42 protein-coding genes are annotated in these 41,384 nt (G+C 60.2%); 28 read left to right on the top strand and 14 right to left on the bottom strand.

Going from position 1 to position 41,384, the window contains the following annotated elements:
• Positions 1 to 252: 252 nt before the first annotated feature.
• Positions 253 to 1,944, top strand: coding sequence for a long-chain-fatty-acid--CoA ligase FadD1 (gene fadD1, locus PSEUDOMOFG3G_RS20215; protein ID WP_076386040.1), 1,692 nt, complete (start codon positions 253 to 255; stop codon positions 1,942 to 1,944).
• 216 nt (positions 1,945 to 2,160) lie between these two features.
• Here the strand turns inward: fadD1 and PSEUDOMOFG3G_RS20210 are convergent, their stop codons facing one another.
• Positions 2,161 to 2,538 (bottom strand): hypothetical protein, encoded by a 378-nt coding sequence (locus PSEUDOMOFG3G_RS20210; RefSeq protein ID WP_139050971.1) that lies wholly within the window; start codon positions 2,536 to 2,538, stop codon positions 2,161 to 2,163.
• A gap of 195 nt (positions 2,539 to 2,733) precedes the next feature.
• Between PSEUDOMOFG3G_RS20210 and PSEUDOMOFG3G_RS20205 the strand changes: the two genes are divergently transcribed.
• The 3 genes from PSEUDOMOFG3G_RS20205 (at position 2,734) to def (ending at position 4,587) form a co-directional block, all read left to right on the top strand.
• Positions 2,734 to 2,925 (top strand): CsbD family protein, encoded by a 192-nt coding sequence (locus PSEUDOMOFG3G_RS20205; RefSeq protein WP_047228344.1) that lies wholly within the window; start codon positions 2,734 to 2,736, stop codon positions 2,923 to 2,925.
• Positions 2,926 to 3,100: 175 nt separating this feature from the next.
• The gene (locus tag PSEUDOMOFG3G_RS20200) at positions 3,101 to 4,045 is read left to right on the top strand and encodes a YihY/virulence factor BrkB family protein (RefSeq protein WP_047228343.1); all 945 of its coding nucleotides are present in this window, start codon (positions 3,101 to 3,103) and stop codon (positions 4,043 to 4,045) included.
• Between the two features lie 2 nt (positions 4,046 to 4,047).
• The gene (def, locus tag PSEUDOMOFG3G_RS20195; RefSeq protein WP_139050970.1) at positions 4,048 to 4,587 is read left to right on the top strand and encodes a peptide deformylase; all 540 of its coding nucleotides are present in this window, start codon (positions 4,048 to 4,050) and stop codon (positions 4,585 to 4,587) included.
• A 121-nt stretch (positions 4,588 to 4,708) separates the two neighbouring features.
• Here the strand turns inward: def and PSEUDOMOFG3G_RS20190 are convergent, their stop codons facing one another.
• The 3 genes from PSEUDOMOFG3G_RS20190 to PSEUDOMOFG3G_RS20180 form a co-directional block, all read right to left on the bottom strand.
• Positions 4,709 to 5,131: a GNAT family N-acetyltransferase gene (locus PSEUDOMOFG3G_RS20190; protein WP_139050969.1), complete on the bottom strand. Its 423-nt coding sequence runs from the start codon at positions 5,129 to 5,131 to the stop codon at positions 4,709 to 4,711.
• A gap of 281 nt (positions 5,132 to 5,412) precedes the next feature.
• Positions 5,413 to 5,967, bottom strand: a complete 555-nt coding sequence (locus PSEUDOMOFG3G_RS20185) for a hypothetical protein (RefSeq protein ID WP_139050968.1) — start codon at positions 5,965 to 5,967, stop codon at positions 5,413 to 5,415.
• A 159-nt stretch (positions 5,968 to 6,126) separates the two neighbouring features.
• Positions 6,127 to 7,158, bottom strand: a complete 1,032-nt coding sequence (locus PSEUDOMOFG3G_RS20180) for a LacI family DNA-binding transcriptional regulator (RefSeq protein WP_139050967.1) — start codon at positions 7,156 to 7,158, stop codon at positions 6,127 to 6,129.
• A gap of 215 nt (positions 7,159 to 7,373) precedes the next feature.
• Here PSEUDOMOFG3G_RS20180 and PSEUDOMOFG3G_RS20175 point away from each other — a divergent pair, with 215 nt between their 5' ends.
• Positions 7,374 to 7,907 carry a gluconokinase gene (locus PSEUDOMOFG3G_RS20175; protein WP_076386036.1) on the top strand — a complete coding sequence of 178 codons (534 nt, stop codon included), beginning with the start codon at positions 7,374 to 7,376 and terminating at the stop codon, positions 7,905 to 7,907.
• A 92-nt stretch (positions 7,908 to 7,999) separates the two neighbouring features.
• Positions 8,000 to 9,352 (top strand): GntP family permease, encoded by a 1,353-nt coding sequence (locus PSEUDOMOFG3G_RS20170; protein ID WP_047228337.1) that lies wholly within the window; start codon positions 8,000 to 8,002, stop codon positions 9,350 to 9,352.
• A 168-nt stretch (positions 9,353 to 9,520) separates the two neighbouring features.
• Here the strand turns inward: PSEUDOMOFG3G_RS20170 and alaC are convergent, their stop codons facing one another.
• Entirely contained in the window at positions 9,521 to 10,738 is a 1,218-nt protein-coding gene (alaC, locus tag PSEUDOMOFG3G_RS20165; RefSeq protein ID WP_076386034.1) for an alanine transaminase, read from the bottom strand.
• A 210-nt stretch (positions 10,739 to 10,948) separates the two neighbouring features.
• Here alaC and PSEUDOMOFG3G_RS20160 point away from each other — a divergent pair, with 210 nt between their 5' ends.
• Positions 10,949 to 11,614 (top strand): LysE family translocator, encoded by a 666-nt coding sequence (locus PSEUDOMOFG3G_RS20160; RefSeq protein WP_107321632.1) that lies wholly within the window; start codon positions 10,949 to 10,951, stop codon positions 11,612 to 11,614.
• A gap of 75 nt (positions 11,615 to 11,689) precedes the next feature.
• Positions 11,690 to 12,178, top strand: coding sequence for a GyrI-like domain-containing protein (locus tag PSEUDOMOFG3G_RS20155; RefSeq protein WP_047228334.1), 489 nt, complete (start codon positions 11,690 to 11,692; stop codon positions 12,176 to 12,178).
• Positions 12,179 to 12,311: 133 nt separating this feature from the next.
• Here PSEUDOMOFG3G_RS20155 and PSEUDOMOFG3G_RS20150 read toward each other — a convergent pair whose 3' ends face one another.
• The gene (locus tag PSEUDOMOFG3G_RS20150) at positions 12,312 to 12,797 is read right to left on the bottom strand and encodes a GNAT family N-acetyltransferase (protein WP_139050966.1); all 486 of its coding nucleotides are present in this window, start codon (positions 12,795 to 12,797) and stop codon (positions 12,312 to 12,314) included.
• Positions 12,798 to 12,939: 142 nt separating this feature from the next.
• Between PSEUDOMOFG3G_RS20150 and PSEUDOMOFG3G_RS20145 the strand changes: the two genes are divergently transcribed.
• The 4 genes from PSEUDOMOFG3G_RS20145 (at position 12,940) to PSEUDOMOFG3G_RS20130 (ending at position 15,525) form a co-directional block, all read left to right on the top strand.
• A complete protein-coding gene (locus tag PSEUDOMOFG3G_RS20145; RefSeq protein ID WP_047228332.1) occupies positions 12,940 to 13,374 on the top strand; it encodes a nuclear transport factor 2 family protein in 435 nt (144 codons plus the stop codon).
• A gap of 67 nt (positions 13,375 to 13,441) precedes the next feature.
• The gene (locus PSEUDOMOFG3G_RS20140; RefSeq protein WP_047228331.1) at positions 13,442 to 13,786 is read left to right on the top strand and encodes a YciI family protein; all 345 of its coding nucleotides are present in this window, start codon (positions 13,442 to 13,444) and stop codon (positions 13,784 to 13,786) included.
• Between the two features lie 27 nt (positions 13,787 to 13,813).
• Positions 13,814 to 14,290: an SRPBCC family protein gene (locus tag PSEUDOMOFG3G_RS20135; protein WP_047228330.1), complete on the top strand. Its 477-nt coding sequence runs from the start codon at positions 13,814 to 13,816 to the stop codon at positions 14,288 to 14,290.
• Positions 14,290 to 15,525 carry an RNA polymerase sigma factor gene (locus tag PSEUDOMOFG3G_RS20130; protein ID WP_139050965.1) on the top strand — a complete coding sequence of 412 codons (1,236 nt, stop codon included), beginning with the start codon at positions 14,290 to 14,292 and terminating at the stop codon, positions 15,523 to 15,525. The genes PSEUDOMOFG3G_RS20135 and PSEUDOMOFG3G_RS20130 overlap by 1 nt, the downstream gene beginning before the upstream one ends.
• Positions 15,526 to 15,738: 213 nt before the next feature.
• On the opposite strand, the gene PSEUDOMOFG3G_RS20125 is transcribed toward PSEUDOMOFG3G_RS20130, so the two are convergent.
• The 4 genes from PSEUDOMOFG3G_RS20125 to PSEUDOMOFG3G_RS20110 form a co-directional block, all read right to left on the bottom strand.
• A complete protein-coding gene (locus PSEUDOMOFG3G_RS20125; RefSeq protein ID WP_047228328.1) occupies positions 15,739 to 17,073 on the bottom strand; it encodes an imelysin family protein in 1,335 nt (444 codons plus the stop codon).
• Positions 17,074 to 17,337: 264 nt separating this feature from the next.
• Complete coding sequence (locus PSEUDOMOFG3G_RS20120) at positions 17,338 to 19,389, bottom strand: bifunctional diguanylate cyclase/phosphodiesterase (protein WP_076386027.1); 2,052 nt, start codon at positions 19,387 to 19,389, stop codon at positions 17,338 to 17,340.
• A 304-nt stretch (positions 19,390 to 19,693) separates the two neighbouring features.
• The gene (locus PSEUDOMOFG3G_RS20115) at positions 19,694 to 20,290 is read right to left on the bottom strand and encodes a superoxide dismutase (RefSeq protein WP_047228326.1); all 597 of its coding nucleotides are present in this window, start codon (positions 20,288 to 20,290) and stop codon (positions 19,694 to 19,696) included.
• 175 nt (positions 20,291 to 20,465) lie between these two features.
• Positions 20,466 to 21,068: a LysE/ArgO family amino acid transporter gene (locus tag PSEUDOMOFG3G_RS20110; RefSeq protein WP_047228325.1), complete on the bottom strand. Its 603-nt coding sequence runs from the start codon at positions 21,066 to 21,068 to the stop codon at positions 20,466 to 20,468.
• A 96-nt stretch (positions 21,069 to 21,164) separates the two neighbouring features.
• Between PSEUDOMOFG3G_RS20110 and PSEUDOMOFG3G_RS20105 the strand changes: the two genes are divergently transcribed.
• From PSEUDOMOFG3G_RS20105 to PSEUDOMOFG3G_RS20095, 3 genes are all read left to right on the top strand, one after another.
• Positions 21,165 to 22,058, top strand: a complete 894-nt coding sequence (locus PSEUDOMOFG3G_RS20105) for a LysR family transcriptional regulator ArgP (RefSeq protein ID WP_047228324.1) — start codon at positions 21,165 to 21,167, stop codon at positions 22,056 to 22,058.
• Positions 22,059 to 22,115: 57 nt separating this feature from the next.
• The gene (locus PSEUDOMOFG3G_RS20100; protein WP_139050964.1) at positions 22,116 to 23,108 is read left to right on the top strand and encodes an NAD(P)-dependent oxidoreductase; all 993 of its coding nucleotides are present in this window, start codon (positions 22,116 to 22,118) and stop codon (positions 23,106 to 23,108) included.
• Positions 23,109 to 23,216: 108 nt separating this feature from the next.
• Positions 23,217 to 24,101, top strand: a complete 885-nt coding sequence (locus tag PSEUDOMOFG3G_RS20095) for an ATPase (protein ID WP_076386024.1) — start codon at positions 23,217 to 23,219, stop codon at positions 24,099 to 24,101.
• Positions 24,102 to 24,332: 231 nt separating this feature from the next.
• On the opposite strand, the gene rapA is transcribed toward PSEUDOMOFG3G_RS20095, so the two are convergent.
• Entirely contained in the window at positions 24,333 to 27,179 is a 2,847-nt protein-coding gene (rapA, locus tag PSEUDOMOFG3G_RS20090; RefSeq protein ID WP_047228321.1) for an RNA polymerase-associated protein RapA, read from the bottom strand.
• Positions 27,180 to 27,427: 248 nt separating this feature from the next.
• On the opposite strand from rapA, the gene PSEUDOMOFG3G_RS20085 reads away from it, so the two are divergent.
• The 3 genes from PSEUDOMOFG3G_RS20085 to ccoM all read left to right on the top strand — a co-directional run bounded on the left by PSEUDOMOFG3G_RS20085 (position 27,428) and on the right by ccoM (position 28,288).
• A complete protein-coding gene (locus tag PSEUDOMOFG3G_RS20085; protein ID WP_139050963.1) occupies positions 27,428 to 27,769 on the top strand; it encodes an aspartate-semialdehyde dehydrogenase in 342 nt (113 codons plus the stop codon).
• Between the two features lie 94 nt (positions 27,770 to 27,863).
• The gene (locus tag PSEUDOMOFG3G_RS20080) at positions 27,864 to 28,025 is read left to right on the top strand and encodes a hypothetical protein (protein ID WP_171061412.1); all 162 of its coding nucleotides are present in this window, start codon (positions 27,864 to 27,866) and stop codon (positions 28,023 to 28,025) included.
• A 146-nt stretch (positions 28,026 to 28,171) separates the two neighbouring features.
• On the top strand, positions 28,172 to 28,288 hold the full coding sequence (gene ccoM / locus PSEUDOMOFG3G_RS28255) for a cytochrome c oxidase subunit CcoM (protein ID WP_025212288.1): 117 nt from the start codon (positions 28,172 to 28,174) through the stop codon (positions 28,286 to 28,288).
• A gap of 254 nt (positions 28,289 to 28,542) precedes the next feature.
• Here the strand turns inward: ccoM and PSEUDOMOFG3G_RS20075 are convergent, their stop codons facing one another.
• Together PSEUDOMOFG3G_RS20075 and PSEUDOMOFG3G_RS20070 are read right to left on the bottom strand one after the other, a co-directional pair.
• Positions 28,543 to 30,018 (bottom strand): inorganic phosphate transporter, encoded by a 1,476-nt coding sequence (locus PSEUDOMOFG3G_RS20075; RefSeq protein WP_047228319.1) that lies wholly within the window; start codon positions 30,016 to 30,018, stop codon positions 28,543 to 28,545.
• A 362-nt stretch (positions 30,019 to 30,380) separates the two neighbouring features.
• Positions 30,381 to 30,581 (bottom strand): hypothetical protein, encoded by a 201-nt coding sequence (locus tag PSEUDOMOFG3G_RS20070; RefSeq protein WP_047228318.1) that lies wholly within the window; start codon positions 30,579 to 30,581, stop codon positions 30,381 to 30,383.
• A 562-nt stretch (positions 30,582 to 31,143) separates the two neighbouring features.
• On the opposite strand from PSEUDOMOFG3G_RS20070, the gene pcaR reads away from it, so the two are divergent.
• The 10 genes from pcaR to pcaC all read left to right on the top strand — a co-directional run bounded on the left by pcaR (position 31,144) and on the right by pcaC (position 40,859).
• Positions 31,144 to 31,986, top strand: a complete 843-nt coding sequence (gene pcaR / locus PSEUDOMOFG3G_RS20065; protein ID WP_092397150.1) for a pca regulon transcriptional regulator PcaR — start codon at positions 31,144 to 31,146, stop codon at positions 31,984 to 31,986.
• 292 nt (positions 31,987 to 32,278) lie between these two features.
• Positions 32,279 to 33,625 carry an MFS transporter gene (locus PSEUDOMOFG3G_RS20060; RefSeq protein WP_047228316.1) on the top strand — a complete coding sequence of 449 codons (1,347 nt, stop codon included), beginning with the start codon at positions 32,279 to 32,281 and terminating at the stop codon, positions 33,623 to 33,625.
• A gap of 293 nt (positions 33,626 to 33,918) precedes the next feature.
• On the top strand, positions 33,919 to 34,776 hold the full coding sequence (locus PSEUDOMOFG3G_RS20055) for a CoA transferase subunit A (RefSeq protein ID WP_047228315.1): 858 nt from the start codon (positions 33,919 to 33,921) through the stop codon (positions 34,774 to 34,776).
• Positions 34,773 to 35,555 (top strand): CoA-transferase subunit beta, encoded by a 783-nt coding sequence (locus PSEUDOMOFG3G_RS20050; RefSeq protein ID WP_171061413.1) that lies wholly within the window; start codon positions 34,773 to 34,775, stop codon positions 35,553 to 35,555. Before PSEUDOMOFG3G_RS20055 ends, PSEUDOMOFG3G_RS20050 begins: the two co-directional genes overlap by 4 nt.
• Positions 35,552 to 36,757, top strand: coding sequence for a 3-oxoadipyl-CoA thiolase (pcaF, locus tag PSEUDOMOFG3G_RS20045; RefSeq protein ID WP_171061411.1), 1,206 nt, complete (start codon positions 35,552 to 35,554; stop codon positions 36,755 to 36,757). Before PSEUDOMOFG3G_RS20050 ends, pcaF begins: the two co-directional genes overlap by 4 nt.
• Before the next feature lie 37 nt (positions 36,758 to 36,794).
• Positions 36,795 to 37,499: a protocatechuate 3,4-dioxygenase subunit beta gene (gene pcaH / locus PSEUDOMOFG3G_RS20040; protein ID WP_076386020.1), complete on the top strand. Its 705-nt coding sequence runs from the start codon at positions 36,795 to 36,797 to the stop codon at positions 37,497 to 37,499.
• 1 nt (position 37,500) lies between these two features.
• Positions 37,501 to 38,067 carry a protocatechuate 3,4-dioxygenase subunit alpha gene (gene pcaG, locus PSEUDOMOFG3G_RS20035; protein WP_047228311.1) on the top strand — a complete coding sequence of 189 codons (567 nt, stop codon included), beginning with the start codon at positions 37,501 to 37,503 and terminating at the stop codon, positions 38,065 to 38,067.
• A gap of 210 nt (positions 38,068 to 38,277) precedes the next feature.
• Positions 38,278 to 39,642: a 3-carboxy-cis,cis-muconate cycloisomerase gene (locus PSEUDOMOFG3G_RS20030; protein WP_139050961.1), complete on the top strand. Its 1,365-nt coding sequence runs from the start codon at positions 38,278 to 38,280 to the stop codon at positions 39,640 to 39,642.
• Between the two features lie 12 nt (positions 39,643 to 39,654).
• Positions 39,655 to 40,455 (top strand): 3-oxoadipate enol-lactonase, encoded by an 801-nt coding sequence (pcaD, locus tag PSEUDOMOFG3G_RS20025; RefSeq protein ID WP_139050960.1) that lies wholly within the window; start codon positions 39,655 to 39,657, stop codon positions 40,453 to 40,455.
• Between the two features lie 11 nt (positions 40,456 to 40,466).
• Positions 40,467 to 40,859, top strand: coding sequence for a 4-carboxymuconolactone decarboxylase (gene pcaC / locus PSEUDOMOFG3G_RS20020; RefSeq protein WP_139050959.1), 393 nt, complete (start codon positions 40,467 to 40,469; stop codon positions 40,857 to 40,859).
• Between the two features lie 344 nt (positions 40,860 to 41,203).
• Here pcaC and PSEUDOMOFG3G_RS20015 read toward each other — a convergent pair.
• Positions 41,204 to 41,384 (bottom strand): OprD family outer membrane porin (locus PSEUDOMOFG3G_RS20015; RefSeq protein WP_139050957.1); only part of this gene is annotated, 181 nt, incomplete at its 5' end.

Below are 41,384 nucleotides of genomic sequence, written 5' to 3'. Positions count from 1 at the left end.
TTTTTATGTATTCGCAGTGATTAACCAGTGCCTAGTATTTTTACTCTAAAAATGACCACTGAATATTCTTGAGTCATATTTATGACTGTAGGGGCCACTTTTGGCTCTAGGCGACCCTTGGCAAAGCTGCTACTCTCGGCGCGCTTTTGTGACTTCTCGGCGTTGAATTAGGCCAGATTCACCAATAAACACACACCAATAATAATCGCATCAAATGCGGTGAGAATTCGCGTTGCTGAGGAGTGGGCTTCCATGATCGAAGACTTTTGGAAGGATAAGTACCCAGCTGGGATTGCTGCCGACATCAATCCAGACGAGTATCCGAATATTCAGGCGGTGTTGAAGCAGTCCTGCCAACGCTTCGCCGACAAGCCGGCATTCAGCAACCTGGGCAAGACAATTACCTACGGGGAACTGTATGAATTGTCCGGTGCCTTTGCTGCGTATCTGCAACAGCATACCGACTTGCAGCCTGGCGATCGAATCGCCGTGCAACTGCCCAACGTTCTCCAGTACCCGGTTGCCGTGTTCGGTGCGATTCGCGCCGGCCTGATCGTGGTCAACACCAACCCGCTGTACACCGCGCGGGAAATGGAACACCAGTTCAACGACTCCGGCGCCAAGGCGCTGGTGTGCCTGGCGAACATGGCGCACCTGGCCGAGGCTGTGGTGCCCAAGACGGGCGTCAAGCATGTGATCGTCACCGAAGTTGCCGATCTGCTGCCGCCACTCAAGCGTCTGCTGATCAACAGCGTGATCAAGTACGTCAAGAAGATGGTCCCCGCTTATCACTTGCCCAAGGCCATCAAGTTCAACGATGTGCTGAGCAAGGGCCACGGCCAGCCAGTGACCGAAGCCAACCCCACCAGTGACGACGTGGCCGTGTTGCAGTACACCGGCGGCACCACTGGCGTGGCCAAGGGCGCGATGCTGACCCATCGCAACCTGGTGGCGAACATGTTGCAGTGCAAGGCGCTGATGGGGTCCAACCTCAACGAAGGTTGCGAGGTCCTGATCACGCCTCTGCCGCTGTATCACATCTACGCTTTCACCTTCCATTGCATGGCGATGATGCTGATCGGCAACCACAATATCCTGATCAGCAACCCGCGCGACCTCCCGGCGATGGTCAAGGAACTGTCGAAGTGGAAGTTCAGCGGTTTTGTCGGCCTCAACACGTTGTTCGTGGCCCTGTGCAACAACGAAGCCTTCCGCAACCTGGATTTCTCGGCAATGAAGGTGACGTTGTCCGGTGGCATGGCCCTGCAACTGGCGGCGGCCGAGCGCTGGAAAGAGGTTACCGGCTGCCCGATCTGCGAAGGTTACGGCATGACCGAAACCAGTCCGGTCGCCACGGTCAATCCGATCCAGAAAATCCAGATTGGCACCATCGGCATTCCGGTGCCGTCGACGCTGTGCAAGATTATCAATGACGCCGGCGAAGAACTGCCATTGGGCGAAATCGGTGAACTGTGTGTGAAAGGTCCACAGGTCATGAAGGGCTACTGGCAGCGCCAGGACGCCACCGACGAGATCCTCGACAGCGAAGGCTGGCTCAAGACCGGCGATATCGCGCTGATCCAGCCGGACGGCTACATGCGCATCGTCGATCGCAAGAAAGACATGATCCTGATCTCCGGTTTCAACGTATACCCCAACGAGCTGGAAGACGTGCTGGCGACCCTGCCGGGCGTCCTGCAGTGCGCGGCCATCGGTGTACCGGACGAAAAATCCGGCGAGGCAATCAAGATTTTCATTGTGCCCCGCCCGGGTGTCACGCTGACCAAAGAGCAGGTGATGGAACACATGCGCGCCAACGTCACGGGCTACAAAGTGCCCAAGGCGGTGGAATTCCGCGACGCGCTGCCGACCACCAACGTGGGCAAGATCCTGCGACGCGAGTTGCGTGATGAAGAACTGAAGAAGTTGGGTCTGAAGAAGTAAAACCGCTGCCAATAAAAAGCCCCGCCAGTGCGGGGCTTTTTATTACGCGGCAATTCTGGGGCGTGGCAGCTGTTGTGGCGAGGGAGCTTGCTCCCGCTGGGCTGCGCAGCAGCCCCTCCGATCCAACTGATCCACTGCAAGGGGCCGCTACGCGTCCAGCGGGAGCAAGCTCCCTCGCCACAATAGCGCCTCTGCGCCACCCACCTGTGTAGAGCGTTACAACCGAAACTGCGCAAAATCCAGGTTAGTGCCACCCGGGCGCATGTCCTGCAGGTACGAATCCTTGTCGGCGCTCAGCTCCAGGCTCAGGGCCGCCTTGCGCTTGCCCTGGTTGCGCACTTCCAGGCCTTCCATTTTTTCGCGCAGGAACACGGTCGGCACCTTCAGGTGCAGCAGCTCATCGGTGGCCGGCGTGTGCAGCAGCAGGTGAATCCATTCGTACTGACCGATGGCCAGGCGTGCCACCGGGATATCGAACCAGAAGATGTTGCGGTTGCGGTTCAATTCGCTGAAGTGGCAGTTATTGACGCCCAGTACGGCGCCGTCCAGTTCCTGGTTTCTGCGGGCGATGGCCTGCTTTTTATCGAGTTTCATAACGTTCCTACGAGATTGGAGCTTCAGGTCGCAGCCTGAATACGTGGGGCATTCTCGGGGGTGGATCGGCAAACATAAAGCGCAACCTGCATCTGACGATGAAATGCGCTGCTGAAAAAATGAAACTCCCCGCAAACGGCCTCGGTCAACCCTTATGTAATGACTTTTCGTACAGTTGTTCACAGGAGAGACATCATGGGTAGCACGAGCGATAAAGTGAAGGGCGTTGCCAACGAAGCCGTCGGCAACATCAAGCAAGGCGTCGGCAAGGCCACCGACAATGACCGCATGCGCGCTGAGGGCGTGGTCCAGGAGAAAAAAGGTGAGGTTCAGCAAAACGTGGGCAAGGCCAAGGACGCAGTCAAGAAAGGCGTTGACGAGGCATAACCGGCCTGCTGAATAACCGATTGGAACGGCCATCCGCGGGTGGCCGTTGTCATGTCTGCTCGAACTTGCACCGGGGAAATTGTTCCAAAGTCGCCAAACAGGTTACTTTTGTCTTGGATAGCAACCCCGAGAGTCGCCAGGCGACCTTCCTTTTTTGCGGCGAAAGGAGACGCACATGATGTTCCCGGCCTTGAAAGGCTTACCCTTGCATCGTGTGATGATGCGTACCGTGACTGAGTTTCTCGACGACGAGATGTCGACCTACGCCTCGGCATTGGCCTACCAGATGCTGTTTTCGCTGTTCCCCTTCATTCTGTTCCTGATCGCACTGATCGGTTTCCTGCATTTGCCGGACTTCTTCTCCTGGCTGCGCCTGCAATCGGAACTGGTGTTGCCGCCCCAGGCCCTGGAGCAGGTCAACCCGGTGATCGACCAGCTTCAGCAATCCAAGGGGGGGTTGTTGTCAGTGGGTATCGTCATTGCGTTGTGGACTGCCTCGGCCGGTGTCCGATTGATGATGAGCGCGATGAACGCCGCCTACGATGTGGTAGAGGGCCGTCCGATCTGGAAGCGCTTTCCGCTGTCGATTTTCTACACCATCGGCATCGCCGGCATGTTGTTGGCCGCCGCGGCGCTGATGGTGCTCGGGCCGCAGGTGATGGGCTGGATCGCGGCCCAGGTCGGGCTGGAGGAGTTCATCGTCACACTCTGGACCATCGTGCGCTGGCCGGTGATCGTGTTTTTGCTGATGGTGGCCGTGGCGTTGATCTATTACGTGATGCCTGACGTCAAACAGGAGTTTCGCTTTATTACACCGGGGTCGGTGCTGGCGGTGGTGGTGTGGATCATCGCGTCCCTGGGCTTTGCGTTTTACGTCAAGACCTTCGCCAACTACAACGCCATGTATGGCAGTATCGGCGCGATCATCGTGCTGTTGCTGTACTTCTACATTTCTTCGGCGGTGCTGTTGCTCGGTGCGGAGATGAACGCGGTGATCGAGCACATGTCCGCCGAGGGCAAGGACCGTGGTGAAAAGAGCCCGGGCGAGCACGAAAAACAGCATGTGTCGGGCCTGGGCCGTGACCATTCCATTCCTCACCCCCACACTGACGAAACCTGACCATGATTCGTGAAATCCTGAAAATGGGCGACGAACGCCTACTGCGTATTGCCCCGCCGGTGCCGCCGGAAATGTTCGACAGCCCAGAGTTGTGGCAGTTGATCGACGACATGTTCCAGACCATGGAAAGTGTGGGCGGCGTCGGCCTGGCCGCGCCGCAGATCGGTGTCGACCTGCAACTGGTGATCTTTGGCTTCGAGCACAGCGAGCGTTACCCGGACGCCGAGGCGGTGCCCCAGACGATCCTGATCAACCCGCTGATTACGCCGTTGGGCCCACTGATGGAGGAGGGGTTCGAGGGCTGCTTGTCGGTGCCGGGCCTGCGCGGTGCGGTCGATCGCTATCAGCACATTCGCTACGAAGGCTTTGACCCCAAAGGCGAAGCCATTGTGCGCACGGCCTCGGGCTTTCATGCGCGGGTGGTGCAGCATGAGTGCGACCACCTGATCGGGCGGCTGTACCCCTCGCGCATCACTGACTTCAGTAAGTTCGGCTTTACCGAGGTCATGTTTCCGGACCTGGACCCTGCGGTGGACGACTAGCCTACGCAAACCCTCTGTGGGAGCGAGCCTGCTCGCGATAGCGGTGAGTCAGCTATGAAGCTGTTGACTGACACGCCGCTATTGCGAGCAGGCTCGCTCCCACATTGGATTGTGATGCGCTTCAGGAGAGTGTTTTAGGTTCCATCCCCATCGCAATCATCGGCTTGCTGCGTGCATAACGACTCAGGCGCTCGGCCATCGCATAAGGCAGCACGGGGTCGAAGCTGAACCCCTGCCGCTCATAAAAGCCGCGCAAATCAGGATGGCAGAACAACCAGACCGGTCCTTCCACGCCTTTCACCGCTTCGTCGATCAAGCGCGCCGCGATCCCCTGCATGCGATACGTCGGGTCGACAAACAACCCCGTCAGCCAATGCCCACCCGATACCGCTCGCAAGCACAGGGCCGCGATGATTTCATCCTGCCGCGCCACCCACAACTGCGCTTCACGCACCGCTTTCATTGAAGATTGGTGGGCGCGATAAAACTTGTTCATCAGCGGCCACAAGGGTTCATCGAGCCGCGTGTAGTGGGTCTGGGACATGGCAAAGTCAGGGGCGGTGAAGGGGAGGGTGATTATAAAAGAACATGTCGGCGGCGATAGGTGTATACCTGACTTCACATCCCGTATGAGTGGAGTACGTATCATGGCCAAAGGCATGGATTCAAAAAAAGCGGCAAAGAAAAAACCGGCGAAGACCGCCGATGAAAAGCGCGCCGACAAAAAGGCCAAGAAGGTGAATCTGTTCGGTCATTGAATCGACGCCAGCGGGCGATAGGCCAGGGATGCATCCCGGCCATCGGCCCGCTGACCCCCGCAGCCTATCAAAGCGAGGCGAGGAACATGTCCGTAGCCGGGTCTTTGCCGGAAGTGCGACTTTCCTGGTCCTTCTCGACCTGCGCCATCGCCGTCTTGTCCTGCATGCGCTGGGCAATCTCCTGACTGACCGCCAATTGCTTCTCGGGCGGCATCGCCTCGAACTCCTCCTGGGTGATGCCCATCTCTTCAAGAATGCTGTCGCGCAGACGCTCTTCAGGCGTCTTGCTCATGTAGTCCTTGAATGCGTCCAGAGCAGAGCTGCCCTGTGTCTTGGCCTCATCGGAGGCTGATGAAGCAACGGTCTGCAACTGAACCCGGGTCTTGGCAAACGCTTCATCAACCTTGTCGCTGATGGCGGTGGCGGCATTGACCTGCTGTGTGGCTTGTCGCGCGATCGAAGCCTGCACCTGCGTGCTGCCCTGGCTGGCCTGAGCCTGGACGTTATCGCGCAATGCCTGCAGCGCGGCGCTTTGCAGGCCGCTGGCGGCTTCTGCGGTGGGATCCTCGCCCGGACGCTTGGGCAGCAAAATCATCGCTTGCTGTTGTGCACTGACCAACATGATGGATACCTGCGGTTATGGCTGAGCCATGTGCAGGAGCAAATCCCATGCCGCCGTCGCGAGCCCTGGATCCAAAGGCCTGTGTAGCATCTGCCGGCGATCATGGCGGCCAATCCTTGCCGTCGGACGGCATGGATCGACCGCACGTGACCGTCGGGCTCAGGTACTTTCGCGAACCTTGAGTTCAAATCCCATGTCCACCACCGGCTGAGCGATGCGGTTGCCGGCCATCAACGTGAGTATCTGTTCGGCGGCGCGCTGGCCGATGGCTTCCCGTGGCGTGCTGATGCTGCTCAGGCGCGGCACCATGTGGGCCGAGGCGGGCAAATCGTTGAAGCCCAGGACTGCAACCTGTTCGGGAATCTTGATGCCACAGCGCAGGGCTTCGAACAGCGCGCCGTGGGCCAGGTCGTCGTTGCCGAAGAAGATTGCATCGACGTCCGGATGGCTGGCGAGTAACTGCAGGAACAGTTCGCCGCCCAGGCCCACCGAGGATGGCCGTGGGGTCAGCAGTTCCAGATCCGGGTCGTACAGGCCGGCTTTCTGCAAAGCACGGCGAAAACCTTCGCCACGCAGCAACGTGCGCTGGTCCAGTTGCGCGCCGACATAGGCCAGGCGCTTGCGACCCCGGGAGATCAAGTGCTCGGCCGCCGTCTCGCCGGCCTTGAGTTGCGAAAAGCCGACGCAGTTAAGGCCCGCACCGGGGTCCAGTTCCATCATGTACACGCAGGGAATGTTGCTGGCCTCGATCATGCGCCGGGCGCTTTCGGTACGGTCGAAGCCGGTCAGCAACAGACCGCGTGGCTGATAGGCCATGTAGTTGCGCAGCAGGTCTTCTTCTTCGTCCCGGGAATAGTGATAGTTGCCGATGACCACTTCGAAGCCCTTGGGCCTGAGCACACGATGAATGGCTTCCAGGGTGTCGATGAACAACAGGTTGGACAACGACGGCACCAGCACCACCACCGAATGGCTCTGGGCCGAAGCCAGGGCGCGGGCGGCGGGGTTGACCACGTAGTTCAGGTCGCGGGCGGCCTGGCGGACTTTTTCCACCAGGCTTTCGGCAACGGTGCTGACGCCGCGCAGGGCACGGGAGGCGGTGATAGGACTGACACCGGCCAGGCGTGCGACTTCGTTGAGCGTAGGGCGACCGGTGGTGCGGGTATTCTTATCGTTTTTAGTGACGGTCATCAGGGCGGCTTGCCAAACAAAAATCAAGGCACTAAGGTAGCGCTGTCTCGACGCGGCTGCAAATGCGTGAGCGGGGTTTGCCTGAGCCCTGACCGTTAGCGTTGTGAACGAACATGCTGCAACCACAAAAATGACAAGAAGGCGTCGGCAACTTCTGCTTTTGCTCTGGTGTCACAACTTGCAAAGGTAGCGCTGTCTGCGCGCTGAGGTGTTACATGAATAATCCCATCACCGCCCTGGTCATCATGGGCGTTGCCGGTTGCGGCAAGACTTGCGTCAGCCAGGCCCTGTGCCAGTTGAGCGGCGCCACCGCCATTGAAGGCGACACTTTCCACCCTGCGGCCAACATCCAGAAGATGAGCGCCGGTATCCCCTTGAACGACGACGACCGTGCCGGCTGGCTTGACAGCCTGTGCGACGAGTTGCGCCGTGTCGATGCGATGGGCGAGCGTCCGGTGCTGACCTGTTCGGCCCTCAAGCACAGTTATCGCGAGCGTCTGCGCAGTGCCTTGCCAGGCCTTGGCTTCGTATTTCTTGAGTTGACCCCTGAAGTGGCCGCCGACCGCGTGTCCCATCGTCCGGGGCATTTCATGCCGTCGACCCTGATCGACAGCCAGTTTGCCACCCTTCAATCCCCTGTTGGCGAGCCCCTGACCCTGGCTCTGGACGCATCCAGCCACAGCGTCGATGAACTGGCTCATCAGGCTTACGTCTGGTGGGTGGATCACGGTTTGAAGCTGGCCAGTTGAGTTGCAAAAATTTTGCGTCAGAAAGATAGCGCTGTCCCGACGGCTTACAAATAACCGCTTCAATAACAACAACAAATCAGGAGACACCTCCCATGTTCGGCATGTCCCACGAGACGTTTCTGCTGCTTGATGCAGTGGTTACGGTGATCGGACTTATCGTCCTTATCACCAAGTTCAAACTCCACCCGTTCATTGCACTGACCATCGCGGCCGCTTTTCTGGGCCTGACCTCGGGCATGCCGATCGGCACCATCATCAAGGCGTTCCAGGACGGCTTCGGTGGCGTGCTGGGCTTTGTCGGCATCATTCTGGCGTTGGGTACGATGCTCGGTAAAATGATGGCCGAATCGGGCGGGGCCGATCAGATCGCCCAAACCCTGATCCGCGCCTTCGGCAAGGATAAAGTGCAGTGGGCCATGATGTTCGCCGCCTTCCTGGTGGGCATTCCGCTGTTCTTCGAAATCGGTTTCGTGCTGCTGATCCCGCTGGTGTTCATCGTGGCGCGTCGCACCGGTGTCTCGATCATCAAGATCGGTATCCCGCTGCTGGCCGGTCTTTCCGCGGTCCACGGCCTGGTGCCACCGCACCCGGGCCCGCTGCTGGCGATTGGCGTATTCGGTGCCGACATCGGTAAAACCATTCTCTATGGCCTGATCGTGGCGCTGCCGACGGCCATTATTGCCGGGCCGATTTTCGGTACATTCATTGCCAAGCATATCCCCGGCCATCCGAATCAGGAGCTGGTGGACCAACTGGCACGTGAGACCGATTCTGCCGATCTGCCGAGCTTCAACATCACGCTGATCACCGTGCTCTCGCCGGTGTTCCTGATGCTGCTCAAGACCTTTGCCGATGTGGTGTTGCCTGAAGGCAATTTCTTCCGCACCTTCATGGACCTGATCGGGCATCCGATTTCTGCACTTCTGTTGGCATTACTGCTGTCGCTGTACACCTTCGGCTACAAGCAGGGCATCGGTTCGAGCCAGATACTCAAGTGGCTGGACGCGAGTCTGGCACCGACTGCGGCGATCATTCTGATCATCGGTGCAGGCGGTGGCTTCAAGCAGATGCTGGTCACCAGCGGTGTGGGTGATGTGATCGGTCACATGGCGGTGAGTGCGCAGATTTCACCGATCCTGTTGGCCTGGCTGGTGGCGGCGGTGATTCGCATCGCCACAGGCTCGGCGACCGTGGCAACCATTACGGGTGCCGGGATCGTGGTACCGGTGGTCGGGATGATTCCGGGTGTGAACCGTGAGCTGCTGGTCCTGGCGACCGGTGCCGGTTCGCTGATCCTGTCTCACGTCAACGATGCCGGCTTCTGGCTGGTCAAGCAGTACTTCAACATGACCGTGGCCGAAACCTTCAAGACCTGGACCGCGATGGAAACCATCCTGTCCGTGGTAGCGCTGATCTTCATCCTGTTGCTGTCGCTGGTGATCTAAGCGACGACGCATCACCCATTGTGGGAGCGAGCCTGCTCGCGATAGCGCACTGACCGTCAGCAACGAAGTCGACTGTCATGCCGCTATCGCGAGCAGGCTCGCTCCCACATTGGCTTCTGGTGATCTGAAGATCCAGAGTGGGAGCAAACTCCCACATTGATTTTGGTATCAGGCGTTCGGTTTGCTTACCAACCCATCCGCCCGAAACATCCCGCGAATGCCGCGAACGGCCTGGCGAATCCGGTCCTGGTTTTCGATCAGTGCAAAGCGCACGTGATCATCGCCATATTCACCGAACCCCACCCCCGGCGAGACGCAGACCTTGGCTTCGGCCAACAGTTTCTTGGCAAACTCCAGCGAACCCAAGTGTGCATAAGCCTCGGGGATCTTGGCCCAGACGTACATCGACGCCTTGGGGTTTTCCACCATCCAGCCCAGTTCATGCAGGCCCTTGACCAGCACATTGCGGCGCTGGCGGTACTGTTCGGCGATATCCCGCACGCACTGCTGGTCGCCTTCAAGCGCGGCGATGGCCGCCACTTGCAGCGGTGTGAAGGTGCCGTAGTCGTGGTAGCTCTTGATCCGCGCCAGGGCGTTGACCAGTTCCGGGTTGCCCACCATGAAGCCGATACGCCAGCCGGCCATGTTGTAGCTTTTGGACAGGGTGAAGAATTCCACGGCAATGTCTTTTGCACCCGGCACCTGCATGATCGACGGGGCTTTCCAGCCGTCGTAGACGATATCGGCGTAGGCCAGGTCGTGGATCACCAGCACGTCGTACTGTTTGGCCAAGGCGATGACCCGTTCGAAGAAATCCAGCTCCACGCATTGCGCGGTAGGGTTGGACGGAAAGCCCAGGATCATCATTTTCGGCTTGGGAATCGAGCCGCGAATGGCGCGCTCCAGCTCGTCGAAGAAATCCACCCCCGGCACCAGTGGCACCGAACGCACCTGGGCGCCGGCGATCACTGCGCCGTAGATGTGGATCGGATAGCTGGGATTGGGCACCAGCACGGTGTCGCCCTGGTCCAGGGTCGCCAGCATCAGATGCGCCAGGCCTTCTTTGGAACCGATGGTGACGATGGCTTCGGTTTCCGGGTCGATGTCCACCTCGTAGCGGTCCTTGTACCAGCGCGAAATGGCGCGGCGCAGGCGCGGTATGCCTTTGGAGGTGGAGTAACCGTGGGTGTCTTCACGCTGGGCGACGGTGACCAGCTTTTCAACGATATGTGGCGGTGTGGCGCCGTCGGGGTTACCCATGCTCAAGTCAATGATGTCTTCGCCGCGCCGACGCGCAGCCATCTTCAGCTCGGCAGTGATATTGAATACATACGGGGGGAGTCGATCGATGCGCGCAAAGCGGCGCGGCGAACCTTGGTTGGCCATTATTGCCTCGAGATACGTGAGCGCCCGGAACCGTCCGAGCGACGTTGGCCACTGCGGTGGCCTGCGGCGCAAGATAAAGGGGCTGATGGCCAATTGTCCAGTAGCGGCGCGCAACTATTTTCGACGACACTGTCGATCCGCTCAGGGGACTTTCAGTAACACCTGCGCACTGTACGACTCGCCCTGTTCAAAAAACGAATGGACTGAATGATGGAATTTTCCAGCGGTTTCCTGCTGAGCCTTTCTTTGTGCCTGGACATTGGCGTGGCCAATATCGCGATGATTACCCTGGCCATGCAACGTGGCTATTTCCAAGGTTTCGCCCTGGGCCTGGGCACATGTGTGGGGGACCTGATCTACGCGGTCCTGGCCTTGGCCGGCATGACGGTGCTGCTGCAATACGAAACGGTGCGCTGGGTGCTGTGGATCGGCGGCTCGGTGGTGCTGCTGTATTTCGCAGCGAAGATGATTCATTCGGCGATCTATCACCATGCGGCGTTGGCCGAGGCTGGCGAGGTGCGGAGTCATTCATCCGGGCAGGAGTTTTTTCGCGGGATTTTCCTGGCGATGTCGTCGCCCAGTGCCATTCTCTGGTTCGCGGCGGTGGGCGGCACATTGATCGCTCGTTCGGGCGGCGGAACGATCCTCAGCTCGGCGCTGTTCCTGAGTGGATTTCTCTGTGCCGGACTTCTCTGGTGTGCAGGCCTGTGCCTGGCAGCAACCCAGGGCGGCAGGCTGCTGGGGGATAAACTGTTGCGCTATTGCTATTGGGCATCGGCCGCCATCTTCTGCTATTTCGCGGTGTACGTGATTGTTTCTGGCTACAACGAGTTTATCGGGAAAGTGGCGCCGGCCGTTGTGCCTGGACTCGGATAAGCGAAACGGGCCTGGCAATCTTCATCAGGCTTCTATACTGCAACACCCGACCTCACGTTTCTGGAGTGTTGACGCATGGAAAAGCACGAACCCGATAACGCAGCCGAACCACGCTTCGAACACGGACGCTTTCAGATTATCGCCGGTTTTGGTGGCTGTTTTACCCCGGACACCGCCGAGGATATCCCGCTGCTCTGGGAAAAGTTTTTGCCCTGGCTCGGTAAAGTGCCAGGGCAGAAAGATGAGGTCACCTATGGCGTGTGTTGCAACCCGGACGGGAAGGGTGGGTTTGAATACATTGCCGGCGTGGAAGTCAGCCGGCTCGATGACTTGCCTGAACAGTTGCGCTGGATCGAAATACAGCCTGCGCACTACGCAGTGTTCGAACACAAAGGCCCGTTGAAAGCCCTGCCGCAGACGTTCCACTACATCTGGAAAGAGTGGCTGCCGCGATCCGGCCACACAGCTGCCGAGGCCCCGGAGTTCGAACGCTACAGCGAAGACTTCAACCCCAGGACCGGCGAAGGCTCTCTGGAAATCTGGATTCCTCTCAAACCGAGCTGATTGCCATTCTTTCGGCAATGCAAACCGGTGGGAGCGAGCCTGCTCGCGATAGCGGTGCCATATCCAACATCAATGCAAGCTGGCCCACCACAATCGCGAACAGGCTCGCGCTCACAGACAGGTTATCTCCTGGTCAAAACACCAGCCCCATCCGCCGCTCATAACCGATGCGGCCCTTGTACGCTTCGCCACTGTCGACCCAGCCCAGCCGGGTATACAGGCCGATGGCCGAGACATTATCGGCGTCGACCGAAAGCTCCAGTCCTCTGATTTGCGGCCATGCCGCCCGAGCCACGGCAGGAAGCGCTAGTAGGCAGGCCTTGCCGTAACCCTTGCCCTGGGCCCGATAATCGACTTGCAGGGCGTGCAGGGTGGCGCTGTGTTCGTTGGCCCAGGCGGGCAGTACTGGCGGGCGCTTGAGTAACAGGAACGCCACTGGCACTTCGCCTGCCAGCAACGCAAACCCTTTGACGCCAGGGCCGGGCCTGGACAACAGCGTGTGCAGTGCGCCGTGGATATCGCCGGCGAACTTGATCTGTTCGGGGTGGATTTCGATGGCTTCGACCTGCGTGCGCTGCAGCTCGGTGAGGTCTTCGTAGGGTACGAGCTGAGCGGTCACAAAAGCATCCGTTGTTTGCCGACAGAATGGGCCTGGGATTCTAGCGAATTTTTTTCTTTGAATTATTTTTGTTTGGGTTGTCGATTCGCAGTTTCTCTAAACGACAAAGGGTGTCTTCAACAAAAACCTGCGGAGAATCACCATGAATACCCAAGCCACCGAAACCGAAATCAAGGCCTTGATCGAGACTTATCGCCAGGCTGTCATGGAAAAAAATGTTGAAAAAGTCATGGCGCTCTATGACGACAACATCGTTTCGTTCGATGCCATCCAGGCCCTGCAATTCAAGGGCAAAGTCGCTTACCGGGCCCATTGGCAGGCGTGCATGGAGATGTGCCCTGGACCGCACAAGTTCGACTTCCATCAGATCGAGATTACCGCAGCTGACACGATCGCCTTCGCTCACTGGCTGGCCTATTGCGGCGGCACCAACGACAAAGGTGAAGAGCAGGCTTGCTGGATGCGCACGACCGCCTGCTATCAACGGGTGGCCGGGCAATGGAAGATTGTCCACGAACACTGGTCCGCGCCGTTTGATCCGATGGCCGGTACGGTGATGTTCGACCTGCAGCCCTGATCGTCGGTTTTTTCGCTGAGCGCTTTTCTGCGGTCCATAGTTGATCAGTTCGATCACGGAGCTTTCCATGAAGTACTTATGCCTGGTCTATAGCAACGAGCATGCGCTGCACAACTCACCCGACAGCCCGCAGGACGCTGAATGCATGGCCTACGCCGAGTCGGTCCAGGGGAGCGGTCGTATGATTGCCGCCGAGGCCCTGGAGTCGGTGCAGACCGCTACCACGGTGCGCATGCGCGGCGGCAAGTTGTCGATCACGGACGGTCCATTTGCCGAGACCAAGGAGCAACTGGCGGGCTTCTACCTGATCGACGCCAAGGACCTGAACGAAGCCCTCCAGGTCGCCGGCAACATTCCGGCGGCCCGGGTCGGCTGCGTCGAGGTCCGACCGGTACGCCAACTGAATCCCTGAACAACAATCACAAACAGGATTTCATTCATGAACCTCAAACCTGCCGCGTTCGAGTTATCCATCAGCCGAGTGATCGACGCCTCGCGCCAGAAGATTTTCCGCGCCTGGACCGAGCCGGCGCTGCTTGTCCAATGGTGGGGCCCCCACGGCATGACTACGCCGGAGTGCGAAATGGAGCTGTGGGTCGGTGGTCAGTTTCGCACCCTGATGCGTGCTCCGGACGGCAGTGAGTATCCGACCATGGGCGTGTTCCTGGAAATCGTTGCCCCGCAGCGGCTGGTCTTCACCGATGCGTTTGTGCCCGGCTGGATCCCCTCCGGCAAAGCCTTCATGACCGGCGAAGTGTTGCTTGAGGAGATGGGCGATAAAACCCTTTACACCGCCCGCGCCCTGCACTGGAACGAAGAAGACCGCCAGGCCCACGAAGCCATGGGCTTTCATGACGGCTGGGGCCAGAGCCTGGATCGGCTCGAAGCGCTGGTGACCCAGGGCATGCCCGACTGATGTCGGCCGAAGAAGTCAGTGCACGGGTCGAGCAGGTTTATCGGCAAGACTCGCGGCGCATCCTGGCGACGCTGATTCGCCTGCTGGGGGATTTCGACCTTGCAGAAGAGGCCTTGCACGAGGCCTTCTTCATCGCGGTCGAGCGCTGGCAGCGCGACGGTGTGCCGGACAATCCTCGGGCCTGGCTGGTGTCGGCCGGGCGCTTCAAGGCCATCGACAGTTTGCGCCGGCGCGCTCGCTTCGCGGCGAGCCGGCCGATGCTGATTGCCCAGCTCGAAGAACTGGAGCAGAGCGACTGGAGTGATGAGGACGTGGAAGACGATCGCCTGCGGCTGATCTTCACCTGTTGCCACCCGGCCCTGGCCGCTGATGCCCAGGTGCCGCTGACGTTGCGGGAAGTGTGCGACCTGACCACCGAAGAGATCGCCCGGGCTTTTCTCGCCGCCCCGGCGGCCATCGCCCAGCGCATCGTGCGGGCCAAGGCAAAAATTCGCGATGCGAAGATCCCCTATCAGGTGCCGTCCCGCTCGGAACTGCCCGAGCGGCTGGACAGTGTGTTGCGCGTGATCTACCTGGTATTCAACGAAGGCTATTCGGCCTCGATGGGGGCTGAGGTGACGCGTGAAGATTTGACCCGCGAAGCCATCCGCCTGGCCCGCCTGTTGATGGAGCTGTTGCCTGAAGCCGAAGTCATGGGTTTGCGGGCATTGATGCTGCTGCACGAGTCGCGGCGGCGAGCGCGAACCTCTCCCAGCGGTGAACTGATCCTGCTGGATGAGCAGGACCGGTCCTTGTGGGACGCCGACATGATCGCCGAAGGCTGCGCCCTGGTGGAAGCCGCGCTCAATACCCGAAGGTTCGGGCCTTATTGCCTGCAAGCTGCGATTGCGGCAGTGCATGCTGAAGCCCCCACGGCGCAGGAGACCGACTGGCCGCAGATCGTTGGCCTCTATGATGTGTTGCTGCGTGCGGTGCCTTCGCCGGTGATCGAACTCAACCGCGCCGCGGCCCTGGCCAAACGCGATGGACCGCAAGCGGGCTTGCAGCGGATCGACGCGATTCTGGACCGGGGCGAGTTGCTCGATTATCACCTGGCCCACTCGGCGCGGGCAGAACTCTGTCGGCAGTTGGGACGCGTGGAGGAGGCGAGGGCGGCATATCGACGCGCGCTTGAATTGACTCAGCAATTGCCGGAGAGGCGGTTTATCGAAGGGCGGCTTGCGGGATTACAGTGATGACCACAAGCGATGAAATCCTGTGGGAGCGGGCGTTGTGGTGTGCATCGTATTTATGAACAGCTGAAACCACTGTGGGAGCGAGCCTGCTCGCGATAGCGTCATGTCAGTCACATTGCTGTTGGCTGAAACATCGCTATCGCGAGCAAGCTCGCTCCCACAGGGTTTTATGGCTTGGCTGACGGGCATAACCCGTCAGTCAACCAGCCTTGATCAGAACTCGTGATCAGCGCTGTCCGGGTTCAGGTCGCTGATGCCCAGTTTGCCCGCGGCCTGTTCGATCGCGCCGGTCTGCTTGACCAGTGCGGCAATGGCGTCGCGCACGACCTGGTTGCCAGCGGTGTTGCCCGCAGCGATCAGTTGGTCGTAGTGCTCACCCTTGTTGGCGTGATCGACCATGACTTGGATCTTGGCTTCGGTGTCGGCCAGGTCGGCCTTGAGGGCGTTGTCAGCGGCCGGGTCAGCCTTGGCCACCAGGGACGACAGGCTGGCGCCGGTCATCTTGGTGCCGTCGACGCGGGTGTATTCGCCCAGGTAAACGTTGCGCACGCCTTTGGCATCGTAGAAGTGCGAGTTGTGGGTGTTGTCGCTGAAGCAGTCCTGCTCGTCTTCTGGCGAGTTGGCTTCCAGGGACACCTTCATACGTTCGCCCGCCAGTTCGCCGAGGGACAGGCTGCCCATGCCGAACAGCATCTTGCGCAGGCCGGTTTCGGCAGGCTCGGCTTCCAGGGTGGCGCGGTAGTTGTCAGCCACGTTTGGCTTCCAGTTGCCGACCATTTCTTCCAGATCGCTGACCAGCAGTTGGGTCACGGCCTTGAGGTAGGCGCGACGACGGTCGTTGTGACCGCCAGTAGCCCCGGCGCCTTCCAGATAATCGGAGGCCGGACGCTTGCCGGCACCAGGGCCGGTGCCGTTGAGGTCCTGGCCCCACAGCAGGAATTCGATGGCGTGGTAGCCGGTGGCGACGTTGGCCTCGGAACCGCCCAGCTCGTTCAGGCTGGCGAGTTTCTCCGGGGTGATGTCTTTCACGTCGACCTTGTCTTCGCCTACCTGGACTTCGGTATTGGCGATGATATTGGCGGTGGCGCCCGGGTTACCCAATGCGTGCGCATAGGAGGTGTCGACGTAGTCGATCAGGCCTTCATCCAGCGGCCAGGCGTTCAATTGGCCTTCCCAGTCGTCGATGATGGTGTTGCCGAAGCGGAACACTTCGCTTTGCAGGTAAGGGACGCGCGCAGCGACCCAGGCGGCCTTGGCGGCGTTGAGAGTCTCGTCGTTCGGTTTGGCCAGGAACGCATCGATCGCGGTTTGCAGGGTTTTCGCGGTGGATTCGGCATCGCTGTAGACCGCATGGACGATGTCGGCGTAGTGCGCGACAACGGCCTTGGCAGCGGCCTCGTCGATTTTGCCGGCTGCGGCTGGGGCGGCGGTGCTGGCTGCAGGCGTGGGCGCTTGCGGCGCGGCGGCCTTGTCTTTGCCTTCGCCGCAACCGGCGAGGGAAATAGCGATGGCCAGCAAACTGGCGGTAGCCAGAGGCATACGAATCATGGCGAACATCCTGCTTCGGTGATGGATGGGACAGGCGCGAGGTGCGCAAAGCTGCGACATAATGCGAAAGATTTGCATTATGTGTAAAGGGTTGTAGCTGTAAATATTTCTTATTTGTGATGCGGCGCGGGCAGCCTTCCGTAGGCGCCGCCGAGCTAAGCGAGGCGGCGATCTCTGCCCAGACGCTTGAGTCTCAAGCGAACAAACCAAAGAGTGCAGGCTTCGCCAACTCCGGCAGAGGCATGACTATCCGAGGAGAAAGAATCAGATGATGGAGACTTTGCTGCGCTGCGCCTGCTTGAGATAGATGCCCAACTCACGTGCCGGTAGCGGTTTGCTGTAGTAATACCCCTGACCTTCATGGCAGCCCTCGGAGATGATGTAGGCTTCCTGCTCGACCGTCTCAACCCCCTCGGCGATTACCTGCATCCCCAGGCTCTTGCCCAACTGGATGATGGCCCGGACGATGGTCGCGTCATCCTCGTCATCGAGCAGGTCCTGGACGAAGCTCTTGTCGATCTTGATCTTGTCCAGCGGCAGGCTCTTGAGATAACTCAGGGACGAATAACCGGTCCCGAAGTCATCGATGGCAATCAGCGCGCCGGAGCGGCGCAGACTGAGCAAGTGCTGGGCGGCTGTCGTGATGTCTTCCATCAGGCCGGTTTCCGTGACCTCCAGCTCCAGGCTGCGCGGCGGCAGGCGGTACATCTGCAGCAAATTGTTCACCACCCGCGGCAGTTCGGCATGGTGCAATTGTACGGTGGACAGGTTGACCGCCATGCGCAGGTCAACGAAGCCCTGGTCATGCCATTCGCGCAACTGTTTGCAAGCCTGATCCAGGACCCATTCACCGATGGCGATAATGGTGCCGTTCTGTTCGGCCAAGGGAATGAACAGGTCCGGCGGCACGAGGCCGTGTTCGGGGTGATGCCAGCGAATCAGCGCCTCGGTACCCACCACTCGCAGGTCGCGATAGCTGACCTGCGGCTGATACACCAGGCTGAACTGCTCGAGGAGCAGAGCCTCGCGCAGGTCTTTTTCCAGCTCGCGACGGCGGCGCATTTCACTGTCGACGCTGGCGATGTAGAACTGGTAGCGATTGCGCGAGCGGGCCTTGGCCAGGGTCATGGTCTGCTCGGCTTTCTGCAACAACTTCTCGGTGCTGTCCCCGTCCTCGGGAAAGAGGGTGATGCCGATGGTCGCCCGCAGGCGGATTTGCCGATCGTCGAGGACGAACGGCGCCTCCAGGTCATCGAGGATGCTCTGGGCCAACTCGGCGGCTTCGTAAGGTTGTTCGATATCGGCCTGGACCAGGGCGAACTGGTCGCCCCCCAGTCGCGCCAGCGCGCCAAGGCGGCCGCTGTGGGCTCGCAGCCTATCTGCCAGGGCCAGCAGCAACTGGTCGCCGGTTTGATAGCTGAACTGTTCGTTGATGCCCTTGAAGTCATCCAGCCCCACACACAGTACGGCCACCCGGCGTTGCAAGCGCCCGGCATCCACCAGGATCTTGTCCAATTGCTGTTGAAGCTGCTGACGATTGGGCAGGCCGGTGAGGAAGTCATACTGGGCCATGCGCAGCAGGCTGTTTTCCGCCTCGTGGCGCAGGTGTGTATTGCGCTCGATGGAGGCGAGCAATTGGTTGGCGGTGTTGATCCAGAGCCCCAACTCATTTTGTTCGTGGCCGCGTAGCTGCGGGATCTTGTGTTCACTCGGCCGGTCGGGGTTGATTTCGGTCAGGTGTTCGATGATCCGCGACAGCGGTTTGGTCAGCAGCCAGTGATAGACCAGGTACAACACCAGGCCCATCGCCAGGGCTCGCAACATGCCCGATATAAAAATGATCACAGAGTTGACGATGAAACTCTGGCCGTAGGTGGCGGTGTCGAGAGTAATGCTCAGGTCACCGTAATATTCACTGTAAGGCCCGCGACCCACCAGTTGCGTGGTGAATGTGCGTTCCTTGCCAAGGATCAGGTCGGTCAGCCAGCGACTTCCAGAGTGCTGCAAAGGCCGGGTTTTTTCGGCGAGCATAGTCTCGTGAGGGTGACCGATAGAAGCCATGCGCACCGCTTGGTCCTGAAACAGCCCCTCGATCACTTGCATGCCCATCTCCCGGTCAAGGCTATAGACGGCCTGGGTCGAAGGGTCGCGGAACATATCAAGAATTCGTTGGGCATCGCTGGCGACGGCATGGTCGGTTTTGTAGGCATCGAAAACGATCTGGGCGCAGCTCAATACCACGCCGACGATCAATGCCGAAAGGAGCACGACCCGGAGCAACTTCACAGACAAGCTGTTCTTGAGTTCCAGCTTCAAAGAGGGGGTTCCTTGTTCCGTGCGAGTAGCGTCAAGTTGCCATGAGTATTGGCAATCCTGTGATGTCAGTCAAAGGGACAATCAAACACAAGGGTCTTCGCCTGAAACCTGGCCGTTATACGGTGTTTCCAGAGTTATTGCTCTACGACCATTGTGTCGGATGGAAGGGCCCCCAACTTGAGGCCTGGGTTTGATTTTTGTTGGATTTCAGACACGAGGTAGGGGGCCGGACAAGATCCGAGGGCTTTGTGCCAGCTAAAAAAAACCCGGCAAAGCGCCGGGTTCTTTTGTCTGGCATTACGGATCAAGCGGTGAAGGTCTTGCCTTCGAACTGCTCGGCCACGAACTTCCAGTTGACCAGGTTCCAGAACGCTTCGACGTATTTCGGACGAAGGTTGCGGTAGTCGATGTAGTAGGCGTGTTCCCAAACGTCGCAGGTCAGCAGCGGGGTGTCGCCGCTGGTCAGCGGGTTGCCGGCGCCGATGGTGCTGGCCAGGGCCAGGGAACCGTCAGCCTTTTTCACCAGCCAGCCCCAACCGGAACCGAAGGTGCCGACGGAAGTCTTGGTGAATTCTTCCTTGAACTTGTCGAACGAGCCGAACGCACTGTTGATGGCGTCGGCCAGCGCGCCGGTAGGTTGACCACCGGCGTTTGGCGCCAGGCAGTTCCAGTAGAAGGTGTGGTTCCAGACCTGAGCGGCGTTGTTGAAGATACCGCCCGAGGAAGTCTTGACGATTTCTTCCAGGGTCTTGCCTTCGAACTCGGTGCCAGGTACCAGGTTGTTCAGGTTCACGACGTAGGTGTTGTGGTGCTTGTCGTGGTGGAATTCCAGAGTCTCTTTGGAGATGTGCGGCTGCAGTGCATCGTGTGGATAAGGCAGCGGCGGCAATTCGAAAGCCATGGTGATTCTCCTAATCAGGTCAGTTGCGGTGAGCGCAAGGCCGATCACGGGCGGCCAGACTAGCGCCGGGGAGTTTGTACTCATTGCGGCGCAGGAGTCGGATCATAGCACCGGGGGAACGGCATAACCACGCAACAACTGTGTGGGATAGAGGTTCCAGAGCGGTTTGGAATAATCAGCCAGAGACGATCAACTGTATGGCCACGCTGAACATCATCGTTGCCACCAGCACATCCAGTATCCGCCAGGTACTCGGCCGGGCCAGCCACGGTGCCAGCCATGCCGCACCGATTGCCAGTGTGAAGAACCACAGCAACGAGGCACTGGCCGCTCCCACGACATAGGCGCCAGGCACGCTTTGCTGGGCCCCGAGGGAACCGATCAGCAACACGGTGTCGAGATAGACGTGGGGGTTGAGCAGGGTCACCGCCAACGCACTGAGCAGCACCGCCCGTAACGAGCGCACGACCTGTTTTTCATCTTGTTGCAGGCTTTGTTTCGAACAGGCCCGACGCAACGCCAGGCTGCCATACCAGAGCAGGAACCCGGCGCCGCCCCAGCGGGCTATTGAAAGCAGCAACGGGCTTTGGGCCAGCAGTGTCGCCAGGCCGAACACCCCGGCGGCCACCAGCAACGCATCGCAAGTTACACACAGGGCGGCGACCGGCAAGTGATGTTCGCGGCGCAGGCTTTGCGCCAGCACGAAGGCGTTCTGAGCGCCGATGGCCATGATCAGCCCGAGGGCCACCAGTAGTCCGTTCATGTAGCTTTGCCACATAAATTACTCCCCGAGTAGGTATGAATGCGGTGTCATTCTCTGGTGCAAAGCGGTATAAGAAAAACCAATATTGCTGATTGCTCATTAGGGAAACTGATGTTCGATTACAAATTGCTTTCCGCTCTGGCGGCGGTTGTCGAACAGGCCGGATTCGAGCGTGCCGCCCAAGTGCTGGGTTTGTCGCAGTCGGCGATTTCCCAGCGGATCAAACTGCTGGAGGCGCGGGTCGGCCAGCCGGTGCTGGTGCGCGTCACGCCGCCGGCACCGACCGAAATCGGTCGCCGCTTGCTCAACCATGTGCAGCAGGTGCGGCTGTTGGAGCGCGACCTGCAAAGCCTGGTGCCAGCGCTGGATGAGGAGGGGCTGCCTGAGCGCCTGCGGATCGCCTTGAATGCCGACAGCCTGGCCACTTGGTGGGCGGTGGCCGTTGGAGATTTCTGCGCCGAACATCATCTGTTGCTCGACTTGGTGGTGGAAGACCAGACCGTCGGCCTCAAACGCATGCGTGCTGGTGAGGTGGCGGCGTGCGTCTGCGCCAGTGAACGTCCGGTGGCTGGTGCCCGTAGTGTGTTGTTGGGGGCCATGCGCTACCGGGCGTTGGCCAGCCCGGCGTTCATCGCCAGGCATTTCCCCGATGGGGTGCGCGCCGATCAACTGGCGCGCACGCCGGCGCTGGTGTTCGGCCCGGATGATTTCCTGCAGCATCGCTACCTTGCTTCCCTGGGGGTCGAAGGCGGTTTCGAACATCATCTCTGCCCGTCGTCCGAAGGTTTCATTCGGCTCGCCGAAGCGGGGCTTGGCTGGGGACTGGTGCCTGAGTTGCAAATGCGTGAGCAACTGGAGCGGGGCGAGTTGGTGGAATTGCTGGCAGATAAACCGATTGATGTGCCGTTGTACTGGCATCATTGGCGCAATGGTGGGCAGTTACTGGGTTTGTTGACTGAACGATTGATCAAGGCGGCAAGCAGCAAGCTCCAAGCGGTAAGTTGAAAAGCGATTGGCTTGAAGCTTGTAGCTTGAAGCTCGAATCTGATTTTAGGAGTCTTCATGAAAATTCTGGTTACCGGCGCAAGTGGCTTCATTGGCGGGCGCTTTGCGCGATTCGCTCTGGAGCAGGGCCTGGATGTACGGGTCAACGGTCGCCGGGCCGAGAGCGTTGAGCACCTGGTGCGTCGCGGGGCGCAGTTCATCCAGGGGGATCTGAGTGACCCGTTGCTGGCTCGCGACCTGTGCCTTGATGTTGACAGCGTCGTGCATTGCGCCGGTTCCGTGGGGCTTTGGGGGCGCTATCAGGATTTTCACCAGGGCAACGTCCAGGTCACGGAAAACATTGTCGAGGCCTGCCTCAAGCAGAAGGTCCGGCGCCTGGTTCATCTGTCATCGCCGTCTATTTACTTCGATGGCCGGGACCATCTGGACCTGACCGAAGAACAAGTGCCCAAACGCTTCAAACATCCCTACGCTGCCACCAAATACCTGGCTGAACAGAAAGTCTTCGGGGCTCAGGAGTTCGGTCTCGAAGTACTGGCTCTGCGCCCGCGCTTTGTCACCGGCGCCGGCGACATGAGCATTTTTCCCCGGCTGTTGAAAATGCAACGCAAGGGCCGCTTGGCCATTGTCGGCAACGGGTTGAACAAGGTGGATTTCACCAGCGTGCAGAATCTCAACGAAGCGCTGCTCAGCAGTCTTTTGGCCGGCGAATCGGCCCTTGGCAAGGCTTACAACATCAGCAACGGCACGCCGGTGCCGTTGTGGGATGTGGTCAATTATGTGATGCGACAGATGGAAGTCCCACAGGTCCGGCGTTATCGTTCCTACCGGCTGGCCTACAGCGTCGCCGCCCTGAATGAAGGTTTTTGCACGTTATGGCCGGGCCGTCCCGAACCGACGTTGTCGCGCCTGGGCATGCAGGTCATGAACAAGAATTTCACCCTGGACATCAGCCGTGCCCGGCATTATCTGGATTACGATCCACAGGTCAGCCTGTGGACCGCTCTTGATGAGTTCTGCGCCTGGTGGAAAGCCCAGGATGCCCGCTGATCGCCCCGTCATGAACCGAGTGCCAGGTTCGGGGTCAATCGGTGCGGCGGGCGAGGGGGTTATACTCGCTGCATCAAGCCAACACCGGTTTCCCAAAGGTTGAACCCAATGCCCATGCGTAACGATTCCAACGACGACTTCGATGATATACCGAGCTTGCGGATGCGGGCCGACATTCCCGATGACGATGACTTTCTGCCTGAGCGCGAACGCCCGCCCCACGTGCAAGCGCGCCCGGCACCCGTTGCGGCGGCCAAGGTCAAGGGGGCCAGTACCGGGCCACTGTGGGCACTGGTCGGTGCGCTGTTGTGTGCGCTTGCCTTCCTGGCGTGGTGGAGCTTCCAGCAGATTTCCTTGATGGAACAGCAGCTGGTGGCCACCCAGGAAAGTTTCGCCCGTATCAGTGAAGACGCGGCGGGGCGCTTGCAGGACATTTCCGGCAAGGTGGTAGCCGGTCAGTCCAATGTCATGAGCGACAGTGAAGCCTTGAAGTTGCAGATCAAACAGCTGGAAGGCAAGCTCCAGGAGCAGGGCAAGCAATTCGAAAGCAAGCTGCAGGAGCAGTACAAACAACAGATGGTCGCGTTCGGTCCGTCCGCCGACCTGGACAAGGAGCTGGCCCAGATCATTGCCCAGACCACTGAGCAGCAGAACGCCAGCACTCAGTTGCAAGCTTCCAACAAGGAACTCCAGGACCAGGTCAAGGCGCTGGCGGCTGAAGTTTCCGCCCTGAAAAACCAGGGCGAGGATGGTGCTCTCGATGCCCGGCTCAAGAGCATCGGTGCCGACATCACCGCCCTGAAACGCGCCACTTCCAATTCTGCCATCGAGCGTCTGGAGCAGGACGTGATCGTGCTCAAGAGCCAGCAGGACAACGGGGGCAACAACACCGCCGAGTTCGACGCCTTCCGCGGCCAGGTCACCCGCAATATCAACACGCTGCAAGCGCAGATCCGCAACCTGCAGCAGCAACTTGGCAGCCGAGCTCAGTGACGAGGCTGTAGTCGCGAGCGGTGGGTCAGTCAGTTTGCATCAATGGCTGATGTGCCACCGCCATCGCGAGCAGGCTCGCTCCCACATCGTGAGTCGTGCGCTTGCAAAGTGTTCAGCCGCTGCAAACCGGTGGGCTTGCCGATCCTTGCGCTGATCGGCAAGTGGGACCAGACAAATGCACAAAAAAAGGCCCGCATCGCTGCGGGCCTTTTGTTGAGTAACGGCGGCAATTCAGCCCGCCACCAACACCCGTATGGCCTCCAGGCGCAGCGCCGCCTTCTCAAGCATCGCCAGACCTTGCTCACGCTGTTGGCGCAGAGCCACCAGTTCGCTGTCGCGTACCGTCGGGTTGACCGCTTGCAGGGCAGTCAGGCGCGCCAGTTCTTCGTCGGTATCGGCTGCCAGGCGACGCTGGGCTTCGGCCACGCGTTCGGCGTGACGCGGGGCGATCTTCTCTTCACCGGCGTTGATCCGTGGCGAGAGCTGGTCACGCTGGGCCTGGATGAACTTGTTGGCGCTGGCCCGAGGCACGCTTTCCAACTGATCGTTCAAAGTCTCGAACGAGACTCGGGCGGCGAGGTCGTTGCCATTGGCGTCCAGCAGGCAGCGCAGGGCGGCCGGCGGCAGGTAACGGCCCAGTTGCAGTGAGCGCGGGGCAACCACCTCACTGACATAGAGCAGTTCCAGCAACACGGTGCCGGGCTTGAGAGCCTTGTTCTTGATCAGCGCTACGGCGGTATTGCCCATGGAGCCGGACAGCACCAGGTCCATGCCGCCTTGCACCATCGGGTGCTCCCAGGTAATGAACTGCATGTCTTCGCGAGACAGCGCCTGGTTGCGGTCGTAGGTGATGGTCACGCCTTCGTCGTCGCCCAGCGGGAAGCTGGCGTCGAGCATTTTTTCGCTCGGCTTGAGGATCAGCGCGTTGTCCGAATGGTCCTCGCTGTCGATGCCGAACGCATCGAACAGGGTTTCCATGTAGATCGGCAGGGCGAACTGGTCGTCTTGTTCGAGAATGGCCTCTACCAAGGCATCGCCTTCACCCGCGCCGCCGGAGTTGAGCTCCAGCAGACGGTCGCGACCGGTGTGCAGCTCGGCCTCCAAGCGTTCGCGTTCGGTGCGGGCTTCGTCTATCAAGGCTTGCCACTGGCCGTCATCGGCTTCTTCCAGCAATGGCAGCAGGCGCGGGCCGAACTGATGCTGCAAGGCGTTGCCGGTCGGACAGGTATTGAGGAACGCGTTCAGGGCCTCGTGATACCACTGGAACAGCCGCGCTTGCGGGCTGGTTTCCAGGTACGGCGCATGCAGCTCGATGGTGTGTTTCTGGCCGATCCGGTCCAGACGGCCAATACGCTGTTCCAGCAGGTCCGGGTGCGAGGGCAGGTCGAACAGCACCAAATGGTGGGCGAACTGGAAGTTACGGCCTTCGCTGCCGATTTCCGAGCAGATCAGCACCTGGGCGCCGAACTCTTCGTCGGCGAAATAAGCCGCCGCGCGGTCGCGCTCCAGGATGTTCATGCCTTCGTGGAACACCGTGGCCGGGATGCCGGAACGTACGCGCAGAGCGTCTTCCAGATCCATGGCGGTCTCGGCGTGGGCGCAGATCACCAGCACTTTGGTGCGCTTGAGCATCTTCAGGGTGTCGATCAGCCACTCGACCCGTGGGTCGAAACGCCACCAGCGCTGTTCTTCGTTGGCGTCCGGCTGAGCCTGGAAGCTGACTTCCGGGTACAGCTCGGCGTGATCACCCAACGGCAGCTCGAGGTATTCGTCCGGGCACGGCAGCGGGTAGGCGTGCAGCTTGCGCTCCGGGAAACCCTGTACGGCGGCGCGCGTATTGCGAAACAGCACGCGGCCGGTGCCGTGGCGGTCCAGCAGTTCGCGGACCAGGCGGGCGCTGGCTTCAACATCGCCATCATTGACGGCGGTCAGCAGCGCTTCGCCCTCGTTACCCAGGAAGCCGTGAATGGTCTTGTGCGCCTCGGGTGAGAGACGGCCCTTGTCCAGCAGCTCCTGCACGGCTTCGGCCACCGGGCGATAATTTTCGCTCTCGGCGCGGAAGGCCTTGAGGTCATGGAAGCGGTTCGGGTCCAGCAGGCGCAGGCGGGCGAAGTGGCTGTCCTGGCCCAGCTGTTCCGGGGTCGCGGTCAGCAGCAGTACGCCGGGAATCGTTTCGGCAAGCTGTTCGACCAGGGCGTAATGCGGGCTGACCTGATCTTCGTGCCAGACCAGGTGGTGGGCTTCGTCGACCACCATCAGGTCCCAGCCGGCGGCAAACAGCGCGTCCTGGGCCTTCTCATCGTCCACCAGCCACTCCAGCGCCACCAGGGCCAGTTGGGTGTCTTCGAACGGGTTGCTGGCATCGCTTTCGATGAAGCGTTCTTCGTCGAACAAGGCGACCTGCAGGTTGAAACGCCGACGCATTTCCACCAGCCACTGGTGCTGAAGGTTTTCCGGTACCAGGATCAGCACGCGGCTGGCGCGGCCGGAGAGCAGTTGGCGGTGGATGATCAGGCCGGCTTCGATGGTCTTGCCCAGGCCCACTTCGTCTGCCAGCAATACCCGTGGCGCGATGCGGTCGGCCACTTCACGGGCGATGTGCAATTGGTGGGCGATGGGCTGGGCACGTACGCCACCCAGGCCCCAGAGCGGCGACTGCAACTGGCGGCTGGTGTGTTCCAGGGTGTGGTAGCGCAGGGAAAACCATGCCAGCGGGTCAATCTGGCCGGCGAACAGACGGTCACTGGCCAGGCGGAACTGGATAAAGTTCGACAGCTGGGTTTCCGGCAGAGTGACAACCTCGTTCTGCCCATTGAGGCCGTGGTAGACCAGCAGCCCATCGACATCGTCGACTTCGCGCACGGTCATTTTCCAGCCTTCGAAGTGAGTGATCACATCGCCCGGCGAAAACCGCACGCGGGTGAGGGGCGCATTCCGTAGCGCGTACTGGCGAGTGTCGCCAGTGGCCGGATAGAGCACGGTCAACAAGCGGCCGTCCTGTGCCAGAACGGTGCCTAAACCCAGCTCGGCTTCGCTGTCACTGATCCAGCGTTGCCCCGGTTGATACTGCTGCGCCATGCTGCCTGACTCCCGCCTTGAAAAAGCCGGTTATCTTAACGGAATGATCCCTCAGACCAAAGGATTTACGTAGACATCGGGTCGCCATGGGCATTGATTACTTACCGGCGGTGCGGAACTTAAGTGTGCTGAGTGATCAAACAAGCTCGGCCCGGCCTATTGTGATAATGCCAACCGGGTCACAAGTTTCAGACCAGCGGTTCAAGCTGTCCTTCGCTCAGCCGACAACCTGAAGACAGGAGACCTTTATGTTGCCACCCATGCTCCCTTTGAGCGCCTTACCCATCACCGCTCAACAGGATCCGGTCCGCCAGCGACCGGACATACCGCCCGTGGTCCCGGTGCAGCAAAGCTCCAACGAAAGCACCATCGACCTGAAGAATCGCGACCCGGAGGAGGCTGCGCTGTTGCTGCGCGAGGAGCAACAGCGCCAGCAGGAACGCAACAAGCGCCGCCGTGAAGCCGACGAAGATCCCGAAGCGCACCTGGCCGTACCGGGCACTGAACTGAACGCCGACAACACCGTGCCAGTGGTGCCGTTGGTGGAAGGGGAAGAGCGTCAGGGCTTGTGGGTCGATATCCAGGTCTGATCCAGGCTTTTGTCGACGCATGCAGGCTGGTCAACCCGCTCGACAGCCTTCATCATGAGAGCATCCGCAGTTCACCGTACGATGCCGACACGCCATGAGCCAAGACGACAAACTGATCGACCTCAGTGCTGAGCGCGCCAAGCGCGTTCACGACCTCAACGAAAAACGCCTTAACGAAGTCCGCCAGGCTTTCGAGCAAGCCATGCCATTGGGCAAAGCCCAGAAAAAACCGAAGAAAAAACCCAAAAAGCGCTGACTCCCCCCTCTATCCATTGATACAGATCAGTTATTTCCCTTCCTTTTCGCCGCGTCGCGAGCGTTATTGACCCCGGTCAATTTTCATCCAGGCCTGATTGGTTAACTTGCACCCATCGCAACAGGGGCAAGACCAGGAGGCCAGTCATGTTTTTCGATAATGTGGTGTTTGCCGGAGTGTTGACCGTCGGCCTCATGTTCGTGTTTTTCGCCGGCTTCGGATTATTCATCTGGAAAGATGCACACAAGCGCAAAAAGCCGTAGGTCTTTCCAGCTACAACGAGCACGCAAGGCATTTTGGGCGACTTCGGTCGCCCTTTTTTTTGAGCGGATTTCCCCTGTTCCACACAAGCCCATTGTGGGAGCGAGCTTGCTCGCGATAGCGGTATGTCTGTAGATACATGTGTTGACTGACCCGGCGCCATCGCGAGCAAGCTCGCTCCCACAGTAGTCAGGTGTCCGGGCATAAAAAAAGGTGCGATCCGCCAGGACCGCACCTTTTTTATTAGCCGCTGATATCAGCTGCCGATGGCCTTGGACGCCAGCCAGAACAGCGCCGCCGAGAGGGCCACTGTCGCCGGCAGGGTCAGTACCCAGGCCAGCAGGATGGTCCGTACCGTGCCACCTTGCAGACCGCTTTTGTTGGCGACCATGGTGCCCGCCACGCCGGACGACAGTACGTGGGTGGTGGAAACCGGCAGGCTGAAGATGTTCGCCGCACCGATCATGCACGCCGTGGTGATTTGCGCCGACATACCTTGAGCGTAGGTCATGCCTTGCTTGCCGATCTTCTCACCGATGGTCAGCACCACACGCTTCCAGCCGACCATGGTGCCCAGGCCCAGGGCCAGGGCGACTGCCAGAATCACCCAGAACGGGGCGTATTCGGTGGTGGCGGTCAGGTCCTTGCGCAGCTTGTTCAGGTCGTCTTTTTCCCGAGCTGCCAGGCCTGGCAGCTTGCCAACCTTCTTCGCCGTGTCATCCAGGCAGAGCAGGTAGCGGCGAACCTCGATGCGGCTTTCCGACGGCAGCGATTGGTAATCCGCCACGCCTTTGAGGGTATCGAGCAGCGCCGCAATGGTGGGCTCGGTCTGCTGCGGGTTGCAGCGGAATTTCTCTGGCAGATCGCCCTTCACGCTTTTGCCCAGCGCCAGGTATTCACCCAGCGATTCGCTGTTGCGCTGGTAGAACTGGCTCAGGTGCAACGTCGCGTCGCGGGTACGCTCGATCTGGTAGGTGGTGCTGTTCAGGTCAAGCACGAACTGCGCCGGTACGATACCGATCAGCACCAGCATGATCAGGCCGATACCTTTCTGGCCATCGTTGGAGCCGTGGACGAAGCTGACGGCCATGGCTGAAATGACCAGCACCAGGCGATTCCAGAACGGGGGGTGTTTCTTGTCATCGATCTTGCGGCGCTGTTCCGGCGTCTTGTGCATCTTCGACAGCGGACGCCACCACTTCAGACTGATCAATACCAGTGCGGCAATCAGGAAGCCCGCCATGGGCGAGAACACCAGGGAGGCACCGATATCGATTGCCTTTTGCCAGTTCACTCCGTCGGCCAACGGGATATCGTTGATCAGCGCGTTGGCCAGGCCCACGCCGAGGATCGAACCAATCAGCGTGTGGGAGCTGGAGGCTGGGATACCGAAATACCAGGTGCCCAGGTTCCAGGTGATGGCCGCTGCGAGCAGCGAAAACACCATGGCCAGCCCGTGTCCGGTGTTCACATTGATCAGCAGCTCTACCGGCAGTAGGTGAACGATGGCATACGCCACGCCCACACCGCCCAGCAGCACGCCGAGGAAGTTGAACACACCGGAAAAGAACACCGCCAGATGAGGCGGCATGGCTTTGGTGTAGATAACAGTGGCCACCGCGTTTGCGGTGTCATGAAAGCCGTTGATGAACTCGAAGGCGAGGACAAAGGCCAGGGCGAGCAAGAGGCTCACAAGCACCCAAGCATCCAGTCCGCTAAATAAATCGATCATGAAGGTTTTCTGACCCGGTCGTAAGGGGGCGCGATTATGCCAGAAAACCTCGGTAATCGATGCATTGCCTGCTCATCGGTAACATTCTTCAACGAAATAATTTGCAGGCACCCCTTCGAACCCTGGCTTTTAGCGGGTTGCGCAAGCCATTGATTCGGGAACGGAAAACGCGCCAGGCAAGGGGCCGCTCGTCGTTGCAAGAGCCTTAAGCGGTTGTGCGAAAAATCCGAAAAGAAGGTAAGCCAAGGCCATTCCTCGACCGTTGTCGGGGAAATGGCGGCCCGCTCATGGCGGGCGTCCGGTACGGGGCCGGCCAGGGTGTCGGCCGGATACCGCTTCACAAGAACATCAAGCGCTGAGCATTACCGCTCTTCCGCTTTGAGTTCCTGTTCCATTTTCTGAAGTTCCTGGGTAAAGGCCTGGTCCTGAACGGTGGCGCGTTTACGCCAGGGTTTGCGTTCCGGTTCAGGTTGCGCGGCGTAGGTGGTGATTTCCCCGCCGTAAACTTCCTTGTAACGTTGTTCCTGGCGCTCAAGTTCCGCGCGCAGTTCGTCTTTCGTCACAGTATTACCTAATGGATTGAATTGGATCTGGTGATACGCACTGCATGTAGACATGCAGACGGCCACGGCACCAGAGCTGACAGCTGACGTAGCATCAGGAGTTTCGTATACCGCCGATACGGGGAAGCGCCATCCGGGTGCTTCGGGCACCGGCTGCCGGCACCACGCAGGATAGAAACCTGCAATGCCTGCGGACGGGAGCGGTCGATTGCCGCACCGTCACTGTGGTGCATTATAGCGGGCTGCCCGAAGAACACTATCGGGAAAAGTTAAAAGAATCTGTTGTTGTGTGAATCAATATTTGTATGTGCAACTTGTGGCAATTAGGTTTCAGGCAATGCCAGACAATGTCGCTATCCACTCTGCTGGCGCGAACTACGTTCAATACTCGTGTCGTCTTACTTATTTATCAACCCTTCACACAGAAGCAAGAGGGGGGTAGGGTGCCTTGATTGCGATTATCGGTTGATGGTTCGATAATCGAACGGTGCTGACAGCCAGCCCTTGTCTGCTCAGCGGGCAGCCGCTTGTAATAGCCGCCATTCCCCGGGAAGGACCAGATATGAACGACCAATTGCGCAACGCCTTTGCTTCTGTAGCGCCACCCATCGTTGCTTCGCCGGCCAAGCGCATCCAGGCCCTGACCGGTGACCCGGACTTCATGACGTCCCTGGCCCGAGGGTTGGCCGTGGTCCAGGCGTTCCAGGAGCGCAAGCGGCACTTGACCATCGCTCAGATCAGCCACCGCACGGAAATTCCCCGCGCCGCCGTCAGACGTTGCTTGCATACCTTGATCAAACTCGGCTACGCCACCACCGACGGACGAACCTATTCGCTGCTGCCCAAAGTATTGACCCTGGGCCATGCCTATCTGTCATCGACGCCTCTGGCCGTGTCCGCGCAGCCGTATCTGGATCGCATGAGCGAACAGCTGCATGAGGCCTGTAATATGGCGACGCTTGAAGGCGACGACATTCTTTATATCGCCCGTTCGGCCACCACCCAGCGGCTGATATCCGTGGACCTGTCCGTCGGTGGACGTCTGCCGGCCTATTGCACCTCGATGGGCAGAATTCTTCTGGCGGCACTGGACGACGCTTCCCTGCGTGATTACCTCGACCATGCCGACCTGCAGGCCAAGACCAGCCGGACCCTGCACACTCCCCAGGCTTTGCTGGAGTGTTTGCAAGAGGTGCGGCAGCAGGGATGGTGCATCGTCGATCAGGAACTGGAGCAGGGGCTGCGCTCGATTGCCGTGCCAGTCTACGACGCCTCCGGCCAGGTGGTGGCGGCGCTGAATGTCAGTACCCATGCCGGGCGGGTCAGCCGCAATGAACTGGAACAGCGCTTCCTGCCGGGGCTGTTGGGAGCCAGCCGCGACTTGAGCGCGCAACTGTTCACTTAAGCTGTTCGATAAACGCACAGAGTCGCCTCTGACGAATTGACGGTATTTGCCTCGGATCATTAATGTCGCGGCAGCGTCATCCGACGTGATCGAGCCTGGCTCGACCGATGGATCGCGGCCCAATAATAATGAGAGGCACACCTGCCATGTATACCTTCCTCGGCCTTCACCTTGACGATCGACCGACCTGTCTGTCCCGGATCGCCCGCTAACCAACACCTTTTTTGCAGCCTTGCGGTTTATTTGCCGGGCCTCTGTTCGCCTGCGTTTTCTTGCGTGGAATAAAAACAAGATGAACCAACCCCAGACCTCCGTAGGCAATTGCCTCGACGTGCAGTCCTTCATCAACGCTCAACCTATCTCGCGCTATCAGTGGCGGGTAGTGATTCTGTGCTTTCTGATTGTTTTTCTCGACGGCCTCGACACCGCGGCCATGGGCTTCATCGCTCCGGCGCTCTCTCAGGACTGGGGCATTGATCGGGCCAGCCTGGGTCCGGTCATGAGTGCGGCGCTGATCGGCATGGTCTTCGGGGCTCTCGGCTCCGGTCCGTTGGCAGACCGTTTCGGCCGAAAAGTTGTGCTGGTAGGCGCGGTCGTGCTGTTCGGCGCGTTCAGCCTGGCATCGGCTTACAGCACCAACATCGATCAATTGCTGGTGCTGCGCTTTCTGACCGGCCTGGGGTTGGGCGCCGGTATGCCGAACGCCACTACCTTGCTGTCGGAATACACCCCGGAGCGTAAAAAGTCGTTGCTGGTGACCAGCATGTTCTGCGGCTTCAACCTGGGCATGGCCGGCGGCGGGTTTATCTCGGCCAAGTTGATACCGGCGTTCGGTTGGCACAGTCTGCTGCTGATCGGCGGGATCCTGCCGTTGATCCTGGCGGTGGTGCTGGTGTTCTGGTTGCCGGAGTCGGCACGTTATCTGGTGGTGCGCAATCGCGGCACGGACAAGGTGCGCAAGACCCTGGCCCCGATCGATCCGCACACCGTCGCCCAGGCGGCGAGTTTCAGTGTGCCGGAACAAAAAATCGTTAAAGCCCGCAACGTGCTGGCGGTGATTTTCTCCGGCACCTACAGCGCCGGGACGCTCTTGTTGTGGCTGACCTATTTCATGGGGCTGGTAATTGTTTACCTGCTGACCAGTTGGTTGCCGACGCTGATGCGCGACAGCGGCGCAAGCATGGAGCAGGCGGCGTTTATCGGGGCGTTGTTTCAGTTCGGCGGCGTATTGAGCGCGGTTGGGGTGGGTTGGGCGATGGATCGGTTCAATCCGCACAAAGTCATCGGCATTTTCTACTTGATGGCCGGGATATTCGCCTACGCGGTAGGGCAGAGTCTGGGCAACATTACCTTGCTTGCCACGTTGGTGCTGGTGGCCGGCATGTGCGTCAACGGCGCGCAATCGGCGATGCCGTCGCTGGCGGCGCGGTTCTATCCGACCCAAGGCCGGGCCACCGGTGTCTCGTGGATGCTGGGTATCGGCCGGTTCGGCGCGATCCTCGGCGCCTGGATGGGCGCGACATTGTTGGGCCTGGGCTGGAACTTCGAACAGGTCCTGACCGCCCTGGTCATTCCAGCGGCCCTGGCGACTGCGGCGGTGGTGATCAAGGGCATGGTCAGTCATGCGGATGCGACGTGAGCCAATGATCTGAACCTTGCGACAGACCGGTGGGAGCGAGCCTGCTCGCGATAGCGGTGGGTCAACTTGCATAAGTCTTGACTGACCCACCTCAATCGCGAGCAGGCTCGCTTCCCACAGGATCAGGGTGTCTGGGAAATCGATAGCCAAACAACAATCTGTTCGATAAACGAACACTCAGTCGATTATCGGATTGTTTGGCTGTCACCCCGAGCTTAATCTTCAGTCACTCCGGCGCTTAACCTCGCGCCTTTTTCTTCATCTTGGTCTACTGAAAAACGGGAGCCTGCCCCATGGCTGAAATCCTTTCGCTGCACGACGCAGTGAAGCAATTCGTCAATGACGGCGATACCGTCGCGCTCGAAGGCTTCACTCACCTGATTCCGACGGCGGCGGGTCATGAAATCATTCGCCAGGGCAAGAAAGACCTGACCCTGGTGCGGATGACGCCCGACCTGATCTACGACCAGTTGATCGGCGCCGGTTGTGCTCGCAAGCTGATTTTCTCCTGGGGCGGCAATCCTGGGGTGGGCTCCCTGCACCGGCTGCGCGATGCCGTGGAAAAACAATGGCCGCAGCCGCTGGAGATCGAAGAGCACAGCCACGCCGACCTGGCCAATGCCTACGTCGCCGGGGCCTCGGGCCTGCCATTCGCGGTGCTGCGGGCCTACGCCGGCTCCGACCTGCCAAAGGTCAATCCGTTGATCAAAACCGTGACCTGCCCCTTCACCGGGGAAGTGCTGGCCGCCGTGCCATCCGTGCGCCCGGACATTACAGTGATCCACGCTCAAAAAGCCGACCGCAAGGGCAACGTCCTGTTGTGGGGCATTCTCGGCGTGCAGAAAGAAGCCGCCCTGGCCGCCAAGCGCTGCATCGTCACCGTGGAAGAAATCGTCGATGACCTCAACGCACCGATGAACGCCTGCGTGCTGCCGACCTGGGCGCTGAGCGCGGTGTGCCACGTACCGGGCGGCGCTCATCCTTCCTACGCGCACGGCTACACCGAACGTGACAACCGTTTCTATCAGGCGTGGGATCCGATCGCCCGGGACCGTGAGACCTTTACCGCATGGATCAATGAATACATCCACGCAACGAAAGATTTCAGTGAATTCCAGGCCCGACTGGCTGCCACTTCGCAGGTGAAATAATGACGTACTCCACCAATGAAATGATGACCGTCGCCGCAGCCCGTCGATTGCAGAACAACGCTGTGTGCTTCGTGGGCATCGGCCTGCCATCGAAGGCAGCCAACCTGGCGCGGCTGACCTCGTCGCCGGATGTCGTTCTGATCTACGAGTCCGGTCCGATCGGGGCCAAACCCAGCGTATTGCCACTGTCTATCGGTGATGGTGAGCTGGCTGAAACCGCGGACACTGTCGTACCCACCGGTGAGATTTTTCGCTACTGGTTGCAGGGTGGACGCATCGACGTCGGCTTTCTCGGTGCAGCTCAGGTCGACCGGTTCGGCAACATCAACACCACGGTGGTGGGCGACTACCATCAACCGAAAGTCCGCTTGCCGGGCGCCGGTGGGGCACCGGAAATCGCCGGTTCGGCCAAGAGCGTGCTGATCATCCTCAAGCAGTCGGCGCGCTCGTTCGTCGACAAGCTGGATTTCATCACCTCGGTCGGTCACGGCGAGGGCGGGGATTCGCGTAAACGCCTGGGCCTGCCGGGCGCAGGTCCGGTCGGTATCATCACCGACTTGTGCATCATGGAGCCGGAAGCCGGCAGCCATGAGTTCGTGGTCACTGCGTTGCACCCCGGCGTGACCCGTGAGCAAGTCGTTGCCGCCACCGGTTGGGCGATTCGTTTTGCCGACCAGGTGCAAACCACCGCCGAGCCGACCGAAACAGAGCTGCGCGCACTGCGCGACCTGGAAGCTCGCACTGCCGCGGCCCACGGCCAGGCACCGGGAGAAGCGTGATGCGCGACGTTTATATCTGTGATGCGATTCGAACCCCCATCGGTCGCTTCGGTGGCGGTTTGTCCGCAGTGCGCGCCGATGACCTGGCCGCCGTACCGATCAAGGCGCTGATGGAACGCAACCCATCGGTGGACTGGACTGCCGTGGACGAAGTGTTTCTCGGTTGCGCCAACCAGGCCGGGGAAGACAACCGCAACGTGGCGCGCATGGCGCTGCTGCTGGCTGGCCTGCCGCAGAGCATTCCCGGCGTAACCCTCAACCGCCTCTGCGCCTCGGGCATGGACGCCGTCGGCACGGCGTTCCGCGCCATCGCCAGCGGCGAAATGGAGTTGACCATCGCCGGCGGCGTGGAGTCGATGTCCCGCGCACCGTTCGTGATGGGCAAGGCCGATGCCGCGTTCTCCCGCAACATGAAACTGGAAGACACCACCATCGGCTGGCGCTTCATCAACCCGTTGATGAAAGCCCAGTACGGTGTGGACGCGATGCCCCAGACCGCCGATAACGTGGCCGATGATTACGCGGTGTCCCGCGCTGACCAGGATGCTTTCGCCTTGCGCAGCCAGCAGCGCACGGCAGCAGCCCAGGCCGCAGGGTATTTCGCCGAGGAAATCGTCCCGGTGCGCGTAGCCCACAAGAAAGGCGAAACCGTGGTCGAGCAGGACGAGCATCCTCGCGCCGACACCACGCTGGAGACCTTGAGCAAACTCAAACCGGTCAACGGTCCAGACAAAACCGTCACGGCCGGCAACGCCTCGGGTGTGAATGATGGCGCGGCGGCTATGATCCTGGCTTCGGCCGAAGCGGTGAAGAAACACGGGCTGACGCCTCGGGGTAAAGTGTTGGGCATGGCCAGTGCCGGCGTGGCCCCACGGGTGATGGGCATCGGCCCGGTGCCCGCGGTGCGCAAACTCACTGAGCGCCTGGGCCTGGCGGTCGCAGACTTTGATGTGATCGAACTCAACGAAGCCTTCGCCAGCCAGGGCCTGGCGGTGCTGCGCGATCTGGGTCTGGCGGACGACGCGCCGCAGGTGAACCCCAATGGCGGCGCCATCGCCCTCGGTCATCCGCTGGGTATGAGCGGAGCACGGCTGGTGCTGACGGCGTTGCATCATCTGGAAAAGACCGGCGGCAAGAAAGGCCTGGCGACCATGTGTGTCGGCGTCGGCCAGGGTCTGGCGTTGGCAATCGAACGCGTCTGACACGTCGTTCCACTAATAAGAAACCGAGGAATGCTTCATGACTGACAAGCCTGGTTATCGTCGCCCCCAAGCGGGCACCCAACCGGAGTACCTGCACCCGCCGTACCAGTCCACCAACCTGCGCTCGCCTTCAAAGCCGTTGGTGTACCTGCCCCATTCGCTGTCGGAAATTACCGGTCCGACCGTAGGTGCCGATCGCCTGCAGGAGAAGGACAACGACCTGACTGCCCAGCATGCCGGCGAGCCACTGGGGGAGCGAATCATCATTCACGGGCGCGTGCTGGATGAGCATGGCCAACCCGTGCCTGGCATCCTGGTGGAGATCTGGCAGGCCAATGCCGCCGGGCGTTACAACCATGACCGCGACCTGCACGACGCACCGCTGGACCCGAACTTCACCGGCACCGGTCGCACCGTCACCGACGCCGATGGCTGGTACCAGTTCCAGACCATCAAGCCCGGCGCCTACCCGTGGGGCAACCATCACAATGCCTGGCGCCCGGCGCACATCCATTTCTCATTGTTCGGCCCGAGCATCCTGACGCGCCTGGTGACGCAGATGTATTTCCCCGGCGACCCACTCCTGGCCTACGATCCGATCTACAACTGCGTGCCGGACACCAGCGCCAAGGAACGTCTGATCGCCCGTTTCGACCTGGAAAAAACCATTCCTCACTACGCCCTCGGTTATCGCTGGGACATCGTATTGCGCGGCCGCGATGCCACGCCGATGGAGAAATAAGATGACGCTCACTGCCACCACCTCCCACACCGTTGGTCCTTACTACCACATCGGCCTGACCTGGCTGAACCGCGAAGACCTGACCGTCGCCCAAACCCTCGGCCAGCGCGTGGCGATCACCGGGCAGGTGATCGACGGCAACGGCGAATTCGTCAATGACGCGATGCTGGAAGTCTGGCAGGCCAACGCCGCCGGCAAATACGCACACCCGGAAGACGACCAGGACAAGCCCCTGGACCCGAATTTCGAAGGCTTTGGCCGTGTGCCGGTGGATGCCGAAGGGCGTTTTCGTTTCACCACCATCAAGCCGGGCTCCGTGCCGGGCCTTGGCGGCACGACCCAGGCGCCGCATCTTGTCGTGCTGGTGTTCGCCCGCGGTCTGGTCAAGCATTTGCTGACGCGAATCTACTTCGATGGCGAGCAGGCCAACGAAACCGACCCGCTGCTGGCCTGCGTGCCCGAGGAACGTCGCGCCACTATCGTGAGCAAGCCCGATGCTTCGGGCGTGTATCAGTGGAACGTGGTTTTGCAGGGGACGGATGCCGAGACGGTGTTCTTCGACTACTGATTGAAACCCGTGTGGCGAAGGCTCTTGGCCCAGCCCCGCAACAACGGTGGGGCGTGGGTCGTACAAAATACTGATGACCCTGTTCCACCCGAAGGGGTAGGGTTGGCCTGCGGGGGTGATGAATAGGATGTGCGACAACCCACGTATTTACGTCGCAGCTTTTGACCCAACCGCGTCAGGCCGGCAGACCTGCACACCCAAGGACTTTTTATGAGCGAACGACCGGGTAATCAGCTCTTTGATGCCTACTTCACCACCCGCCACATGCGCGAGGTGTTTTGTGATGCGGGCCGGGTGCAGGCCATGCTCGATGTCGAGGCGGCGCTGGCCCGGGCTGAAGCGAAGGTGGGCTTGATCCCTGTCAGTGCAGTGGCTCCGATCGAGAAGGCCTGTGACGCGCAGTTGTACGATTTTTCGGCGTTGAGCGAGGCGATTGCCACGGCGGGTAATTCGGCGATTCCACTGGTCAAGGCCCTTGGCAAGCGCATTGCCGCGCAAGACGCCGAGGCTGAGCGCTACGTGCACCTGGGGGCTACCAGTCAGGACGTGATGGACAGTGGGTTGGTGCTGCAACTGCGCCAGGCACTGGGTTTGATCGAAGGCGAACTGGCGCAACTGGCCACGATTCTCGCCCGCCAAGCCGAACGCTACGCCGCCACGCCATTGGCTGGGCGCACTTGGTTGCAACACGCAACACCGGTGACCCTGGGCATGAAAATCGCCGGTTGGCTGGGAGCCATCACCCGTAGCCGCCAGCGCCTGAATGAGCTCAAACCGCGCTTGCTGGTGTTGCAGTTCGGTGGTGCCTCCGGAACGCTTGCCGCACTGGGTGAGCAGGCCTTGCCCATCGCCGAAGCCCTGGCCGCCGAGCTGCAACTGAGCTTGCCGGAGCAGCCGTGGCACACCCAACGCGATCGCCTGGTTGAGTTCGGTTCGGTACTGGGGTTGATCGCCGGCAGCTTGGGCAAACTGGGCCGCGACATCAGCTTGTTGATGCAGACCGAGGCCGGTGAAGCGTTCGAACCCTCGGCGCCGGGCAAGGGCGGTTCGTCCACCATGCCGCACAAACGTAACCCGGTGGGCGCGGCGGTGCTGATCGGTGCGGCGACCCGAGTCCCTGGCCTGTTGTCGACGCTGTTCAGCGCCATGCCCCAGGAGCACGAACGCAGCCTGGGCCTGTGGCACGCCGAATGGGAAACCTTGCCGGAGATCTGCTGCCTGGTGTCCGGCGCCCTGCAACAGGCGCGGCTGCTGGCCGAAGGTCTGGAAGTGGACGCGGCGCGCATGGCTCGCAATCTGGAACTGACCCAAGGGTTGGTGCTGGCCGAGGCGGTGAGCATCGTCCTGGCCCAGCGGTTCGGGCGCGACACCGCGCATCATCTGTTGGAGCAATGTTGCAAACGCGCCGTGGCTGAACAACGTCATTTGCGGGACGTGTTGGGGGACGAGCCCCAAGTCACTGCGCAGTTGTCTGCCGCTGAGCTGGATCATTTGCTCGACCCCGCCCACTACCTCGGCCAGGCCCAGACCTGGGTCGCGCGCGCGGTGGCTGAACACCTTGCCTTGAACGCCTGAAAGGAGACTGTTGTGGGATTCGTCAAACTCGCCGAAGGCGAACTGAACTATTGTTTCGATGGACCGCAGGATGGCCCGGTGCTGGTGCTCTCCAACTCCCTGGGCACCGACCTGCACATGTGGGACGAGCAGATCGCCGCCTTCAGTGAACACTTTCGCGTGTTGCGTTTTGACACGCGCGGGCACGGTCAATCCTTGGTGACTGAAGGGCCGTACAGCATCGACCAACTGGGCCGCGACGTGCTGGCGATGCTCGATCAGCTGAACATCGACAAGGTGCATTTCTGTGGGTTGTCCATGGGCGGATTGATCGGCCAATGGCTGGGGATCAATGCCGGTGAGCGGCTGCACAAACTGGTGGTGTGCAACACCGCCGCCAAGATCGGCGACCCATCCGTATGGGACCCGCGGATCGAAACCGTACTGCGTGATGGCAAGGCGGCGATGGTCGCGCTGCGGGATGCCTCGATTGCTCGTTGGTTCACGCCGGACTTTGCCCAGGCTCATCCAGAGAAGGTCAGGAGAATCACCGACATGCTTGCTGCCACTTCGCCCCAGGGCTACGCGGCTAACTGCGCGGCGGTGCGCGATGCCGATTTCCGCGAGCAGTTGTCGTCGATTCGCGTGCCGCTGCTGGTGGTCGCCGGCACCGAAGATGCCGTGACCCCACCGTCGGGCGGGCACTTTATCCAGGAGCGGGTCAACGGCGCCGAATACGCCGAATTCCATGCCGCGCATCTGTCCAACGTCCAGGCCGGCGCTGCGTTCAGCGAACGGGTGCTGGCTTTCCTGCTGGATTCCAGTCGTTCTTGAGGGAGTATTTTGTGGACGAGAAGCAACGTTACGACGAAGGCATGCAAGTACGCCGCGCGGTGCTGGGCGATGCCCACGTCGACCGCAGCCTGAATGCCTTGACTGAGTTCAACAGCGAATTCCAGGAGATGATCACCCGTCATGCCTGGGGCGACATCTGGACCCGCCCCGGCCTGCCGCGCCACACCCGCAGCCTGATCACCATCGCCATGCTGATCGGCATGAACCGCAGCGAAGAACTCAAACTGCACTTGCGCGCTGCTGCCAATAATGGTGTGAGCCGCAGCGAGATCAAGGAAGTGATCATGCAGAGTGCTATCTATTGCGGCATCCCCGCGGCCAACGCCACCTTCCACCTGGCCGAGTCGGTGTGGGATGAACTGGGCGTCGAGTCCCGGACTTAAGCATCACCCCAACCCTGTGGGAGCGAGCTTGCTCGCGATAGCGGTGGGTCAGTTTGCATCGATGGTGAATGTGATGACGCCATCGCGAGCAGGCTCGCTCCCACACTGGATCTTCTGTGAACACAAATTTTATGCTCAACGCTGATCCCCCTGTGGGAGCGAGCTTGCTCGCGATAGCGGTGGGTCAGCTTGCATCGATGTTGAATGTGATGACGCCATCGCGAGCAGGCTCGCTCCCACACTGGATCTTCTGTGAACACAAATTTTTTGCTCGACACTGATCCCCCTGTGGGAGCGAGCCTGCTCGCGATGATGCCGGTACAGCCTCCACCCATGTTTGGCTTTTACAACAAGCTGATCGGATAGCTGACGATCAGCCGGTTCTCATCGAACTCATTGGTGCTGTAATCCCGACGCATCGTCGAATTACGCCATTTCACATTGAGGCTCTTCAACGCACCGCTCTGTACGGTGTAGGCCAGTTCGCTTTCGCGACCCCATTCCTTACCGTCGGTGATGGTGCCT

Origin of the sequence: Pseudomonas sp. FG-3G, assembly GCF_901007645.1 — a bacterium.
Lineage (GTDB): Bacteria > Pseudomonadota > Gammaproteobacteria > Pseudomonadales > Pseudomonadaceae > Aquipseudomonas > Aquipseudomonas rhizophila.
Note: the sequence above shows the minus strand (reverse complement) of the source record. Positions and strands in the feature narration are given on the sequence as shown.

Coding starts and splice junctions, on each gene's coding strand:
- fadD1 (WP_076386040.1), top strand. CDS start 253: ATGATCGAAGACTTTTGGAAGGATAAGTACCCAGCTGGGATTGCTGCC.
- PSEUDOMOFG3G_RS20210 (WP_139050971.1), bottom strand. CDS start 2,538: ATGAAACTCGATAAAAAGCAGGCCATCGCCCGCAGAAACCAGGAACTG.
- PSEUDOMOFG3G_RS20205 (WP_047228344.1), top strand. CDS start 2,734: ATGGGTAGCACGAGCGATAAAGTGAAGGGCGTTGCCAACGAAGCCGTC.
- PSEUDOMOFG3G_RS20200 (WP_047228343.1), top strand. CDS start 3,101: ATGATGTTCCCGGCCTTGAAAGGCTTACCCTTGCATCGTGTGATGATG.
- def (WP_139050970.1), top strand. CDS start 4,048: ATGATTCGTGAAATCCTGAAAATGGGCGACGAACGCCTACTGCGTATT.
- PSEUDOMOFG3G_RS20190 (WP_139050969.1), bottom strand. CDS start 5,131: ATGTCCCAGACCCACTACACGCGGCTCGATGAACCCTTGTGGCCGCTG.
- PSEUDOMOFG3G_RS20185 (WP_139050968.1), bottom strand. CDS start 5,967: ATGTTGGTCAGTGCACAACAGCAAGCGATGATTTTGCTGCCCAAGCGT.
- PSEUDOMOFG3G_RS20180 (WP_139050967.1), bottom strand. CDS start 7,158: ATGACCGTCACTAAAAACGATAAGAATACCCGCACCACCGGTCGCCCT.
- PSEUDOMOFG3G_RS20175 (WP_076386036.1), top strand. CDS start 7,374: ATGAATAATCCCATCACCGCCCTGGTCATCATGGGCGTTGCCGGTTGC.
- PSEUDOMOFG3G_RS20170 (WP_047228337.1), top strand. CDS start 8,000: ATGTTCGGCATGTCCCACGAGACGTTTCTGCTGCTTGATGCAGTGGTT.
- alaC (WP_076386034.1), bottom strand. CDS start 10,738: ATGGCCAACCAAGGTTCGCCGCGCCGCTTTGCGCGCATCGATCGACTC.
- PSEUDOMOFG3G_RS20160 (WP_107321632.1), top strand. CDS start 10,949: ATGGAATTTTCCAGCGGTTTCCTGCTGAGCCTTTCTTTGTGCCTGGAC.
- PSEUDOMOFG3G_RS20155 (WP_047228334.1), top strand. CDS start 11,690: ATGGAAAAGCACGAACCCGATAACGCAGCCGAACCACGCTTCGAACAC.
- PSEUDOMOFG3G_RS20145 (WP_047228332.1), top strand. CDS start 12,940: ATGAATACCCAAGCCACCGAAACCGAAATCAAGGCCTTGATCGAGACT.
- PSEUDOMOFG3G_RS20140 (WP_047228331.1), top strand. CDS start 13,442: ATGAAGTACTTATGCCTGGTCTATAGCAACGAGCATGCGCTGCACAAC.
- PSEUDOMOFG3G_RS20135 (WP_047228330.1), top strand. CDS start 13,814: ATGAACCTCAAACCTGCCGCGTTCGAGTTATCCATCAGCCGAGTGATC.
- PSEUDOMOFG3G_RS20130 (WP_139050965.1), top strand. CDS start 14,290: ATGTCGGCCGAAGAAGTCAGTGCACGGGTCGAGCAGGTTTATCGGCAA.
- PSEUDOMOFG3G_RS20125 (WP_047228328.1), bottom strand. CDS start 17,073: ATGATTCGTATGCCTCTGGCTACCGCCAGTTTGCTGGCCATCGCTATT.
- PSEUDOMOFG3G_RS20115 (WP_047228326.1), bottom strand. CDS start 20,290: ATGGCTTTCGAATTGCCGCCGCTGCCTTATCCACACGATGCACTGCAG.
- PSEUDOMOFG3G_RS20110 (WP_047228325.1), bottom strand. CDS start 21,068: ATGTGGCAAAGCTACATGAACGGACTACTGGTGGCCCTCGGGCTGATC.
- PSEUDOMOFG3G_RS20105 (WP_047228324.1), top strand. CDS start 21,165: ATGTTCGATTACAAATTGCTTTCCGCTCTGGCGGCGGTTGTCGAACAG.
- PSEUDOMOFG3G_RS20100 (WP_139050964.1), top strand. CDS start 22,116: ATGAAAATTCTGGTTACCGGCGCAAGTGGCTTCATTGGCGGGCGCTTT.
- PSEUDOMOFG3G_RS20095 (WP_076386024.1), top strand. CDS start 23,217: ATGCCCATGCGTAACGATTCCAACGACGACTTCGATGATATACCGAGC.
- rapA (WP_047228321.1), bottom strand. CDS start 27,179: ATGGCGCAGCAGTATCAACCGGGGCAACGCTGGATCAGTGACAGCGAA.
- PSEUDOMOFG3G_RS20085 (WP_139050963.1), top strand. CDS start 27,428: ATGTTGCCACCCATGCTCCCTTTGAGCGCCTTACCCATCACCGCTCAA.
- PSEUDOMOFG3G_RS20080 (WP_171061412.1), top strand. CDS start 27,864: ATGAGCCAAGACGACAAACTGATCGACCTCAGTGCTGAGCGCGCCAAG.
- ccoM (WP_025212288.1), top strand. CDS start 28,172: ATGTTTTTCGATAATGTGGTGTTTGCCGGAGTGTTGACCGTCGGCCTC.
- PSEUDOMOFG3G_RS20075 (WP_047228319.1), bottom strand. CDS start 30,018: ATGATCGATTTATTTAGCGGACTGGATGCTTGGGTGCTTGTGAGCCTC.
- pcaR (WP_092397150.1), top strand. CDS start 31,144: ATGAACGACCAATTGCGCAACGCCTTTGCTTCTGTAGCGCCACCCATC.
- PSEUDOMOFG3G_RS20060 (WP_047228316.1), top strand. CDS start 32,279: ATGAACCAACCCCAGACCTCCGTAGGCAATTGCCTCGACGTGCAGTCC.
- PSEUDOMOFG3G_RS20055 (WP_047228315.1), top strand. CDS start 33,919: ATGGCTGAAATCCTTTCGCTGCACGACGCAGTGAAGCAATTCGTCAAT.
- pcaH (WP_076386020.1), top strand. CDS start 36,795: ATGACTGACAAGCCTGGTTATCGTCGCCCCCAAGCGGGCACCCAACCG.
- pcaG (WP_047228311.1), top strand. CDS start 37,501: ATGACGCTCACTGCCACCACCTCCCACACCGTTGGTCCTTACTACCAC.
- PSEUDOMOFG3G_RS20030 (WP_139050961.1), top strand. CDS start 38,278: ATGAGCGAACGACCGGGTAATCAGCTCTTTGATGCCTACTTCACCACC.